Below are 56,306 nucleotides of genomic sequence, written 5' to 3'. Positions count from 1 at the left end.
GGCACCACCAGGGTGTGGCCTGGAGCGAGAGGGGTGAGCGGCGTGAACGCGCAGGCGGACGGTTCACGGGCTACCCATTGCGCACGGTCTTCGTGGATGAGCCGGCAGAAGGGGCACGACATGCGGACGACACTGCCATACGCCGCCGGCTCGCAACCGAGTCGGTACCCTTATGCTCGCGGCACCACGGAAGTTGAGCAAGAACCCGGTCTCGTGAACAGAACCACCGGGCGACGATCTGCCGCAAGGGCGGCCACACCGCAGGCGTGCGTCCTTCCGCCCGCATCACGGGCAGGGAGAAGCGGTTGAACGCTGCCCCCTACGGCTACAACGGGCCGCATGGTGATGGCGAGTACGACCACCCGATCAGCCACCAGCTCGGGGGCGGCCCCAACGACGCCCGTGATCTGTGGGTGCCGGCCGTTCGATCCCGGACCAGCAGCAGGCCGTTCGTGTCGACGATCACGTGTCTCCTCCACCCTGTCGTTCGCTTCCCTGCATCGAACCCACGCGCCTCGCCGCCCTCGCCGGGCTTGATCGGCTGGGCGCCGATCACGGCGCCGATGGCTGAGGGTCGCGACCGGCCCCGATCCGGAGCCGGCGGCGCAGCTCATCGTGGATGCGGCCCCAGCTGCCGTCCCGGCGCCACTTGGTGAACCAGCGGTGCAGCCGGCGGAAAAGACGTCCCGAGACGGCGGTGCGCTACCCGATGACCGCGCGGGCTGCGTCCAGAAACGCCAGTCGGTTGTCCTCCAGGTAGTCCCGCACGCTCTCGCCGTCCGGCAAGCCTTCCCACACCGTTCGGTTGAGGTCGAGGAAGTATGCGCGCGCCGCGTCGTGCACCGGCAGGGGGAACTGGATACGGATCAGCCGTGCTGACATGGCGGGTGTTGTGCGATCAGAGCCGCGTGGCGGGGGTGATGCTGTACGCGGCTGGAGCGCCGGCAGTTGCGCCAGGTCATCACCGGGCGCCGTGTGCCGGACCCGGTGCGTGCCTGCTCGGCGCGGTCGTCGCCGCCCGGCTCCGTGCCGCCCAGGCCTACCCGCCGCCCGCCACTGCTGTCGTCCGCCACGGCTGCCGTCCGCTCTGACGCGTACCCGCCGGGCGATCCGTCCACGACGGCGGCGGCGACGGCGGTGTCGTCGTCGACTGCGGCCTCACGCCGGGCGAGCACTACCTCGACGCCGGCTACCCGTCCGCCGACCTGATCCATGACGCAACCCGCCAGGGCATCACCATGGTCACCCCGGCTCTCCTCGACCACTCACCGCAGGCCAGGGCTGACGCCGGGTTCCAAAAGAGCGCCTTCCGTATCGACTGGAAGGCCCGCCAGGCCCGCTGCCCGCAGGGCCGCACCAGCACCGGCTGGTTCCCTGCCCGACAGCACGGCCGCGACGCCATCGTTGTCCCGTTCGCCCGCACCGGCTGCCACGCCTGCCCCGCCCAGGACAGGTGCACCACCTAAGCGCGCGGCATCCGCATCCTCGGCCTCCGCCCCCTGGGCGACCTAATGTGCTGGGACCACGATCAGATGCGGCGCCTGGAGCTGGCCTTCGGCACAGGACCGTGAGTTCGACGATGTCCCGTTCATGCCGGTACTGCACCCCTGGGGAGCCCGCACCTCGTACCGGCACGGCTATGTGTGGCACGGCCCGACCGGGCCCGCGTGTTCACACCGCAGGACCGAGTGACCGTGAACGCCTCCATCACCACGCTGGTGGTGGGCGGCTCCGGGGCCACCCTCCTGTCCTTCAACGGACATGCTCACTACGCCGGCGACCGACGCCGGTTGGTCACCTACCGATGAGCCCGCTGCCGCATCACGCCGGTGCGGAGCGTCCCGGTCCTTGCCGGTCAGCCCGACGCGGCCGCCTTCTGGATTGCGGGGGAGGCGGTGAACAGGGCGATCACGGAGGAGCGGACCTGGTCGGCGACAGCCTCGGGAGTGGAGGCGTCGAGCTTGCCGTCGAGGTGCAGGAACGCCAGGCCGTGGACGAGGGCCCAGATGCTGGTCGACAGCGCAGCGGTGTCGTCGGCGTCGGGGAAGGCGTCGCGGACGATGCCCTGGACGTACGCGGAGATGGCGGTGGTCGCGGCGACGCGTTCCTCGCTGGTCGGGTCGCAGGGCTCGGCGAACATGGCCCGGAACATCGCGGGGTGCTCGAGCGCGAACCGGACGTAGGCGGTGGCTACGGCCGCCAGATCGTCCGGGGCCGACGGGGCGGGGTGAGCCGCTGTCAGGTGCTCGGCGAGCTCGCGGTAGCCCTCGGCGGCGACCGCGGAGACGAGCGCCTCGCGGTCCGCGTAGTGACGGTAGGGGGCCGTGGGCGAGACTCCGGCCCGGCGGGCGACCGCGCGCATCGAGAGGGCCGCGCTGCCGTCCTCCTCCAGTAGCTCCCGGGCCGCCCGCAGGCAGGCGGCCCGCAGGTCACCGTGATGATAGGAACCGGTTTGTGGCACGGGTCTCACTCGCCTTCCTTATGTTTGTGATGCTTACATTGCACCCTGATGTGAACGGTGCATACATGCTAAATGATCGAAAGGGAAGAGGGTAACCGGGATGGTCTACGAACGGTTTTCCCCGCTGCTCCTGTGCTCCGGGCAGGTGCTGAAGAACCGGATCGCGAAGGCGGCCATGGAAGAGAACAGGGCCGACGCCGGCCAACTCCCCGGAGAACGGCTACTCACCCTCTACCGACGCTGGGCCGTCGGCGGCGCCGGCCTGCTCTTTACCGGCAATGTGATGGTCCATGCCGAAGCGCTGACCGGCCCCGCCGGCATCGTGCTCGACCTGTACGCGGCGCTGAAGCCCTTCACCGAGTGGGCGTGGCCAAGTCCGGCGGGGGCGTGGCCTGGATGCAGATCAACCACTCCGGCCGGCAGGTGCCCGCCAACATGCCCGGCGTGGCCCGGGGACCGTCCGGCATCGGCGTCAGTCTGGGCAAGCGCAGCAGCCGCTTCGGCCGCCCCACCCCCATGGCCCCCAGCAGATCGGCGACACCGTGACCCGGTTCGCCATCACAGCCCACCTCGCCGAAAAGGCCGGCTTCGACGGCGTCGAGATCCACGCCGCCCACGGCTACCTCCTCTCGCAGTTCCTCTCCCCGCTGGTCAAGAAGCGCACCAACCAGTGGGGCGAATCGCTGCGCAACCGCGCCCGGCTGCTGCTGGACATCGTCCGCGCCATCCGCATCGCCGTCTCCCCGGCCTTCGCCGTCGCCGTCAAACTCAACTCAGCCGACTTCCAGCGCGGAGGCTTCGACGCCGACGACGCCCGCCAGGTCATCGAAATGCTCGAACGCCTCGGCGTCGACCTGGTCGAACTCTCCGGCGGCAGCTACGAGAGCCCCGCGACGACCGGCCGCCCCACCGACAACCGCGCCCAGGCCCGCGAAGCCTATTTCCTCGGCCTCGCCAAGGACCTCGTCAATACCAGCCCCGGCCCCTCGTGCTCACCGGCGGCATCAACCGCCGCGTCACCGCAGAGCGCGTCCTCTACAACGGTGTGGCGTTCGTCGGCAGGGGAACCGCCCTCACCCTCACCCCCGACCTCCCCCGGCGCTGGTGGGACTACCGCGAGGCCGACCGCGCGATGGAACCGCTGACATGGTCCGACAAGGCCCTTGCCGCAACCGCCAGCATGGCCGGAGTGTGGCACCTGATGCGCCGTCCCGCCCGCGGACGCAACACCAAGCCCGACACCAGCCCCCTGCTCGCACTGATCTCCGAACGCCGCAAGCAGCGCAGTGCCCTGCGCGGCTATCGCGCCTGGCTCGGCACGACAGGAAGACCAAGGCGAATGAGTCGCACCACGACCGGCCGACGCCACAGAGCCATGGGGGTGATGAGGACTCTCGAAAGCTGATCTGAGGGGGGCTTCGTGAACTCGTGATCCTCTACAAGGCCGCCGGACCGGCAGCCGACGTTGAGGCCGCTGAGCAGGGGGCCACGGCTGCTCGTCCGGTCCCGCTGTGAGACGGCCAGCCAGTACACGGTCGCGGTACTCGTCGCCTGCCATGCACTGTTTCACCGGCGCTCGTTCTCGGTCGATGACGTGAGCCGAATGTGACGGGCGGCTTCGGGGTGCCCGGAGTTCAGCGGACGCCCACTGCCTTCATGACCTTCAGAGCGCTGGTCAGGAGCGTGGTCCACGTCTCGGGGCTGATGCGGGACGGCGGGTAGAAGCCCTGGAGACGCTGGTGGGCGACGGTCTGGGCCTCGGTGTACTTGAGGATGCCGTCGGCGCCGTGGCGGCGGCCGAGCCCGGAGTCGCCCATGCCGCCCATGGGGGCGTCGATGCTTCCCCAGGCGGCGGCGAAGGCCTCGTTGACGTTGACGGTGCCGGCGTGGACGCGGGCCGCGACGGCCCGGCCGCGTGCGCCGTTGCCCGACCAGACGCTGGCGTTGAGGCCGTAGGCCGTGGCGTTGGCCTTGGCGACCGCCTCGTCGACGTCGCGGTAGGAGTAGATGGAGACGACGGGGCCGAAGGTCTCGTGGTCGTACACCGTCATGTCGGGTGTGACGTCGGTGAGGATGGTCGGCTCGTGGAACAGAGGCCCGAGCTCGGGGCGCGCCTTGCCGCCGGCGAGGACGGTGGCGCCCTTGGCCACGGCATCGGCGACGTGTTCGGTGACGGTCTTCAGCTGGGACGGGGTGGTGAGACTGCCGACGTCCATGCTGTAGTCGTACGCGGCGCCGATCTTGAGCTTCCTGGTCCGTGCGACGAACGCGGCGACGAACTTGTCGCGGATGGACTCGGCCACATAGAGGCGTTCGATGGAGACGCACAGCTGGCCGGCGGAAGGGAAGCAGGCGTTGACGGCGCCTTCGGCGGCCTTGTCGATGTCGGCGTCGTCCAGGACGATCATGGCGTTCTTGCCGCCGAGTTCCAGGGAGGCGCCGATGAGGCGCTTGCCGGCGTCGCTCGCGATCTGGCGTCCGGTGGCGGTGGAGCCGGTGAACATCATGTAGTCGGCGTTGTCCATCAGGGCGCCGCCGATGGAGCTGCCGCGGCCGATCACCATCTGCCAGACATCGGCGGGAAGGCCTGCCTCGTACATCAGGTCCATGGACCACAGGGCGGTGAGAGCGGTCTGGGTGTCGGGCTTCTGTACGACGGCGTTGCCGGCCATGAGCGCTGCGATGGTGTCGCTGGCGGCCATGCTGAGCGGGTAGTTCCACGGCGAGATGACGGTGACGACGCCCTTGGGGTGACGCAGCTCGGTGGTGTGGGTGAGCAGCGGGATCGCGCCGCGGCGGCGCTTGGGGTTGAGGTACTTGGCGGCGTTGCGTGCGTAGTAGCGCGAGACGATGCCGATGTCGACGACCTCGAGGAACGCGTCGCGGCGGGTCTTGCCGTTCTCGGCCTGCATCAGGTCCAGCGCCTGGTCCTGCCGCGCCAGCACGAGGTCGTGGTACCGCAGCAGGATCCGCTTGCGCTCCTCGATCGGGGTGGCCGCCCAGGACTTCTGTGCGATCCGTGCCCGCCCGAACGCGGCCTCGACGTCCTCAGGGGTGGAGACGGGGAAGTCGGCCAAGGGCTGGCCGGTGTAGGGGGCGTTGGTGGTGACCCGTGCGGCATTCGGCGCGGCCGAGACCCGCGCGGTCAGCCGCGTGAGCAGGGCCGGGGTGATGGATGCGGGCAGGCCTGGGCCGCGGGCGGTCTTCGTGCGGATGGCGTGGTCGGTGACCATGGCAGGGACTCCTCGCTGTTTGCTGCTACTTGTTCCGGTTCGGGACCGAGGTGGGCACCGGCATGTGGAGGGCGGCCTGGCCTTCGGTCATGACGTCGAACTGGATGGTCCGCTTCGGCATGAGCGACCGCAGGTCGTCGGACATGCGGCCCTCACCGAGCTGGAGGGTGACGCCGTTGGTGCGGCGCGTCGTGCCGGCGTTCAGCACGTTTGTCTGGTTCAGCGTGGAGTGCCACGCGCCGTTGATTTTCGTGTAGGAGGTGAGGGAGCCGACGCGCTCGCCGCTCGGGTAGGCCCGCTGGGCCGGGGTGTTCGCCAGGAGGGACAGGTCCACTTCGCCGGCGTCGTTGGCCACGCGGGCGGTCGTGCGGTGGTCGTTGATGTCGACGTCGAGCCCGGTGACCCACTTGGGGAAGCCGTAGCCGTCGTGGCCGCGGACCTGGGCGATGTCCGAGTTCACGGGAAGGGACAGCACATAGGAGTCGACGTGCTCGTTCTTCAGGCCGGAGACGAGGTCGAAGAAGCCAAGCTTCCCGTGCCGGGCGGGCTTGACGGCGATGCCGACAGCCGCTTCGGTGTAGAAGTCGATGTCGCACACGTCGTAGCGGAAGAACATGACCGAGACCAGGCCGAGGCCTGGCACGATCTCCAGCGGGGAGAGCTCCTCGGGCAGGCGGGCGCGGATCGCCCGGGACGGCGCGACCATCGTGAGCCGGGCGCTCGACATCGTGTAGTAGAAGTTCGGCGTGAGCGTGGGACCGATGGGCGAATCCACCTTGATCTTGGGCAGCTGGCGGAAGAAGTCCACGCCGCTGACGCGGGGGTCGCGGGCGATGGTGTCGAGGTCGGGGTTCATCCGGTACTGGTCGTACAGGCCGCCCTTCGGGACCGTGACCTCACGGCTGCCCAGGTTGACCTTGAGGGTGTCCTTCTGCGTTGAAGACATGGGGGTTCCTTCACTAGTCATGTAAGCGGTGTACACATGACTGTAGGTGTGCGATGTATGCACTGTCAACAAGGGGGGTGTGGATTCTCCAGATGGCTCTCGACGGGCGATGGCAGAGGCGTTCCGGTGCCTGCAGCACCGGGGTGGGCCGAGTGGGGAGTGCCAGGGCTGCCGCACTCCTGTGGCGCACGTGACTCCAGCGGAAGGGGCGGGTGCTGTGGGCGGAACGGGCCAGATGGCGATGGGGCCGGGGTCTCGCCGGCCGATGCGTCGTCGGTTGGGTCTTGGTGGTGAAAGCCCTGAGCGTACGGATTCACGGACGCGGATGCGCAGGAACTGACCGCTGGTCGGCAGTGGTGAACGAGGGTGCACCTCCGATCGAATGCGGCAAAGGCTGCGCCCAGGCCAGGTGCCTCGTAGCGACCGGTGAGCGTGTCATGTCGCGTGGCGGCAGTGCAGTGCCTCTTGAGGCGGTTGATCCGCACTCGACCTCGTGATGCTCGCGGGAGTCGATCGAGCCGAAGCGCGGCGGACGGCCACTACGGGAGGCGAGCCTCTGACGGTTGCCTGCTCGGCGCACGAGGATCGCAGGATCCGCAACAAGACCAGAGCTTCCACTGCCTCTCGTGCTGCCGCACCGCGCACGCGGACACGGCGGGCGCCCTGAACGTCTTACGGGCCTGGTTGGTCCGTCGCGACGCCGAGCGAGCACAGTGAGAAGCCCCCAACTTCAGGCGGGGGAGGAGTCAGTGGACGATCTCGCTCGGCACGCCTCACGGTCCGGGAGCCCAGGCAAGTGGCCATTCCGCCCGAGGCGTTGATGCGAGCACGAGATGAGATGGCCTGACGGATCCTGATCGGGAACCTTCACGCGTCTCGTTGGCTGGTTCCGCCCGAGAATAACTCCGTTGCCGGAAAGCGGCGATGGCAACGCCGTGTACGGACGCTCTTGCCCGCACGCGGCTTCCTATCGGCTTTCCTGAAGCCGGCGGAACGCTGTGGAGAGGATGTTTGACCACACGGTGGTCACAGCTCCGGGCAGGAATGTCGACTCGAGCGGGCCTTCTTCATCGGGTTCGTCGGAGATCGGATCCACCGTGGTGGCGGAACCCAACTCCTCGCCGGCGTCCGGCCACTGCCCCTCCACGTCCGGATCGAGAGCGTAATCATGATCCGGGAGCGCCGGCGCCGGCGCAGAGGCTTTCGGCGATGTGGCGCGGATCCCCTCGAGGCTCTGGACGTTGCGCCGGTACGGCACGGTACGGCCGTCGGGTGCAAGCGCAAGATCCTCTGCTGCGGGATCTTCCGGATCCTCCTGGTCGCCGAGGTTGATCGGTTCCGCCATCTTCGCGCTCCCTCTGTCCGGGTGGGGACGGTCTCCGTATCCCGTCTGTGCTTACTGGGTGCACCTCGCAGCCCGGACGAAGCGCCGCGCGCCGCAGACGCTCCCTTGTCGCTTCCAGGGTGAGCTGGTGTCGTCCAGTCGGTCTTGGCGGTGCGCCGCCTGAAGCAGTTGGCAATTCGTACATGGTGGAGCGGGAGTACCTCACTCGACCGGGGATCTCGGCGTAGAGGACAGCCTGGTACAGAAGGCGCTGATCCTCGGGGATCGACTGGAAGGTGAAGTCGATGGCGCCACGCGCGTAACGGGGGCGGGCTGCGCGCTGAGGCGCCATCGGCCGTTCTCAGGCCGCTGCCTGGGACTTCGACAGCCAGGCGCGGTAGTTACGCAGGGCCACTCGCTGCTTGCGGCGTTCGCAGATCAGGGCGATCGCAGGGTGAGTGCCAGGCTTGGGGTTGCTGCCTCGTGCGAGGCGGCGCATCTGGTGGCGGACCTGAGCCATGCCGGCAGCCGAGGCAAGGGCCTTGTCGGACCAGGTCACCGGACGCATGGGACGGTTGGCCTCACGACCCTGGCGCCAACGTGAGGGAAGGTCGGGGGTGACGGCGAGGGCGGTGCCCATGCCGATGACCGCCACGCCGCTGTCGAGGACCTTGTCCGCGGTCGCGCGCTTGGTGATGCCGCCGGTGAGCATCAGCGGGATGGGGCTGGTTTTGACGAGGTCCTTGGCGAGGTCGAGGAAGTAGGCCTCGCGGGCCTGGGTGCGGTCGTCGGCGGGGCGGCCGGTCATGGCCGGGCTCTCGTAGCTGCCGCCGGACAGTTCGACCAGGTCGACGCCGAGGGGTTCGAGCATCTCGATGACCTGGCGGGCGTCGTCGGCGTCGAAGCCTCCGCGCTGGAAGTCGGCGGAGTTGAGCTTCACCGCGACCGCGAAGGACGGGGAGACGGCCGCGCGGACGGCGCGGACGATGTCCAGCAGCATCCGGGCCCGGTTCTCCAGCGACCCGCCCCACTGGTCGGTGCGCTTGTTGACGAGGGGGGAGAGGAACTGCGACAGCAGGTAGCCGTGCGCGGCGTGGATCTCGACGCCGTCGAAACCGGCTTCCTCGGCGCGTCGCGCGGTCACCGCGTACCGCGCCACCGTGTCCTCGATCTGCTGGGAGTTCATGGCGGTCGGGCGGCCGAAGCGGCTGCTGTGCTTGCCCAGGGACACGCCGATGTCGGTGGGGCCCCACACGACGCCGGGCATGTCGGAGGCCACCTGGCGACCGGGGTGGTTGATCTGCATCCAGATCGCAGCCCCGCCGGCCTTGGCGGCCTTCGCCCATTCGACGAACGGCTCCAGGGGCGCATTCTCATCGAGTACGACTCCGGCGGGGCCGGTCAGCGCCTCGGCGTGGACCATCACGTTGCCGGTGATGAGCAGTCCGGTGCCGCCGGAGGCCCAGTGCTTGTACAGCGACAGCAGCTGCCAGTCGGGGAGCTGGCCGTCGCCGGCCATGTTCTCCTCCATGGCCGCCTTCGCGATCCGGTTCTTCAGTACCTGCCCGGAGCGCAGGGTCAACGGCGAGAACAGCTCGCTGGTCATTCCGTTCTCTCTTCCATCTCGATCACTTACGATGTGTGCACCACTCACATTAGGGCAATGATGTATGCATCGTAAACATCGAGGTGTGTGGGGTACCTCGCAAAACGGGTGGTTGGCACCGGCAGCCCTGCCGAAACGCAGCCCGGGCCTGCCGACGCCATCACGGCGTCGGCAGGCCCGGCTTCGTGGTTCATGCGCAGAGAAGCACGGGGTGTGTCAGGTGTTGTGGAGTGCGGTGTGGAGGAAGTCGATGGCGAGTTTGCGGGCGACGTTGGCGGCGCGGGTGTCGCGGAGGCTGTCGAGGAGGAGGAAGTCGTGGACCATGCCGGCGACGCGGACGGAGGTGACGTCGACGCCGGCTTCGCGGAGCTTGTTGGCGTACTGCTCGCCCTCGTCGCGCAGGACGTCGGCCTCGTCGGTGATGACCAGGGTGGTGGGCAGGCCCCTGAGCTGGTCGAGGGTGGCCTGCAGGGGGGAGGCGTGGTGTTCGGCGCGCTGGGCGGGGTCGGTGGTGTAGGCGTCCCAGAACCACTTCATGCCGTCGCGGGTGAGGTAGTAGCCCTCGGCGAACTGCAGGTAGGAGGGGGTGTCGAAGTCGGCGTTGGTCACCGGGTAGAGCAGGCACTGGGCCTTGAGGTCGATGCCGCCGCGTTCCTTGTTCATCAGCGCGAAGACCGCGGACATGCAGCCTCCGACCGATTCGCCGGTGACGGCGATGCGGGAGGTGTCCAGGCCGTGGTCAGCGCCGTGTTGCATGACCCACTGGCCCACGGCGTAGTTCTGCTCGACCTGCGTGGGGTACTTCGCCTCCGGTGCGCGGTCGTAGACGGGGAAGACGCCGGCGGCGCCGGCCCCGACGGCCAGTTCGCGGAAGAGGCGGTCGTGGGTCTTGTCGTCGCCGAAGACCCAGCCGGCGCCGTGGATGTAGAAGGCGACGGGCAGCGCTCCGGTGGCTCCCTTGGGGCGGATGATGCGGGTGCGGACGGTGCCCCACTGTCCGGCGTCCACCTCCACCCACTCCTCGTCGACCTCCGGACGCGGCACACTCGCGTCGCTCTGCAGGCCCAGGAGGATGTCACGGCCCTTCTCGGGCGGCACCTCGTAGATCCGGGGATGCGGATCGGTCGCCTCACACAGCTCCTTCGCGGCCGGCTCGAGGTAGGGCGTGATCGGAGGAGGAAGCTCAGTCATGTCGACTCCATGGTCACGAGCACCCAAGTGCCCTGATTCCCGCGGCGTCGCCGGCCGCGACTGCTGATCCCCCGCCTCAGGCGTCCATGCCCGGGTCCCATCGTTCGCGCCGCATTCATCCTCCGCAACCCGGCCGCAGGCTCCGAGGTGTCAAAACCTCTCGTGGTGCTGTTCGGTCGTCTCTTGCCCGCCAGGGAGGCCTGACGCCAGAACGTCTGTGCCGGTATCCGTTCGGGTGTCTCCAGCCTGCGTGAGCGCGCCTTGTCCGAGGTGAGGGACGCGGTCACCTGACGGGCCACGAGCCTGGTCATCGGCGTGATCGCCCTGCAGCTGCTGTTCATCGCTTCTTTTGTGGGCGCGCTTGCACGAACCCCGCCTCAAGGACGCCGCCTTCGGTGTCGTGGCGCTGCGGGCCCTGGCCGAGCAGCCGGTGAACCGCCTGGACGAGCTGCCCGGCTCACTTCAGGACCCCCGCGCGCTGCCCGATGAGACGACGGCGCGGGCACAGATCATGAACCGGGACATCGAGGCTGCGCTCCTGGTGCACCCTGCCGGGACCACCGACACGCTCCTGGTGGCAACCGGTGGCGGCAGAACCCTGCCAGCCGCACTGGGGGCGCTGACCGCCACCCTGGAAGAGGCGCAGGGGCGAAGCGTCCGTACGGTCGACGTGGCCCCGTCCTCCCGCCACGACTTCAACAGTCTGTCGTCGTTCTACGTCGTCGTCGGCTGGTGCGTCGGCGCTTACCTGTGTGCCTTGACCTTCGCGGTCGGCGCCACCACGCTCGCCTTCCGGGAACTCTTCGGCATCATGGGCGTCGGCCTGGCGAGCCTGCCGATCGTGATCGCGGGAAATCCGAGTGCCGGAGGCGCTCTGCCCCCGCCCATGCTGCCCCCGTTCTGGCATGCGATCGGGCGGGCCCTCCCGCCAGGGGCGGGCACATGGGCGGCCCGCTCGATCCCCTACTTCGACGGCAACGACATGACGTCCTCGCTGCTGGTGCTGTCGGCCTGGGCGGTCGGCGGCGCCCTCATCGCCATGCTCGCGGCCGTGCTGCGGCAGCGCCGCGACTCGGAACCCGGCCCCGCAGAGACAGGCGGAACCGCAACCCGTGCCGGCTCGGGAGCGTAGTGCTTCGGAGGAGGGGTCGCTCACGCGTGGGGGAACTGGACGAACCCGAACACCTCGTCCACAAGAGCCGCGAGGGAGAGGTCCGCGCTGCCCTCGGACCAGCGCATGAGGGCGACGTCGAAGCAGCCCAGTGCGGTGTTGATCATCGTCTGGGCCCTGAGTTCGCTGTCGGGGCCCTCGGGGGCGATCCGGGACGCGATCTCGGGCACGAGGGCGTCGGACCAGGCGAGGTGCTTCTCCAGGTAGCGCGCGCGGAGGCCGGGCGTATGGCAGATGACGCGCGTGGCCCGCTTCCAGCGCCCCCCGTCGGCGTCCATCTGGAGCGCTGCCGTTCGGAACGTGGCACGCAGGGCGCCCCAAACGTGGTTTCCGTCGAGGTGCCGGAGCAACTCGCCCCGGACCTCTTCGGCAGAGGGGATGCGGTCACCGAAGACCACGTCCTCCTTGTTGCTGAAGTAGCGGAAGAAGCTGCGCTGGGAGATACCGGCCGCCGCGACGATATCGGCGACGGTGACCTGGTCGAATCCGGTGGTGTCGAAGAGCTCGAGGGCTGTGTCGGCCAGTGATTCGGTGACGGCCTGGCGGGTCTTGATGCGCAGGCCGGGTGTGGTGGTCTCCCTCATGTCACCAGGTTATCAGTGCCAAACTTGGCAGTCTGTGTCACACATGGCGTACTGTGTCATGGGTAGGCGGCGTGAGTTCTCCGGGCGACCGGTCACCCGGGCCTTGTTCCGGGGAGATGATGATTCCGGGCCACTCACGCCAGATCTCGGTTGATACGCCCACTGTGTCCGCAGTGGAGCCGTTCCGGCAGGAGGAAGGGTCGTCATGACCAAGGTGTTGTTCGTTGTCTCTGCGGCGGATCGTTGGACGTTGCGGGATGGGGAGGTGCATCCGTCGGGGTTCTGGGGTGAGGAGCTGGCGATGCCGCACAAGATCTTCACCGAGGCGGGGTGGGAGATCACGATCGCGACGCCGGGTGGGAAAGTGCCGACGCTGGACCAGCTGAGCATGGGGCGGACGGCGGGGTGGCCTTCTAAGCTGCGTGAGGTGGATGCGTATCTGAAGTCGATCCAGGCCGAGCTGGACAGTCCGCGGGTGCTGGCGGAGATGGATCCGGACGATTTCGATGTCGTGTTCTATCCGGGTGGCCACGGGCCGATGGAGGACCTGTCGGTCGACCCCGACTCGGGTGCGCTGATCACGCGTGTGTTGCGTTCGGGCAAGCCTCTGGCGTTGCTGTGCCATGCGCCGGCGGCGGCGTTTGCGGCGCAGAACGAGGACGGATCGTGGCCGTTCACCGGGTACCGGATGACGGGTCTTTCGAACCTGGAGGAGAAGTTCAACAGCTTCGGCCGCAAGGCGGTGTGGCTGCTGGAGGACCGGTTGCGGGAGAGCGGGGCTGAGTACTCCAAGGCCCGTCTGCCGCTGCGTCCGTATGTGGTCGTCGACCGCAACCTCTATACCGGCCAGAACCCCCCGTCTTCCGAGCGCCTCGCCGAGCGCCTCGTCGCCGACGTGAACGCGGCGGCGGGACGCTAGCCGCAACGGCACCGCCGCACCCGTCAAACAGCAGAACCGGGACATCCCGGAGATCGTCGTGCGACTGCGGGCCACCTTCGACTCGGGCATCACCCGGCCGGCCCTCGGGCGGCGACGCCGGCTCGGCGCCCTGCGACGCCTTCTGCTGGACCACACCTCGGACATCGAGGAAGCGCTCTACGACGACCTGCGCAAGGGGCGTACCGAATCCCACCTCACCGAGATCGGTGGAGTCCTGGCAGAGGTCGAAGACGCCCTGCGTCACCTGGATCGCTGGATGGGACCGCGGCGGGTCGCCGTGCCCATGAACCTGAAGCCGGCAACAGCCCGGATCCACCCCGAACCCCTGGGCGTCTGCCTGATCATCGCGCCCTGGAACTATCCGCTGACGCTCACGCTGAACCCGCTGGTCGGCGCACTGGCCGCCGACAACGGGCCGTCGTCAAACCCAGCGCACTGGCCCCCGCCACGATTCTCTGCTCACCGACCTCCTGCCCCGCTACCTGGAGGCCGTCGCTGTCGTCGAGGGGGCGGCCGAGGAGACCACCACGCTGCTCGCGCAGCGCTTCGACCACATCTTCTACACCGGCAACGGCACGGTCGGGCGCATCGTGGCCGCCGCCGCGGCGAAGAACCTGACCCCCGTCACCCTCGAACTCGGCGGCAAATCACCCGTCTTCATCGACGAGACGGCCGACATGGCCGTCACCGCGCGCCGTCTGGCCTGGGGCAAGTTCACCAACGCCGGCCAGACCTGCGTCGCACCCGACTACGTCCTGGTCACCCGGGCCGCCCGGGACTCCCTGATCGCCGCACTGCCCAGAGCCATCCAGCACATGTTCGGCAACAACCCCCGGACCAGCGCCGACTACGGGCGCATCGTCAACGACCGCCACTTCCGGCGCCTGACCGGACCAGCCCTTCTCGGCGGCGGCCTCACCATCGCGTACTCGCCGCTGATCTGGTAGGCGGCGACGGGCACGTCGACCGAGTCGGCGACCTTGGCGAGCACGTCGAGGTAGGGGCTGGCCGGCTTGACCATGACCATGTCGGCGCCCTCCTCCAGGTCGAGGGCGAGCTCCCGCAACAGCGTCTGGGGCCGACAGAGGAAGAAGACCGGTGCGGGCGACATCTGCGGCCGGCCAAGCAGCGCTGCGGGTCGCCTCAACGGCCTGCCCGCTCAGGCAGCCGGAGCTCGCTGGGCCGAGTTCCGGCTCAGAGTTCTTACGCGGCCGTCCAGCCGGCGACTGGTCTCGCATCCATGCACAGACTCACCTCGAACTCTGTCGCGTGCACCCGCTCGGACCTTGCGGACCGAATGGTGCTCCTCGGCGAGGCCCTCCAGGGGCCTCCTGTTGCGCCAAGTGGCACGTACGAGACACCGGCAGGGGCAGCGAATAACGTCATGGAAACGGGCTCGCACCTGCAGTGGTCGCAGCATGTCGGCCCCGGTTCTCCAATTGCACTCCTGCTCCTGGGGAGTTGGACGGCTGCCCAACCCGGAGCGCAGGAGCGTGTCGCATCTGAAGGGGGAAAGCGGGGTACCTCGCCTGCCATCTGCAAAGTCGTCGTACAGACGTGGCCGGTCTGGTTGGCGCAGGGTCCTGCGCGGGGTGTCGTGGAGGGCGGCGGACCCCAAATGTTGACACTGCACACTCCGACGGCGTAATGTATGCGCTGTAAACATCAGGCTCTCGGGTGTATGCGGACAGAAACGGGCCTTCCTGCCCTTTCTCGGTATCGTGTTCGCGGTGCGCTCGGCATTGGCCGACCAGCAGCAATACTGCGCGCGCCCGGCACCCAAGACCCCCGCAAGAGCCCATGCGCCGTAGTTAGTTGTGGGAACGGAGTTGTCGTGAAGGCTGTATCGATCACGGAGCACGGTGGTCCTGAGGTTCTGCAGTGGGTCGAGGTCGAAGACCCGACGCCCGGCGCCGGTGAGGTGGTCATCGATGTGGTGGCCAGCGCTCTGAACCGGGCGGACGTCATGCAGCGCTGGGGGCTCTACCCGCTGCAGCCCGGCTGGTCGCCGTATCCGGGGCTGGAGGTCTCCGGTCGCATCAGCGCCATCGGCGAGGGAGTCACCGGCTGGCAGGTGGGAGACGAGGTCTGTGCCCTGCTGACCGGAGGCGGCTACGCGCAGAAGGTCGCCGTTCCCGCCGGACAGCTCCTCACGATCCCCAAGGGAATCGGACTGACGGAAGCGGCGGGCCTCCCCGAGGTCACTGCCACGGTCTGGTCGAACATCGTCATGACCGCGGGCCTGAAGGCGGGCGAGACGCTCCTGGTGCACGGCGGCGCCGGCGGTGTCGGCACGATGGCGATCCAGATCGCCAAGGCCCTGGGCGCCCGCGTCGTCACGACGGTCGGCGGAGCGGAGAAGGCCGCCCAGGCCCGAGAACTGGGCGCCGATGTGGCGATCGACTACCGCACCGAGGACTTCACCGAGCACGGTCCCTACGACGTGATCCTCGACGTCGTAGGCGGCGACTACCTGGAGCGCAACGTCCGCTCCCTGGCAGCCGACGGCCGGCTGGTCGTCATCGGCCTGCAGAAGGGCCTCGAGGGGCAGCTCAACCTCGCCGAGATCGTGTTCAAGCGGGCCTCCGTGCACGGCACCACCCTGCGAACCCGCTCCAAGGAGCACAAGGCCGAGATCGTGGCGGAGGTCCAGAAGAACGTCTGGCCCATGATCGAGAACGGCACCGTGAAACTGGTCATCGACCAGACCGTCCCCATGGCCGACGCAGCCGAAGGGCACCGCCTCATGGAAGCCGGCGGCCACCTCGGCAAGATCCTGCTCGTGAACGACGAGAGCGTGTGACGGCGGGCGGCTGAACGCCCGCACCACACTCATCGCGCGCGGCACTTCACCTCGCGATGACGTCAGCGCCCGAAGGCGCAGGCTCATGGGGAGGCAGGCCGTTCGCCGGCCTCCCCGGCAGCCCGGCGAGCGGCGGGCGGGGAACGGTGCGCATCCGGCAAGTCGAGGGCAGTCTCGCCGACCGTCCGCGCCATGCAGCATGTCCGCCAGCGGAACAGCCTGTTGCGCGCGGTCCGGCCGCTCTCATTTGCAGAACTCGTATCCGGCGTGTCTCCATCGTGGAGGCTGGTCAGGATGAGGTATGCACGATGGCGCAGTGAGTCGAGGGATCAGCGACTCGTGCTTGCATGCCCGGACATCCGCGCGGATCCGCAGTGCCATCCGTTCACACGGCCTCGGCCTGGCCGTGTGGCACAGTCCTGCTTCGGCCTACCCGCCAAGCAGTCCTGAGCCCTCCGAGACCGACCGAGGACTCGCAGCCGTAGGCCTGCCCGCCGACGAGTCTCGTTCGTCAGCGCACCCCGTGGTATTCGAGCGGGGTGGCCGTCGGCTGCTCGCCGTCGACGCCGCCCAGGAACTCCACCAGACCCTGGCCAGTGCCCGGGCCGAGCGGACCACCAAGACCTGGAAGACCAGGTACGCACTTCGCGCCGGTATCGAGGGCACCATCAACCAAGCCCTCGACGTCACCGGCCTGCGCAGGGACTGCATACCGCGGCCTGCCCAAGGTCCGTCTCCAACACGCCTTCTCCGCCACCGCCGTCAACGTCATCCGCCTCGACGCCCACTGGAACCCGGCCAACCCTCGTTCGCGCCCCGGACCAGCAGACTCACCCGCCTCAGCCACCGAAGGGTGCAGCTCCGGCTCCGGGGCCGCGGAATACTCGGCTGCAACTGAGGCTGCCCCGCTCATAGGATCCTCGTTCAAGGCGCTGACACGGCGCCCTGCCGACCGTTGGCACTCAACGGACCGAGGTGCGTGGCGCAATGAGCAGCCGACTCTTCGCAATCTCCTTCGACGCGCACCAGCCCGAGCGCCTGGCGCATTTTTGGTCCGGCGTCATGGGCTTGAAGAGAGTCGACGATTCTTACGACGGCGTCGCCCTGCTGTCCGGGAATGACGCCGGCTACCGCCTCGGCTTCCGTCCCTCCCGAACGCAGAAGGCCGCCCAGAACCGGCTGCACTTCGACCTGACGAGCTCCTCCCTGGAGGACCAGCAGGAGACCGTGGCCAGGGCGCTCGCCTTCGGTGCGCGGCACGCTGACGTCGGTCAGGGACCGGACGCGTCCCATGTGGTACTCGCCGACCCCGAGGGCAACGAGTTCTGTGTCATCGAGCCGGACAACAATTTCCTCGCGGGCTGCGGCTTTATCGGAGCGCTTGCCTGCGATGGTTCGCAGACCGTGGGCTACTTCTGGAGCGAGGCGCTGGGCTGGCCGCTGGTCTGGGACCAGGACGAGGAGACCGCCATCCAGTCACCGAACGGCGGTACGAAGATCACGTGGGGTGGTCCGCCGCTCATGCCGGATCCGGGCAAGGACCTGCACTTCGACCTCGCACCGGACGACGATCAGCAAGCGGAGGTCGAGCGCCTGCTCTCCCTCGGAGCGAAGCGTCTCGACTCCGACCACGGCGGGGACGGCGCAGTGCTGCTGGCCGACCCCGACGGCAACGAGTTCCGCGTGCTCACGCGCCGGTGAAGCGGGAGCCGCGGTAGGCGGTCGCTGCTGCGAGGAGCACGGCAGAGAGTCGGGTAAGCCCCCGTCACCCCAACGAGCAGCTCAACGCGTCCCGCGAGGAGAGATCCGCACCCAACCCTTAAGCAGCGGAGTCGTACACCACTGCAACGGACCGGTCGAGGCCAGCGCGAGTGCCTGGTCCTGCCGCCTGGACCGCGAAGCTGGAGGCAGAGCTGCTCGACCTGCCGCAGGGCGTGGTGACGGAGCTTCGCCGTGCTTTGCCGACGGGCAGCCCTTCGGTGCGGGCTCACAGGTGTCCGTCGGCCCAGGCGGTGAGTCTGCCTGCGAGGGCACTTCCCAGTGCGGTGGCGGCCGCGCGGATGGGACTGCTGACTACGGTGTACGACGGCCTGCGGGCAGTTGGTGCCGTTGCGGTGCCGCCGGGGTGTGCGCGCTCCTGGTCACAGGCTGGCGTACTGCCGTGCCGTGCCGGTGCCGATTTCACCGCGGTCGCCGGCTTTGCCGCCCGCCGTCAGGGCCGTTCCGGTGAGCCGATCGAGCGCAGTATCCCGAAGGCCCGCAGCAGGGGAGCCGGGCCCGTGTCCGTGAGACCGGACGCCCGGCGCGCCCTGCGCGTGCGCAGTACGGCGCGCACCGCGGACAGGGCGGCGCACGCGATCACCGCGGCCGTGAGGTCGGCGTCCGGCGTGTTGGGCGGCAGTCTGCGCTCGACCAGGACGGCGAGTCGTTCCTCGAAGTCGGAGAAGGCCTGGACGAGCCGGGCCGTGACGACGTTCTCGATGCCTTGGACCGGATGGCTGAGGGCGGTCAGCGTGGAGGCGGCGAACGGCTCGGCCGCTTCCAGTAGGGCGTTGCACACCGCGTCCAGAGGTTCCTCGTCCGCCGGACGCCGGGCCAGGGCGTTCTCGACGTAGGCGAAGATCTCGACGCCGTCCGGCAGCAGCAGCGCCTCCTTGCTCTCGAAGTAGCGGAAGAAGGTGCGCACGGACACGTTCGCGTATGCGGCGATGTCCGCGACCGTGGTGGCCTCGAAGCCGCGTTCCTTGAACAGGCGCGCGGCCCCCTCCAGCAGGCGGTGCCGCGTCTCCTCCTTCTTGCGTTCGCGCAGTCCGGCGGGGGCGATCTCACTGGGCATGGTCGAAGCCTCCCGCCAGGGTGTCACCACTGTCAATTGACACATATGCCACCACTACGGCTGACGCGCCAGCCCATCCCGCCGTGACGGCCTGAGGCGGCACTCCGCCTCAGAGATCGCCGCACCAAAAAATGGCACAACTGCCAATTGTCATCCGTGCCACTTCTCCCTAGAGTTCGTGTCACTCGTGACACTTTCTTCTTGGAGACCTCGGTGGCCCGACCTCTGCAGCACCCGCCCGCGCCGAGCGGGGCGCACCCCACCGCCCATCCGGCAACGGACTTGACCGCGGACCGCCGCGGACTCGGCCGCCTCGGCGGCTTCTGTGCCCGGCACCCGGCAGCGGTGATCGCCGCCTGGCTGCTGGTCCTCGTCGCCGCCCTGGCCGGACGACATCTCGCCGCGCCCACCTTCAGCGACCAGGTCAGCCTGCCCGGCACCGCCTCCCACACCGGCGCCGATCTCCTCGCCACCTCGATGCCCGAGGCGGGCAGGCCGGGCGGCAAGGTCGTGTTCCACACCGGCTCCGGCGCCGTGGCCGACCAGCACTCCGCGCTCGCGCGAACCCTGGCCGACCTCCGCGATCTGCCGCACGTCACCGCCGTCTCCGCGCCCGTCACCAGCACCGACGGACGCACCGCGTACACCGCCGTCTCCTTCGACGAGCAGCTGAAGAACCTCGGCCACCACTACACCGGGCTACTGGACAAGGCGACCGGCCCCGCCAGGGCGGCGGGGCTCGGCGTGGCCTACGGCGGCGATCTGGATCAGGTGGTGCGTGCACCGGCCGACGACAAGCTGAGCGAGGACATAGGCGTCGTCACCGCCCTCGTCATCCTGCTGCTGGCCTTCGGCAGTGTCCTCGCCGCGCTGCTGCCACTGATCACCGCGCTGATCGGTGTCGGGGCCGGCCTCGGCATCGTGGGCATCGTCGCCGCCACACTCTCCTTCGCCACCTCGGCCACCACCCTTGCCGGCATGATCGGCCTGGGCGTCGGCATCGACTACGCCCTGTTCCTGACGACACGCTTCCGCCAGGACCTCATCGACGGGCGCGACCCGGCCGACGCCGCGGCCCGCACCGCGCACACCAGCGGACGCGCCGTCCTCGTCGCCGCTGTGACCGTGGCCGTCGCCATGCTCAGCCTCTACGCCTGCGGGCTGACCTTCATCGGCAAGATCGGCCTCGCGGCCACCTGCGCCGTCGTCGTCACCGCCGCCGCGGCACTCACCCTCGTGCCGGCGGCCCTGGCTCTGGTGGGCAGGCGCATCGACCGGTTCCGGCTACGCCGCCCGGTCGCCGAGGGCGCGGCGGCCGGCGACGGCCGAAACCGCTACGCGGACCTCGTCGCCCGGCGCCCCTGGGCGTTCCTCGCCGTCGGTGTCGCCGTCCTCGGCGTGTGCTCCCTGCCCCTGCTGTCCATGCGCCTCGGCCACGTCGACGCCGGTGCCGACCGACCCGGCAGCAGCACCCGAACCGCCTACGACTGGATCGCAAACGGCGACGGGCAGGGCTTCGGAGCGGGAGCGAACGGCCCGATCGTCACCGTCGTCGACGTGAGCGGCGCGAAGTCGCCCGTCGACCGGATCACGCGCGACGTGACCACGGCCCTGACAACCACCCACGGCGTGGCCGCCTTCACCCCCCTCAAGGCGAGCGCCGACGGGAAGATCCTCGTCACCACGCTCACCCCGACGACCGGCCCGCAGGACGCCACCACCGGCGACCTGCTCGCCACCCTCTCCGGGCGGACACTGCCGAAGGCCCTGCACGGCACGGGCGCCAAGGCCTACCTCACCGGCACCGTGGCCGGCCAGGCCGACTTCCGGGACATGGTCGGCGAACGGCTGCCCCTCGTCATCGGCATCGTCCTGGTCCTCGCCTTCCTGCTGCTCATGACGGTCTTCCGCAGCCTGCTGATCCCGCTCAAGGCCGTCGTGCTCAACCTGTGCACCACGGCCGCGTCCTACGGCGTGCTCGTCGCCGTCTTCCAGTGGGGATGGGGCGACCGGCTGCTGGGACTCTCGGAGCCGGTGCCCATCGAGTCGTACGTGCCCATGATGATGTTCGCGATCGTCTTCGGGCTGTCCATGGACTACGAGATCTTCCTGCTGTCCCGGATCGCCGAGGCCTGGCACCGCACCGGCGACAACCGGCTCGCCGTGGGGGAGGGGCTGTCGGCGACGGCCCGCGTCATCTCCGCTGCCGCGTTCATCATGACCGCGGTGTTCCTGTCCTTCACCGCCTCACCGACCGTGGTCGTGAAGATGCTCGCCCTGGGGCTGGCGATCAGCGTGATCGTCGACGCCACCGCGGTGCGCCTGATCCTGGTGCCGTCCGCCATGTTCCTCATCGGCCGGGCGAACTGGTGGATACCCCGCCGGCTCGACCGGGTCCTCCCGCGCCTGCACGCCTGACCGCCCGCCGCCCGATCCGGAGCCGTGACCACGTGAGACCGAACCCGCGCGGAAAGACCCGCCTCATCCTGGCCGCCACCGCCGCGACCCTCGCCCTGCTCACCAGCGCGACCGACCTTCTGGTCGAGCACCGCACCGAGGAGCGGGTCGTCACCCAAGCCGCACGCCGACTCAAGCCGGACGGCCCGGTGCACGCCGACCTCACCACCCCCCTGGCGGGCCTGCGCACCCTGGGAGGGGAGGTCGGAGACGTCGAGGTGCGTGCGAAAGGCGTACACCGCCGGCACGCCGTGCTGGACGTGACCGTCCACCTGAAAGACGTCACAACGAACGGCGACAGCGCCGGCGGCACCGCAACCGCCACCGTCGGATACGACCAGGTGACCCGGCGCCTGGGCACGCTGGGCAATGCCCTGACCGCCGGCGGCCAGGACGGCGACCTGATCCTCGCAGGCAGCGTCGGCCCCCTGGGCCTGCCCGTCACCGTGCGGGCGACCCTGTCCACGACCGCGCACGCCTTCACCATCACGCCCACCACGGTGAGTGTCCTGGGCCGAAGCGTGCCCGTCCAGGACCTCGCCGACCTGCCGGGCACCTCCGGACTCCGCGACGAACTGGGCCCCAGGACCGTGGCCGTCACCGCACTGCCCCACGGCGTCGCGCTCACCTCGGCGCACGCCGCCGCCAACGGCCTCGTCCTCGGCTTCTCCATCGCCGCCGGGCCGACACCGGGCGTGGCGGGGAAAGCCTCCTGACCGCGGCATGGCGTTGGTCCGCAGCGCTGCAGATCACAAGCAGAGGGCCGGCATGCTGGGGGAACTTCATCTCGCCCTCGGCGGAGACTGACGGGACTGCCACCCCTGGCGTCAGCTGACCTGGCGGATCGAGGCGCCGACGAGGATGCCATCGGCCACGGTGTAGTCGCCGGCATACGTCTTGAGCGTGCCGTCGGTCTGGGTGGCATACAGGACGGCGTGGACGCGGGAGGCTCCGAATTCGCTGATCGTGCCCAGGGTGATGCTCTGGGTGGTGCCGAACCCGGCCACCCACCGGCCATAGGTCGTCCCGGCGATGTTCGAGCCGCCGAGCGCCCAAGCGGCCTCATAGTCGTGATCGGTGATGTCCTGGTAGTACTGCGAGACCACCGCCGAGGCGTTGCTCAGATGCGGCCGAGGAGCCGCCGGGGGCGCCGTCTTGGGCACCACGGCCGTCGTCGCCGGCGCCACGGACGTCGGCGCAGGGCTGACGGATGGGGACGTGGAGGTGGGCGACACCGAGGCCGGCATGGTGCGCGTCACCGTAACAGCGGGAGCTGCCCCGGCGGCCGTTCTTGCGGAGCAAGCGGCGAGAGGCAGGACAGCGAGCAGAACGACAGCCGAGACGATACGGCGCACGGGCCCCCCTTTGGCGGTGCGGAAGTTGCTGCGGACACCGTGGCACGGAGCGGTTGCCAGTGGTGGGCTGAATCTGGAATCCCCCAGGGAGCGGGGAGTAGACGATCGAACCAAAGTCGCCTGGCCGCACGCCGCCCGGGCGTACGGACGGGGGCCGCGGCCCGATGCCCCGGCGGGCGGCGCCGATCCGCGTTTCGAGAACGGTCCGCTGGCGGTCGTTGCCGTCGATGCAGAGGGACCAGGGGCTGGCGTACTGCGCTGGTGGCCTGGTTCCGGGGGTAGCGACGAAGTGGCTTCCCGTGCTGATGGAGTGGACGCAGAAGGAGGCGAAGCTCGGACAGACGGGATTGTCGGGGCCGGCCAAGGACGCCGATCCGTTGCTCGTCCTGACGGGGGCAGCGCGTGAGCATTACGGTCTGCCGGTCACGCTCACGAAGGAGGAGTGTCTGGCCGAGCGGATCCCCGAGGGCCACAAGGTTGTCAGGCAGCCGGCGCATGCCGGATGGAAGCTGACGGAGCGGGAGTTGGGGCCGCGGGTGCGGATCGACCGTCCAGCGCAGGGCTTTGAGTGCACCTGCGTCCTGCTCGCGCCTCCGATTCCGACGCCGAAGGCCGGCGGCACTCCGGGGCGCCGACGGATGCCAGGACGCCGGTGTTCGACTCGAAGCTGCCGGGCTCGTGGCTGGTGGACCTGTCCCCTGGCAGGGCGGCCCCCGGACCGTGTGGCTGAGCCTTGCGTTTGGCGAGTGAGCGCGCCAGTGGGCGACCTGCCTGGTCGCATGGTTGACGCGTGGCCACCAGCCACAACCAGTTGTGAGGGCCGCATCGGTTTCGGGCAATCCGGGAACAACGTGTACGGCTCCCGGGTACCGTCCTTGAGGACAACGCCCGTGCCGGAAAGTCGGGTTCGCCCACGGCGCTGCGCGGCTTCGCACGGGGGAGGGATGCTACTCCATGACGTGGTGGCAGGCGTGCCTTTGGGGGGCGCTGGGCGCCGGGCTGGTCGAAGCCGGGGAGATGTGGCACCTCTACCGTTCGCAAGAGCGATTCCCCTGGATCAAGGATGAAAAACCGCAGGTCAAGCCCTACCTTTTCGCGGTCTCCCTGCGTTTCTTCATGGCAATCGGCATCACGGCTGTCTATGGCGCCGGTGGCCAAGTAGCTGGCCCTCTCGTTGCTGTCACTCTCGGTATCGCTGCTCCCCTCATCATTCAGCAGCTCGCCGGCTCGTCATCGTCCGAACAACCCTCCATCGGCTTGGACGGGACGGTCGCGAGTCTCCCCGGCCCCGTCCCAGCTCCTCCCCCCGAGCCCGCTCCGGGAGAGCAGGAACCGCCCCCGTCCGCAGACCCCGGGAGGAGCCCCGATGGCCAGTAACTCCACCAGCCCCAGGGGAGACTTCTGGTCCTGGGTGCGTGCTGCCCTCGCCTTCCGTCCCATCGGCAATCGCATGTTGGATGACGGTGATCTTCCCCTGATCTATCGCGTGATTGATTATCAAGCAGTGGCGCGGCAGGGAGATTTCTGGCGAGCCAAACGCCTTCACCTGACGGTTCTTCTGCTGGCCGCTGTGACGGCCGTGCTCGCCGAACGACTGGACAGCCGCGTTCAAGCAGTACTTGCCGCGGTTCTCTATGGTCTGACGTTCGTCATTGGCGTACGCGCCCTGCGTGGGCGGCCTGGTGCCGACGGGCACGTCGAACGAGTTGCCGCCGAATCCGTCAAGTCGACGGCCTGGCTGTACATGGTGCATGGCGGGTCATTCCACTCCCGAGTCGCCGACCCTGATGCGCTGTTCATCCATCGGGTGGAAGAAGCCTTGAGGCAGCTGAGCGTATGGGGGTTGCAAGACCCGCGCTCTACCTCCACCGCCTTTGGCAGTGAGCTGATCACCCCGGCTATGCGTGCGGTACGTGCCAAACCCTTCGAGGCCCGCCGGGAAATCTACCTGCGGGATCGGCTACTGGAGCAAACCGAGTGGTACCGGAGGGCATCAGCTCGTGCATACACGGCTTCCGTACGTTGGTCAGCAGTGAGCGCCGGGCTGACCCTTGTCGCACTGCTCACGGCGGTGCTGCAGGCCGCGGGGCTGATGAGCGGTGGGTACCTGGCCGGTCTGCTGTCTGCCGCAGTAGCTGCAGCGGTGGCCTGGCAGGAAGCGCACCGGTACAGGCCGCGCGCCGCCGCCTATGCGCTCGTGACGCAGGAACTGATGACCTTGCGCATCGCCATGGCCGCCACAGTGACGGAGGAGGGCTGGGCCGATGCCGTTGCCGGTGCGGAGCAGCTGGTCTTCCCTCAGCGCATCGACCTGATGATGGGCATCAGCACCTGACAGGCGGCGGGTCTCGACCCATGTGGTCCCGACGCGCGACCGAGATGCTGGTGGAGGAGCCGTACGACTGGTGCGGGCCGCTGACCGATGAGGAGTGCGGGCGCCGGTATCTGGTCGCCATCTACATCAACATGGCGTTTGCCGCGGGCGCCCATGGGCTCACGGTCGAGCTGAACGAGCCGGCCCCCTGACCGGCAGCCGGCCCCAGCTGCACACGAGGCACCCGTCAGGGGACGTCTGAATGCCCAGGTCGACCCTTTGTGGGTGGGGGTGGTCGTCCCTTGAACGGGTGACGTAGAGCGTGCACGGGCCTGGTGGGTGGGAAGTCTCTTGCCTGTCCACACGTCCCGCGCCTCTGCCCACCGAGAGGGAATCACCGTGTTGTCCGTCCGTCGCATTGTGACCGTTGCAGCAGTGAGTGCACTGCTTTCCCTCGGAGCGATCGTTCCCGCTCTGGCCGCCCAGGCACCGGACCCCGACGACATCACAGACGGTCTTCTCGAACGACCCGTCAGCACTCTCGTGGGCTACCCTCTCGGCCTCCGTCTCGGCATCTGAAACCGCCGGTCGGTATGGGCCTGTAGCGCCGTCGGTTCCCGATAGCTGCTGATCGGCCCCGTCGCCAACTGTTACGGATTTCCCGTGCCTGGCCAACGGCCAGCCCCACTGGCCCCCTCCCCGCGCTGGTCAAATCCCCTCTTAGGCAGGAAGATCATCACAACTTGGCAACGACCTGCTGCGTGATCGTCGGTGCCTGGAAGGATGCGCCCCAAACGGAATGTCAGAAGGGCGCAAAACATGGGCTTCTCCTACCGCAAGAGCTTCAAGGCGGGCCCGTTTCGCGTCACGGCCTCCAAGTCGGGGATCAGCTACTCCGCCGGCGTGAAGGGCGTCCGGGTAACCAAGCGGGCCAACGGGCGCGTGCAGACCACCATCTCCGCTCCAGGGACCGGCCTGCGCTACACCGCGAGCAGCACCAGCAGCGGCAAGCAGCAGAGCCTGGCCACCCCGGCCGCGGCAGTCAACGCCCCTGTGACCGGTACCTCGGCGGCTCGCCGCGACCGCGGAAGTCGCCGTCCCGGCGCGTGGTACATCGCGATAGTGCTGCTATCGGCCGGGCTCTTCAGCGCTATACCGTTCGCTCACGCGGCGGCCCGACTGCGTCGCAAGGACCTGCGCCTCCGGGCGGGAATCTACGCGGCCGTCGCAATGGTTGTGGCTGTGCTCTCCTCGATCACTCCCCACGACGCGCACGGGAACGCGGTTGGTACAGCCGGCCGTGCGTTGAGCACGATCCTTGCCCTCCTGGCATTGGCCCTGATGGCGACGGCCTGCTTCCAACTGGTCCCGCTCCGGCGCGAGGTCTACGGCCTGGAAGCGGGGCCGACACCGCCTACTCATCCCGCGGCAGCGGATCCGGTCGTCGCAGCGCACCTTGCCGCCCGTGCGCGCCGGGATGAAGCTCGCGCCCTCGCGCAGAGCGACCCTGTTCTCGCCCAGGACCTTCGCATCGGTCGTCCAGACCTGCCGCGCGAGTACGACGACGGTGGTCTGATCGATCTCAACAGCGTGCCGGCCGATGCCATCGCCACGGCCTGCTCCATCGAGCCGTCTTTGGCCGAACGGATCGTGGCAGCTCGGCAGGAACTTGGCTCATTCAGCTCGCTGGACGAGGTCTTCGTCTTCGCCGAGGTCGAGGAGGGCACCGCCGCACGGATCCGCGAATACGGGCTGCTCCTGCCGAGGTAGCTACGGCCCGCAGCTCTGGGATGAGACGCTCTGGGTCAACCGAGCAGCGGAAGTGCCGTGTCTGCGGCCCCCTGCCTGACAGCCCTGGACCGGGACAAGCCAAGGTTGTACGCCGCGAGACCCTGGCAGCCATCCGTCTCATCGCCTGGCTCCACGAACACGATGCCTCGCCTGCCACGTTTTCCCAGCTCCGCCTCGACACCTGGCCAACCAGCGGCATGCGGCATGCGGTATGCCCCGTGGTGACCTTCTTGCGCTGGTCCCTGGAACGCCGGCACATACGCCTACTGCAGACGCCGGAGTTCCAGGCCCTGCCCGCCGCGGCCCATGCCGGCCCGTGGTACGGATCGCGTTTGCTGACCGCGGTCGACTGCGGATGCTCATCGCGCCCGCTTCGTACCCGACGCCGTCTTCCCGGGCTCGCTGGCCACCTCTCCCCGAACCGCTGACCCCTTCCGGGCCACGCCGCCAGGCACATGCCGTTGCGGGCCCTGAACCCGCGGAAGCGGCGCCACCCGCTACCGTCACACCAGGTGGCACAGCGAAAGGTCTTGGGGGCGGGATGTTCGAGAGAGTCAGCAACTGGTGGAGAAGGAAGCCGGGTTCGATCCGTTGGGCCGTATTCACGTGTCTCCCCGCGGGGATCGTCCTCTTGGCTCTCGGGTGGTACGGCGACGGGCACGGGTGGTGGAACAACCGAGCGTTCGTCACGAACGTGGTGTCCAGCTTCACCGGCCTCATGTTCGGCATCCCATTCGCCGTCCTGGTTCTCTCCCGTCTGTCGAAGGACCAGGCGGAAGCTGCCGCGCGCGAGGAGAGCATCGCTCAGGCCAGGACGGCAGTCGACGAGTTTTTCGGCGCTTGGTGGACAGGTATCAAACGGGCCGACGCACGGACCATGAACGACCGGGTGGGGGAATGGCGCGCCGCAAACAGGCAGCTTTTGCAGATCCTGCGACTGAGCGAGACCGGCCCGCGCGACATCGACGAAAGGCGGCAGACGGCGGCCCAGATCGATCAGTTCGTCCAGGAGCGGGACGCCGCCCGGGCAGCCGTCTTTGACACAGGCCGGCGAAGCGAGTGGATCACACTGATCGTCCGGAGCTGGAGACGCCTCGACGAGGATGTCCGGCCTCAGATGCAAAGGGCCGGCCTGCCGTGGATCTCCTCGGCAGCGAACGTCGCGCTACACGACGCCTTCCGGCAGTTTGAGGCGATTGAGCTCGACAACGGGGTAGGCAACCGCCTTCGTCGGGCCCGAATGTTCGCGCCACCGCACGTACCCGATGATCAAGGGTGGCTCCAGGCCAAGAAGCTGCTCGAAGCCGAGGCCGAGGCAGAAGCCGCAGTGGCACTCGCTCTCCGGGACGTCGTGAAGAACCTCGATCGTATTGAGCGCATCGGAAGTTGATTCAAGCCCGAGGGTGCTACCGGGAGCACACTTGCCTTGCCCAGGCTCAACAGAGGCTTGGCCAGCGCGGACTCCGACATCCACCGACGTGGAATCGCCCTGGAAAGGGATGCCCGACGAGAGTCGGGCAAAGATCTGGCGCTGCGTAGGCCCCTTCGTCGAATGCGTCGGTTACGACCGGCCCGTACCGATCAGCGCCAGCGCTCCGATCATCTGTGCGCCGGCCTGCGACTGGCTCGGACCATGGTGAGTTCGTGGGACGCGGCCCGCCGGAGTTTCGCCGTCAGTCACACGCGGAGCGGCGTGCGCCGGTGCAACGCGCGGCGGTTTCGTGAACGGGGAGGGGCACCGCCGTCGCCGGCGAAGGTGCATACGGCACCCCTGACGGCCAGTGGCGCTTCTTCGGGGCCGGAAGAGCGTGTAGCGCTGCTGCTGCCGTCGTTGTGGGTGGCGTGGAGGGTTGTTACGCACTTTCGGGTGCCGGCTGGGTGGTGGGACGGGGCCGCGGAGCAGCGTTCGTGGCGGTGGCGCGACGTGGCGGGATGTCTAAGAGTGGATTTTGCCCATTAATGCAGGATGCAGGTGAGAGTCACGGATTTATGGGTGATCTGTAACATCGCCCGTGTATGTCGCGTACTTGCCGTGTCGGCAGGGAGGGTGTGGTGCGCGGCCAGCCGGCCGTCACCGCCTTCGCGTAAGCCCTGCTCACGGCCTGCGGCCGCGGGAGGGCTGCGCCCACACCTGCAGGGAGAGCCTGTGTGCGTTTACGCTTTCGCACCCGGTACTGGTGAAGCACCGGCTGCGTGTCCTGGCCCGCCCCAGGCAACGTGCCGGCGCGGTGAACCCCCGGTCACGGCGCTCGACCGACGAACGCCGGCCACAGGGACGCGGCATCGCTGACTGGCGAGGCGAAGGCCCCGGACTGGGAGCCCTTCTGAAGCGTCGGCGCCGCTTCCGCCGTTCCCTTCTGGCGAGGCCTGGTTTCTTCGCCGCCGGTCCACTTCTCGGTCGCCGCCGGCCGACGGGCGCCCACCGCCTCGACGGCGACCGTCGCGAGGCCCGGGGTGGAAGCGAACAGTTTTTTGTATGGATCACTGCAACGGGCTGAAGAGAGGGCCACCACGCAAGAAGGACAGGACCGGTAGCGAACCCAGTACACAGCACACTCGGCCCCCGGGGGCGCGAGGCGCGCGAACGAAGCATACGCAGAACGGAGCGAGACCATGCAGACCATCAATGCAACAACCGATCGAGGATGGGATCATGCCCCGGCGGAGGACTTCCTGCTGGCGCCGCCCAACCCTGCAGACCGCATTGCCTGCCGCATCGATCCTCGCGACCTGCGGCGCCTGAACCTGTACGCAGTTCTGACCGCGGCTGGGATCGCCCCCTGGCCAGGGGATCGGGAAGCGATCGAGAAGCTCAGCGCACTGCCCGACAGCGTGCACGAAGCCCTGCACCACTGGCTCAGTTCCGGCAGGTGACGCGCCTGGCGTCGGCACAGCACGTCCCAGGGACCGGAGGTCGGCGCAGAAGGCCTGGTTCGATGCGCTGCTGGCGCTGCGTGTGGGTGGCGGTGCCGGCGCCGTAGGTGAGCAGGATGAAGAACAACAGGGCTGGATTGCTCAGGGCGGTGGCGGTGATGACGCCGGCTGAGCCAATGGAGCCGATGGCCCCGGTGAGGCAGCCGGTGGCGAGACCGGGTTGGCGGCCTCGGACCGGGGAGATGCGGCCGATGGCGACGGTGGCCGGGGCGATGTCCGGAGCGGTTGAAGGCGGTCATCGCACCGCCCCTGAGCCTCGGTGCGCGCTGGGGGCATGGTGGGTGCGCCGTTGTGCGCTGCGGCCGGTTGGTGGAGTTGGTGGATCGTTTCGCCGGTGAACGGTGGCCTCCACCTGGGTGAGGAGAGCGGTCTCTGGGATAGGCACGAGGGCGGCGCGGATATCGACTTGCCGACCGGCGGGTCAGGGACGGCCTGGGGTAGTGGCGCGGCGGCAGCCCGGTGTTCGGGTCTCGCCGGTTCTGCCTCGCGGTGTCCGTCCAGCCCCCCGCGCCGCCCGGCTGCCTGAGGGACCCGCCAACGAAGAGACCAGGAGTGGAAACACCATGTCGAACCAGGCGAACGCGCCGGGCTCAAAGTCCGGCCACCTGCCCGCCAAAGTCATGCTCATCCACATGATCACCAACAACTACCTCATCCCCGACAGCGGGAATGACAGCGTTGAGGGCGACGCGATCCAGCTCTACTACCCCGACCCCATCGACGGCACCTACGCTCCCAAGTGGCACCTCGAACGGGACACCTCGACAGGCGCCTACTACATCAAGACGCAGAACAGCGGCCGCTACCTCAACGCTGAGACCGTCGCCCCCTGGACCCACCCCAGGCTGCGCAGTACCGGTCTGACCAGCAGCATGCTCTGGGACTTCGTCTCGGTCCCCGGCGTGCCCGACACCGTCGGCGAACCCCCGGTGCGGGCCATCGTCTCGCGCGGCAACTCCTACGCCCTGGCCCCGCACCAGCACGTTCTGCCGGCCAACGACACGTACGTCACGCACAGCCGCATGTGGGGCGACACCCCGAGCTTCATGCACGCCTTCAAGGTCGTCCCCACTGCCTGACGTTCTGCTCCGCCTGCCCTCCGCCTCAGCGCTCGACGCTGATGGGGCGGGGGGCAGCCTTCCCAGCTCTCAGCATCATCTCCTGAAGCTGGAGACATGGACCGGCGGGCGAGTAACTTCTACAGCCCGACGAAGGCCCAGACACTCGGCCCGGGCCATATTGGGGCTAAGAAGCCGTTGCCCTATCGATGATGAGGACGGTTCTGATCGAACGGCATCCCTGGTCGGGCGATCTTGGCCGGGTGGGCGCATGGAAGCAGGACCTCCCATGCGGCACGAGGTTTGCGAAGTTGACTCGAGGGCGTCGGGGTGGGGTACGCCCGGCTCGCCAGGGGTCCTGCTCGTCCTGCTTCAAGGACGTGCGGGCCCGGCCTGTCCGCTTTCGTAGGCAGCGATGACAAGTTGGGCCCGGTCCCTGGCGCCCAGCTTCGTCAGCAGATGGCTGACGTGGGTCTTTACTGTGCCAACGGTCAGATACAGCTCGGCTGCGATCTCGTTGTTGGACAGGCCACGTGCGATCAGGCCCAGCACTTCACGCTCGCGGCCGGTCACGCCGTCCAGGGTGCGGGTGACCGGGCCGGGGTAGCCGGGGCGGCGGACGTAGGTCTCGATGAGCCTGCGAGTGACGCCGGGTGACAGCAGGGACTCCCCGGTGGCGATCACCCGCACGGCGTCGATCAGGCGTGCGGGTGGAGTGTCCTTGAGGAGGAAGCCCGCGGCGCCTGCGCGGAGCGCCTCGAAGACGTACTCGTCCAGGTCGAAGGTGGTGAGCACCAGAACGTGGACAGGCACCGGAGCCGGGCCGCCGAGCAGCGTGCGGATGGCTTCGATGCCATTGAGCCCGGGCATCCGGATGTCCATCAGGGCTACATCGGGGCGCAGTTCGCGGATCACCCTGACCGCCTCGGTCCCGTCGGCTGCCTCGCCGACGACCTGGAGATCGTTTTCGGACTCGATCAGCACACGGAACCCGGCACGCACCAGCGTCTCCACCGGCATGCTGCTGGCATGGGGTATGCGGTCGTCCGACGCCCGCCACCGCTACCTGCACCGACTGACATTCCGCGCAGCGCCGCTTCAGGCCGAGGGGCGTACCAATCGTCGCGTACCTTCTGCGGCCCGGCCACCAGCACGGCGTCGGCACCGCACGACAGACTGGACGGGACGGGGGTCAAGGTAAGTACCCCGATCGAGACGCACTGCGGCGCTTCCTCCCTGACCAGCACCGCGCCTGTTCCCAGCCAGGATGAGGGCTGCTCAGGCGAATAGTCCCACCCCCACACAGTCCTTGGCCGGGTGATCTCGGCCGGGTGGATGCATGAGTACAGGGTACCTTGGTAGCTCGGGTCTGCGACCACTCGAGTGCCAGGAGGCCCTGCTGTTCCAGTCATGCGTGACGGTCCCGTTCTCATCCAACTCCCGCGTGTCGTCGTGCGATTCTCTCGCGCACAGGTTCGGGAATGCGTCCGACCGCCCGGAGAGGGTGCCGGTGTATCCGTCGGACATGACGGACGCGGAGTGGGCAGTGGTGCGGGACGCGCTGCCGGTGCCGGCCTGGCTGGAGGGCCAAGGCGGGCAGCCGGAGGGCTATTGCCACCGCGTGATGCTGGATGCGATCCGGTACGTCACCGACAACGGCATCAAGTGGCGTTCCATGCCCGCCGACTTGCCTGCCTGGGACCGGGTGTATGTGACCAGGTCCGTGAATGCCCTGGTGCGGTGCATGTCCCCGGCGTCACAGCCCAGGAGATGTCGTTCACTCAATGAGGAGCCGTTCGAACCGGCGATTCGTTGGCAGACTCTAGATGATCGATTCCAAGGGGTTCAGTGGTCGTGGGCGGTCAGTGCGCGCAGGGCTGGCTGGCCGCATTTGAACCCGGGCCCACTCATCAGGCCCTCTTGGAATCGATCATCCAGGGAACGGGAGGCGTTCTACCGGCGGATCGCCGAGATCAGTCCGCCGGGCCCCTCCTCGCGCTGAGGCGGGGTACTGATCGGGCGGCCGTAGGCGGCAGCGCGTTCGCGCAAGGTGTGGCTGTCGGCTTCCCAGCCGTGCCCGGCCAGCCAGCCGACCGGGTCGTCGGGCATCTCCGAGACCCACATGGACGCCGCCGATCCCGGCACGGCGTCCGCACGGAAGCGTTCGATCACGCCGCGCGAGCCCAACGTCAGCCCCATCCGACTGCCTGCCGCCGACTGCGCGCTGATCCGGGCCAGCAGCAGCTCCACCGCGTCCTCGGGCAGATAGATCAGCAGTCCTTCGGCGATCCACACGGTCGGCACGCCCGGGTCGTGCCCGGCGGCGGTCAGCGCGCCCGGCCAGTCCTCGCGCAGATCCACCGCGACGGTGATCCGCTCGCAGCGTGCGACGGCCCGCTCCTGGCGCAGCACCGAAGCCTTGAAGTCCAGTGGCGCTGCGGTGTCGACCTCGAACAGCCGGGTGCCCTCGGGCCAGTCCATCCGGAAGGCCCGGCTGTCCATGCCGGCGCCGAGCAGCACGACCTGCCGGATCCCGGAGGCAGTGGCCTGCTGCAATAGGTCGTCGAGGAACTTCGTCCTGATGACGATGGAGAACGCCACCCCCAGCCAGCGCCGTCGCGCGGCCTCGTCACCGGGCAGTGGCGGCGAGGAGGACCCCAGGCCGCCGGCGGTGGCGAAGGCCTGTGCCAGTGGGTCGCGGAACAGTGCGTTCTCCCGCTCGGTCTCCAGCGCCCGCACCCTGGCCACCCCTACCGCCGTGGCCCACACTCCCGACGGCTGCACCCGCTCCTGCTCATCAGTCACCGCACCAGCCTAGATGATCGGTTCCAAGGGGGCCTGATGAGGGGAGCCAGGTTCATGCGCGGCCCGGTCATGCACGCACTGACCGCCTACGACATGGGGCCCTGCCGCGCAATTCCCGGGTGTCTGCTGGGTTCTGAGTGATGTGAACAGGTTGTCGGGGAGTTCGCCTGAGCCGCCCCGCCTCCTGGCCAGCAGGTGGCCGCGCACTGGTTGGAGTCCCCGGCCAAGAAGCAAAGTCCGCCTCCGACATGAGGCGGCCCGCCGCGTCGTAGCTGTACCGCCACTCCAGGCCCTGGGCGTTGACGACTGTCGTCAGACGCTGTTCGGTGTCGTGGGTGACGCGGTAGTGGCCCCGTCGGGGCCGTGGGTGGAGGCAGGCCGGCCGAGGTGAGTGACGGCGTGCGTGCTGGTCCGCCCCAAGTGGCCCCCGCCCCCTCTTCGGGAACACCGTCGGTCGGCGGGCGCTGGCCTCCTGCGGGGGAGACGTCACGATGGCTGTCCCTTACGGGGATTGGGCCAGGGGTCTGCGTCGCCTTCACCCGTCTCGGGGCGGGCTCACCGAGAGCGCTGGTCGCCTGGCAGGTCGTGCAAGGACGGGGCGTAGGAGACCCCGACGATCAGGCCGTCGGCCGTGAGAAGTCTGGCCACTGTCTGGCCCCACGGCTCGGTGCGGGCCTCATGTACCAGCTCGAAGCCCGCGCGCTGAAGCTCGGCACCGGCCGCGGTGACGGCTTCTTCGTTCGCAACCTCGAACTCGATCGATGCCTGCGGGAGCACCCGGTCGGCGGGCCACTGGGTTGTGCCGAAGCATGCCTCGGCTGCCTGTGAGAGCGGCCACAGGCCGAAGTGCTTGCTGCCGGGGACGTTTCCGCTGGAGTAGTAGCCGTTGCCTTCCCCCTCCAGCGGAAGGCCAAGAGTCTCGATGAACAGTTTGCGGCTCAGCGGCGGGTCTGCGACGACCACAGCCACGCTCGTGATGAAGAGAACGTCCATGCCGGCACTCCCTGCTGCGACTGGACTGCGAGGGCCGGAGATTCGGCCTCATCGGCACCGCTTTCAGCGGCCGGTTCCCGCTCAACCTATCCACCACGTGCTCTCAAAGACGGCGACACCCGCACCGACACCAGCCTTGGGTCACCCGATCAGGCTGGCTCGCCTTCGCACTATGTGTCGATCCCGTGCTCGGGACCAGGACTTCGCGCTGCCACAGAAGGCGGTGTCCCTACGGCCAGGCCGCCGTGGTGGACTTCGGAGGCTGCCGGACCGGTGGGCCCAACCGCGGTGTACCGGTCCGGCAGCCCGGGAGCCGGGCGTCGAGGGCGCGTGCGGCTCCCCAGTGGTAGCGGTGGGCGAGGGGTGCCCACTCCTCGTCCGCCGGCCGGGGGAGGTTGACCAGGGCCCGTACGGCTGCCGCCCATTCGTCTGTGGCGGCCACTGCGGCGTGGTACCAGACCGGTGCCAGGGCGATCAGGCAGACACCGGTGAAGACCAGCACGGGTCGGTTGGCGTGGGCGGCCGGCAGCGAGGCGAATGCGGTGACGGCCAACGCGGCGTGCCCGTACAGCAGAGCCACGAAGAAGTCGACGCTGGTGCGAGCGGTGACGACTTGCTTGGTCGGCTCCGGGGCGGCGCTCGTCAGTTCGTTCCACAGCACCTGCGTGTCGAGGCGGTATCGATCGTATCCGTACTCCTCAAAGCGGCGGATGGCGTTACCGAGCCGGGTCGGGGCGATCTGCTCGTCGCTCACCGGATACCGACTGAGCTTCTCCTGGAGGAGGGCACGTCGGATGGACGACGTCGAAGTGGGGTCGGCAAGGCGGTCCGCTGTCCTTCGACGTCGGCGTCGCTGGACCCGGCAGCCTCGCTCGTATGCGGCTGTCGGCCACAGGGCGTAACCCTCCAGGAGGCGGTAGAGGGGTGTCTGCACGGCATTCAGGACGAGTCCGAGCAGGACGGCGGCTACAAGCAACAGCAGAGGGGTGGGGCCGTGCGATGTCGGCCACAGAGGATCGAGCACCGGAGAGCGGCGCAGGCTCGGGGCAACGGCGACGGCAAAGACAGCAAGGTTGAGCGCGGCTGGCAGGACCCACCCGACCAGCAGTGCCCAACCGAACACAGTCCGGTCAGGGACACGGCGGCGGTGACAGCCAAGCGGGTGGCCCGCGGAGAATTCCTCCCGAGCGGGCAGGAGCGCCAGGAACTGGTTCCAGAGGGGTTCGAGCAGGCAAGATGGCAGTGCGGGCACGGCTGTCCTTCGCGATCATCAAGCGCAGAGAACTCCATGATCGCGTGGACCCGTGGCCACTCGGAGCCCCCACCACGTCCGGGGCACCTGCTGCCCGGTCGGCCTGAGAAGGAAGCTCAGTCGCCCGTCGCCCCGTCGGTCCGCTCCCGAAGGAAGTCAGCGTGGCCGTTGTGGCGGGCGTACTCCTGGATCATCAACACGTAGACCCAGCGCAGGCTGAGACAAACTCCGCGAGAGGACATGAAGGTCTCGTCGAGGTCGTGTCCGGCCGCCGCCGCGTCACACGCGTTGACCTCGGTCTGGAACAGTCCGAAGTCTCTCTCCGCATCGGCTGTGCGCACTCCGTCGAGTCCCTCATTGCCATCTGACGGGCCGGTGAAGACATCGCCGATATCCTCACCCGCAAAGCTTCGTCGGAACCACCATCGCTCCACCTCCGCCATGTGCCGGACCAAGCCCAGGAGGGTGAGGTTCGACGGCTCTACGGTCGTCCGCGCCAATTGGGCCGGCTCAAGCCCGGCGCATTTGGCCAGCAACGTCTCGCGGTGCCAGTTCAGCCAACCCTCCAACATCTGACGCTCAGTTACGGTACCCAGGTCGCCTAGCTGCTTGGTGCGCTCCACCGGTGGTGCTGTCCATGCCATGGATACACCCTGCACTGCCCTACGGGAGAGATCAAATACGCACTATGGCAGTGCGGTCAGGCTGTCCTTTGCGATTACTGAGCGTAGACAACTCCGTGATCACGTAGCCCCTGGCCGCTCGGATGCCCGGGCCACCCTATTGCCGGTCGGTCTAAGGCCACGTCCGTTGGCACAAGCGCCGTACAGGCCCCGACTACAAGGCGGGTCGGGCCAGTTTGGGTCCCGCAGCAGCCGGGGCGCGTGGATGCATGAGATGCCGGGCTCGACGACGCCCTCGATGTACCCGGCGGGCGCATTGCCGTCTCCAGCGCGGCGTACGCGGCGGCGACCGCGCCGCGCGAGCCTGGCCCAGGACCACCACCAGCGGGCGGTCCAGCTGGTCCACCGCGTAGTTGAAGGCCCCGCTACGTCAGTCTGCTCGCCGCCCGCACCGCCGGACACCTCGATGCGGACGAGGTCCTCGCTGAGCCTGCAACGCACTCTGTCGACCCGCTCTGGATCGCTCCCGGGGGCTGGCAGGGCACGTCAGGTCGTGCTCCGGCCCTCGCGTTCGGGGGATCCGTGCGGGTAGTCGGTGGGGAGCCATTCGCCGACGCTGAACAGGCGGCTGCGGAGCAGGTCGCTGTCGGGCTTCAGGAGGCGGCTCGGGGTGTGCTCGTCCAGATCGAGCCAGGACCGCACCATGCGGTCGTCTTCGGGCTGGTTGAGGTTGGCGATGACGCATGTCAGCGCGCCCTGCAGGACGTGAGTGCCGGCGGCGGGGGTCCACACCCTGAGCGTGACGGGGGCGAACAGGGCGACCCGGGTGATGATGTACCGGGTCTCCGGTACCGGGTTATCCCAGTCGAGGTGGGTGTCCGCGAGGGGATACGGCGGGCCGGTGATCACCAGTCGTTCCAGCACGGTCGCGGGATCGTGCGCTTCGAGGGCGCACTGGGCCTGCCCGCACAGGAGCTCGAACGGGTTGCTGAGGAATCGGGCGAACAGATCGAGGGATTGGTATCTGCGGACGAATGCCGCGAAGTGGCCCTCGCTGGCTATCCCGGGGACGCCGCTGGGGGTTTCGGCCATGGTTAGCGGGCTTGTCCTTTCGCCGTGCGAGGGCGGAGGTCACCTGCGGGTGCGGTGGGGCGGGGTTGGCCCTCGGCGACTCCGACTGCGGCACCTTCTCACGCCTGATCATCATGGGCCACGCGGCCGGGAAGGTGCGGCTCGCCCCCTCCCCGGCACGGACTTCCGCGTGTGGCACACCAGGTGGCCAGCATCGCTGCAGATCTCAATCACGGTCTCAGATTCCGGATGCCATCGCTTGCGTACACGCTGGCGGGGCTGCGCCCGCCCGTTAGGTTCGGTGGGACTACCGGTGTGATCGCGACGCGGACAGACCGACTGTCGTCTTCGCCGGGACAGGCACAGCGCATCCTCCTGCGGCGATCAGATCTGGTTGAGTCCGCCATCCACGAAAAGCTCGGATCCGGTGACGAAGCTGCTCTCACCGCTGGCGAGGAACAGTGCGGCAGCAGCGACCTCGTCCGGGTGCCCCATGCGACCCAGCGGAATCTGGCTGGCGAAGGCGTCTCTCATCTGTGCGGCCTGTTCGGCGTCGGCAGCCAGGCCGGTGACGCCCGGGGTGACGATCGGGCCGGGGACCAGGGTGTTCACCCGGATCGCGCGGCCGCTCAGTTCGTTGGCCCAGGTGCGCGAGAAGGAACGGACCGCGGCCTTGGACGCGGCGTAGACGCCAAAGGCGGCGCCGCCTGAGGTTGCTGCAGTCGATCCGGTCAGGATCACCGAGGCGCCGTCGTTGAGCAGCGGAATGGCCTTCTGAACAGTGAAGAGCATTCCCCGCACGTTGATGTTGAAGGTGGCGTCGAAGTGCTCCTCGGTGACCTGCTCAAGAGCAGCGAACTCACCGCCGCCCGCGTTGGCGAACAGTACGTCGATGGGCCGGCCTCGCTCGGCGACAACCGCGTAGAGGCGGTCGATGTCCGCGAGATCCGCGACGTCGCCCCTGACGGCGGTGGCTTCGCCGCCGATCTCGGCCAGCGCGGCGTCGAGGGCCTCCTGCCGGCGGCCGGTGATGAACACGTGGGCGCCTTCACGTGCGAATCGTTTGGCGGTGCCCAGTCCGATTCCGCTGTTGCCTCCGGTGATGACTGCCGTCTTCCCGTCAAGCTGTCCCATGATCGTTTACCCCTGTCCGGTGCGAACGCGTGCACCAAGTGTCACTGCGGTTTTACAGCTCGAACCGGATGGTCCCGAGCCCAGTTATGGACTGTACGGTAAAGAACCTCGTTCTGGACCGTACGGACAAAAATGTGACTGCGGGCACGCTGTCGAGGCGCGACAGGGCGGCCGGCGCGGGCCTGTCCGCGCCGGCCGCCGGGAAAACCCCTGGGGAGAGCCGTGCATTGCACGCCCCCTATCGCCCGGCCTCACTCTGCACGCCGGCCCTGCACGGCGGCGACGAGGGGAACACCCAGGTCCTCCCGCGTCACCGCGAGTGGCCGGGCCTGTGCTGTGTGCCCGACGATCTGGACCGATAGGTCAAGAAGGACGTACGCTGTTTGTCATGGGACGACCGCGGAATTTCGATGACAACCAGGTACTGGAGTCTGCGCGCGAGCAGTTCTGGAATCAGGGATACGCGGCTACATCACTGCAGAACCTGACGGACGCCACCGGACTGGGCAAGGGAAGTCTGTACGGCGCCTTCGGCGACAAGCGGCAGCTGTTCTTGCACGTACTGGACGGCTACCGCGAGGAACAGCTGAACGGCGTCCGGGCGGTCCTCACCGGGCCCGGGACGCCCTTCGAGCGCCTGACCCTGCTCGTTGAGGGGGTGGCCAAGGGATTCACGCAGGACCCGCAGCGCCGCGGCTGTCTTCTGGTCAACAGCACGTCCGAGCTGCACAGCAACGATCCGGATGTGGTCTCCCGAGCCCGGACCACCTATCAGGCGGTCGAAGATCTTCTGATCGCCTGCGTAAAGGAAGCCCAGGACGACGGGACGGTCGAACCGAGCGCGGACGCCCAGGAGCTCGGGAGACTGCTCCTCGCCGTCATGCAGGGCATCGAGTTTCTCGCCAAGACCGACATGGACGGCTCAGCTCTGCTGCAGATAGGCCAGGCCGCCCTCAAGCAGCTGTCCCGGCACTGAACATCCTGCGGCTCGGCATCGCCACAGGTGCCGACAAGCAGCGATCAGGATGGGCCCGCCTGGGATCGGCGCGCGAGCGTCCAGCACACCTGCCCTTCGCACGTTCCCACGAGTCGGCCGCCCGCCCCAGCACAGTTGCCCACCCGCCCCTTTCGTCATGCCCTTGAGCGGGCCCTCTTCCGCCGTGCGGCTGCGCCGTCGACTGCGCCACACCGTGGGCCGGACGACGCTCTGGCGGCCGATGGCGCCGGACTGTTTCACACGAGCGCTGCGGGCGAGCTCTGCACATTCCCGCACAGGACCTTCTTCGCGGCTCTCTTTCGAATGCCGACGGCGCGGTGAGCGCTCAAATAGTGCATTGATCGACTGACTTCGCAACGCATTTGAAGGAGCATGCGTTCTTGACTGTACGGTCCATAACTTCTACCTTTGAACTGCGACCCGCGGATTCGCTACTGCAAGGGGACGTCGGGTCGGCGGTAGACAGGTACAGACTGCTCCGCTGCACGGTAGGGAAACGCCGGGGCAGGACTGCGCGACGGTCTCGCGTGCCCCTCCGCAAACGACTGCACACGCCCAACGAAAAGTGATCACCATGACCACCCCTCCCCAGCCGCTCTTCACCTACAGCCTTCACAATGTGACGATTTCCGTCAGTGACCTCGACGCGTCGATCCAGTGGTGGAATCGGGTGTTCGGCCTCACCCTGCTGGCAAAGTCCCGCTTCGACGCCATCGGAGCGGACGTTGCCTTCTTGGAGGGGCCCGGTTTTCGGCTGGAGCTCCTTCAGCCCGCAAACGGTGTGCGGATCCCTGAACTGACGGCAGAGCCCCCCGCCCACATCCGCCCGATCGGCAACAAGGCCCTGGTCTTCCGTGTCGAGGACCTCGACAGTGTGACCCGCACCTTCCGTGATCTGGGGGTGACGACCGTCTGGGAGCAGATGGACCTCGGCGACGGCAGTATCTCGACCGCGATCCGTGACAACGACGGAAATCTCATCAACGTCTTCCAGCAAGGCGCAAGCCCCGTCGGCTGACACGGCGAACCGATCAACCTGGCCGCCGAGCCAGATTCAGCCGCCCCGGACGTAGTTGTCCGGGACATGGTTCGGGAGCGCCGCGGACCGCCGCCGCTGCCCTAACGCAGGTTTGCGGCGGCCGGCCGGCGAATGCCCTTTGCGCATGCGGCCAACGCGCGGTCTGTCAGGCGATGAGCCGCCCCTCCCGGGCGGCCAATTCGCGGCGCCGATTCCCAGCAGTTCCAGCGGCAGTGCTGCCGCTCACCGGGGCGCGAGCCGTCGCTAACTCCGCGCGAACTCAAGCAGGTCTTTGTTGAAGATCTCGGCGTACTTGGGCACCATCGCAAGGCCATGAGGCGCGCCCTCGTAGACCTTGTACTGCGCGCCCTTGACGATCTTGGATGATTTGGCGCCCGCGGAGACGATGGGCACGATCTGGTCGTCGTCGCCATGCACGATCAGTGTCGGTACGTCGACCTTCTTCAGGTCCTCGGTCGTGTCCGTCTCAGAGAACGCTTTGATGCAGTCGTAGGCGCCCTTGATGCCGACTGTCATGCTCCAGAGCCAGAACTCGTCACGCGTTCCCTGGGAGACGGTCGAGCCCTCACGGTTGGCACCGTAGAACGGGGCACTGAGATCCTTGTAGTACTGCGAGCGGTCCGTGAGCACACCCTGGCGGATCTCGTCGAACACCTCGATCGGCAGGCCCTCAGGGTTGGCTTCCGTCTTCAGCATCAGCGGCGGGATCGCGCCGAGCAGGACCAGCTTGGCGACCCGTGCCGTGCCGTGCCGGCCGATGTAGCGGGTGACTTCGCCGCCGCCGGTGGAGTGCCCGACCAGAATGACGTCGTGCAGGTCTTCGGTTTCGATGACCGCGGCCAGGTCGTCGGCGTACGTGTCGAGGTTGTTGCCGTCCCAGGGCTGACCGGAGCGGCCGCCACCGCGCCGGTCGTGAGCGATGGCGCGGAATCCGTTGTCCACCATGAGCTTCATCTGGGGGTCCCAGGCGTCGGCGGTGAGCGGCCAGCCGTGGGAGAAGAGCACGGGCTGGCCCGAGCCCCAGTCCTTGTAGAAGATCTGCGTGCCGTCCTCGGCGGTGGCGAAGGGCATGGTCGCGCTCCTCTCGATGTCCGCTCGCGGGCCCCTTACGTCACGCCCTCCGGGGATGTGACGTAAGGGGCCCGCATGAGGTCAACGTTAATTGCGGGGCAGCGATTCAGCGCGTCTGGAACCACCGCTTCGGTACGAGTGGGACGGTCGTTGCCTGACAGGCGAGGAAGTGGTCTGTCTCGTACGGTGGCCCTTGGGTCAGGAGAATTCACCGATTACGCCACCCGAGTGAACTCCGGGCGCAGTCACCCACCCGCCCTGAACATCACCACCGGTGGCGGGCAGCAGCCGGGCGACCCCGGGTCGTCACTACTCGTTCTGTGACACGCGGAGGTCAGGACATGGGATCCGACGTTGACGTGCTGGTCGTCGGTGCTGGTCCAGCGGGGTTGCTGCTCGCAGGTGACCTGGCCGAGGCCGGAGTGCGCTGCACCGTCGTGGAACGGCGAGAAGGGGAATCCCAGCTGACACGCGCATTCGCCGTTCACGCCCGGACGATGGAGCAACTGGACGCCCGCGGCCTGGCCGACGACCTGCTTCTGACCGGCCTCCGCAACCCGATCTTGCAATTTCTGCGGATCGATCTGTCGCACCTGCCGACCCGTTACCCCCACGTGCTCGTGACGCCCCAGTACAACACCGAGCGACTGCTCCTGTCCCGCGCCCTGACACACGGCGTGAACATCATGCGGGCCCACGAAGTGACCGGCGTCCAGCAGGACCCGAGCGGTGTCGACGTCACCGTGAAGACACCAGCCGGCACTGAACACAGCCTGCGCGCAGACTTCGTCGTCGGCGCAGACGGACGAAACAGCTGCGTGCGCCAGTCCCTCGGCCTCCCGTTCCCCGGCCGCTCCGCCGTTCGCTCCATGATGCTCGCAGACGTCCGGATGGCTGATCCGCCGAAGAAGCCGCCCACCGTGGCAGCGACCGGAGACGCCTTCGCCATTGTCGTCCCGTTCGGCGACGGCTGGTTCAGGGTCATGGCCTGGAATCGCCACCACCCCATGCCCGACAACGCCTCGGTCGATCTGGAAGAAATCAAGGACGTCGCCCGCCAGGCGCTCGGCAGCGACTTCGGCATGCACGACCCTCGCTGGCTCTCCAGATTCCACAGCGACGAACGCCAGTCACCCCGCTACCGAGTAGGCCGAGTATTCCTCGTCGGCGACGCCGCCCACGTCCATTCCCCGGCCGGCGGCATGGGCCTCAACACCAGCATCCAGGACTCCGCAAACCTGAGCTGGAAACTCGCAGCCGTTCAGTGTGGCCGCGCACCGGACACCCTGCTCGACAGCTATCACAACGAACGGCACCCGGTGGGACGCCGGGTTTTGCGGATGAGCGGGGCACTGCTCCGCGGCGTCCTCACCACACCACGGGCATTGTGCGGCCTTCGTGACTTGTCAGCGCGTACGGTGCTGCAAACCCCACCAGTGGCCCGACGACTGGCCATGGCAATCTCGGGAATCGACATTTACTACGCCGCCGCGGTCGGCGCGCATCCCCTTGTCGGGAAGCGGGCACCTGACGTCCCCCTCAGCGACGGACGCAGACTCTACGAAGCCCTCCGTAAGCGACGGTTCGTCCTTGTCACACCGTCCGACACGGAGCGCTTCCCCTCACTGATCACAGAGTGGGCCGGCGAGGTGGAGATCGTATCCCCGAAAGGCGCTACCAAAAAGAGTGTTCTGGTCAGACCAGACGCCTATATCGCATGGGCCATCTCGGACGAGTCACCTGAACATCGCATCGACGCGGCCCGTAAAGCATTGACCGAATGGTGCGGCACACAGGGCTCCAGCTCTGTAGCCCCTTCGCCCGACTAGTACTCCAGCCGTAGAGCGTGATCCTTACGGTTTCAGGCTGCCCGGAACGTAGGCTGTCCGCTCCGCTTTCAGGGGCAGGAATGTCCGTGCGGCAAGGGCCCTTCAACGCTCCCGGTGCACGCCTTCAGCCCGTCGCGGACGACCGCGCGGGCGCGCTTCGCGGACTCCGGGTGGCCGTCCAGGTGCTCCAGCATGCGGCAGGTGCCCACCAGGATCGCCGTCAGCTCCGGTACCTCCAGGTCCCGTCGCACCACGCCAGCCCGCTGGGCGCCATCGAGAAGCGCGGTGAGCACCTGGCCCAGGGCACGTCCAGCCTCGGAGGTAGCGGCCCGGACATCGACTCCCGCGTCCGCGAGCGCCGCAGCGAAGGCATTCTTGACCGGAGACTGATCCAGCACCAGGTCGAAGAACGCGAAGAGAGCGTCCGTCGGGCCGATCTCGGCCGCCAGGCGTCGTCCCTCCTCGGCCAGCCGTTCCAATCTCCGGACGAGCACCGCTTCCAACAGGGCTTCCTTGGTGGGGAAATGCCGGAACACGGTGGCGATTCCGACGTTCGCATGGCGGGCGATCTCCTCCGTGGACGCGCCGGTGCCCTGCGCGGTGAAGACCGCCTCAGCGACCTCCAGCAGTCGCGCGCGGTTTCGCCGTGCGTCGGCGCGCAAGGGCTTCGCGCCCGTGACGGGGGGAGTCTGATCAGTCGTCAAGTGGCCCTCACCATGCCTGGACAAACGGAGTCGCGTATCCGTATCGTTCGGAAACGGAGTCGCCTATCCGATTATAGGTGGCAGGATCACGGAGGTCAGTCATGTCTGCACCAACTACGCCGCAGGAGATCTTCGAGCGGTTGATCGGTCTCATCTCGGCGGGCAAGTGGGGCGAACTCACTGAGCTCTACGCGGAGGACGCCGAGGTGGAGATCGTCTTCTCGCCGGTTCCCCCACGCCGTATCCACGGCCGGGCGGAACTCCGTAAGCGCTTCGCCGCCCTGGAGGCCGCCGACGCGATCCGCCTGCGCGCCGAGAACATCCACGTCCACAAGACCGACGACCCCGAGGTCGTGATCGCGGAGTTCGACTACGAGGGCCTGTACCCCGACACCGGCCGCACCTTCCGTACCGCCAACATCCAGGTCCTGCGCATCAGGGACGGCTTGATCGTCGAGACCCGCGACTTCCACGACCACCTCACCTTCGCCGCAGCGGACGGACGCGCGAGCCAGTTGCTCGCCGCGCTGGACCAGCAAGGGTGACTGATGCATGACGAGAGGTCGGGCTGCCGCGAGAGCAGAAAGCAGGTAGCCCGTGATCACGCTGGGGCGGCAGCCTGGCGGCGGTAGTGGCTGGCTCGGGATCGGGCCTGGTGGCGGCGTCTCCAGTGGGACCAGCGGAGCTGGTGGGCCGTGTCGTGGACGCGCTGGGCGATGAGCGTGATGAACAGACGTGCGATCTCGCTGCAGGTAAGCGGGATCAGGTCGTCCGGCACGGGATGGCGGGCGCCTTCGTCGGCGCGGACGACCGCCAGGAAAGCGTAGGCGAGCATGGCGAGGGTGACCCAGCGAGACCAGGACGTATAGCGGCGGAGCTGGTGCTCGTCCAGTCCGGGCCAGGCCCTTTCCGGACTGGAACGTCTCCTCGACTCGCCACCTCGATCCAGCGACCTTCACCAGGGCCGATGGGACCTCTGCGTTCCGGTGCCACAGGCTCGGCGTCGAACGGGTGGGCGGTCACGTCCGCGCGGACGGCCAGCACGTAGCCGATTCCGCGGTCGGACAGCGCGGCTCGCAGGTGTGCATTGGTGCCGTAGGCGGCGTCGGCCACCACGACCGGCGGCCTCATGCCCCAGCCGGCCAGCGTGTCGAGCATGTCCAAGGCCAGGCGCCACTTCTCGCGATGCGTGACCTCGGGCGGAACGCGGGTCACGGTCCGGCGCTCGGTGTCCGAGGCCCATTCTTCAGGCAGGAACAGGCGTCACTGCAGTGGACAGGAGGCGGTATCACTCGCGGCGTGGACACTGACCGTGACCTGGCAGTTCGCCCGCTTGCCCAACGCTCCGCAGTACTGCGGAGCCACGCCGACCGACATCCGGCCGTCCTTGGGCACCGACACATCATCGATCACCCGGGCCGTCGGGTCGATCAGCGGCAGCATCCGCTCGCAGATGCGCCGCTGCACCGGAACCGGATTGCACGTGGACTGGTTCACGAACTGCTGCAGGTTCTGCTCGTTGCCGTCCGGCAGCCGCGAAGCCATTGCCTGGATCGACTTACGACGACCGTCCAGCATCAGCCCCCGCAGGTAGCAGTCGCCCTTGGCCCGTTGATCCTTCCGTGGCACCGAGGCAAATACATCGGCTACGAATAACGCCAACGTCGCCCGGAGTTGTTCGTGTCCTGCTTGTCCAGCATCAGCCAAAGGGCTGACCGACGCATGCCCGTTTGAAGCACCGTACGCCCGCGACGCTGGAGGAGACCTGACCGATTGACGACGTCGGCTCCGGCCCACGTCGAAGAACGCGAGCCGAAGCCAAACGGGAAACGGGAAGATGATGGTGGTCAGTCCGCGGAGCGCACGGTGGGCATGGCCAGGGCGACCGGACCGGTGTCGGAGCCGCTCTTGCAGGAGTCGTGGCAGTCCTTCTCCAGGCTGCAGCACAGGGAGCAGATCGCCCCGGCGTGGAAGGGGCAGTTCGCCACGTCCGGCCGTTCGAAGCCGGTGGCGCACACGGTGCAGGTCAGCATCGCCGCCGAGGGCAGCCCGTCCGCCCCGAGCAGCGGTTCTGTCAGGTCGTCGACGCGGGCGATGTAGTACTTGCCCTTGGTGAGCACCGCGAACAGCGGTGAGAGGACCATGGCCAGGAACAGGGCGATGAAGGGGGAGTACGCCTTGCCGTAGTCGCCGAAGGCCTGGAAGTAGGCGGCGATGGAGACGACGGAGGCGATGAGCATCGAGCCGAAGCCGACCGGGTTGAAGTTGTACAGGTGGGCGCGCTTGAACTCGATGTACGAGGGGCTGAGCTTCAGCGGCTTGTTGATGACGAGGTCGGCGACGACCGCGCCGATCCAGGCGATGGCCACGTTGGAGTAGAAGCCGAGGACGGTGTTGAGGAAGCCGAAGACGCCGCCCTCCATCAGGGCGAGCGCGATGCCGACGTTGAGGAAGATGTAGACGACCCGGCCGGGGTGGCGGTGGGTGAGGCGGGAGAAGAAGTTGGACCAGGACAGCGAGCCGGAGTACGCGTTCGTCGAGTTGATCTTTATCTGGGAGAGGATCACGAAGAACGTGGCCAGACCCAGGGCGACGGGTGCGGCGAAGGTCTTGAAACCGTGGACGTACTGCTGGATCGGCTCGTTGGCTTTGGACAGGCCCACGCTGCCGGCGATGTAGAAGGCGAGGAAGGCCCCGCCGATTTGCTTGGCCGCTCCGAGCACCACCCAGCCCGGGCCGGCGGAGAGCACGGCGCCCCACCACTTCTTGCTGTTCTCGGGCGTCTTGTCGGGCATGAAGCGCAGGTAGTCGACCTGCTCGCCGATCTGCGCGATCAGGGACAGGGCCACGCCGGCGCCCGCGCCGACGCCGAGCATGCTGATACCGGAGCCGGTGGGGGAGTTGCCGGCGAAGTGCGTGAACTGCGAGAACTTGTCCGGCTCCTGGATGGCGATGGACACGAACGGAGCGACCATCAGCACCAGCCAGATCGGCTGCGTCCACACCTGCATCTTCGACAGCGCCGTCATGCCGTAGATGACCAGCGGGAGGATGATGAGCGAGCAGATCAGATAGCCGACGGCGAGCGGGATGTGCAGCCCCAGTTCCAGGGCCTGTGCCATGATCGAGCCTTCGAGGGCGAAGAAGATGAAGGTGAAGCTGGCGTAGATGACCGAGGTGAGCGTGGATCCGAGGTAGCCGAAGCCCGCACCCCGGGTCAGCAGGTCCATGTCGATGGAGTACTTCGCTGAGTAGTACGAGATCGGGATGCCGGTCAGGAAGATGACCACTGCCGCGGCCAGAATCGCCACCATGGCGCTGGAGAAGCCGTTGGAGATGGCGATGGAGCCGCCGATGGCGAAGTCGGCGAGGTAGGCGATGCCGCCGAGTGCCGTGGTGGCCACCACGTAGGGGGTCCAGCGGCGGAAGGACTTCGGCGCGTAGCGCAGCGAGTAGTCCTCCAACGTGTCGTTCTGCGCCCAGTTGTTGTATGTCCGTCCGCCCGTATTCGCCGGCGGTGCTTCCTTGTCGACGATTTCCGTCACGACTTCCCTCTTCCCAGCACTGGGGACGACCCGGGCGGCCCCGGGTGATTGCACGGAAGAGTCACGCCGTACTGTTTCTCGAACGTTTCGCTTCCTTTAAGGGAAAGGTCTTTAACGGGCCTTTATTCGACGCGCGTAGAGGGCGCGTCGACAGGAGCGGAACCGTGTGGTCGAGGTGCCCGTCTATGGGCGACTGAGGCGAGCGAAAGGCCCGATTGAATACGATGCCTCGACTCCGCCAGATGCTTCCCGTAGAAAGTATTTCTGTGGCAGGGTAATGTCAACGGCAGGGAGCTGGGTCAGGGTTGGGTGACGATGTGCAAGTCGAAGGCATCCGCCCGTGCCAGGTACAGCCGTTGGGTGAGATGGTTGCCGCGCAGCCGCAGTACGCCGCGCGGGCCCTCGTAGGAGACCGTTTCGCCCACCGCGCCCATCGTCCTCACGTCCAGCGACCGCTCCCGCTCGGCCAGCGCCGCCAGCAGGCGCACCCCTTCGAAGCACGACTCGCCCAGACTGCCCATGACTGGGTGCCTCCACACCGAAGCGAGCCGCGTAACGGGCGCTGAAGTCAAGGCTCCCGGCGGTGGCGAGCGTCTCGAAGAAGCCGGCCGTCGCCCACAGCCCGACGGTGGCCTCCGCGCCGGTGGCCAGCAGGATGTTGTCGTCCATATGGGTGCTCAGCCGCAGACACCGCCGGTGAAGGCCGTACGCGGTGAACGCCCGGTTGAAGCGTGCCGCGTCGTCGCCGACCAGAAGCATCAGCACCGCGTCCGCCTCGCACCGCTCGATCCGGCGCAGCACCGGCCCGAACTCGTGCGTACCCAGCGGCACGAAGACCTCGTCGCGCACCAGGCCGCCGCACGCCCGGACGTATCGCCGTGCGGCGCGGGCGGTCACGCGCGGCCACACATATTCGTTGCCCACCGTGCATCAGCGTCGCGCGCCGGTCGCCTCGGCCGGCAGCCGCAATGCCGACAGCAGTTGCGCCCCTTCGGTCTCGCCGTCAGGAAGACCCCGGGCGTGCGCTCGCCGCCTGCGTACTGGGCGGTGTAGACGTAGGGCACGCGGCCTGCGATCCGCGGCAGCAGTGCCTGGCGCACGGCCGAGGTGTGCCAGCCCACCGCCCGTTGGCGGCGCGCAGTCCCCGGCGTAGTGGCGCTGCCGGTCCAGCGGCCAGTCCGGGTTGCAGTTCGGGTTGATCGCCGCCAGTGCCTGCATCCGCTCCGGATGGCCGGCCAACGCTCCGGGACGCCGCTGGTTGGACCGGCCGCTGCCCCACCCGGTCCAACGCCGTAGCCGAGAGCGCGGCGCGGCGAGTGTGCCGTGGTCGGCGAAGTACGCCCGCGCGGCCGCCAGGTTCGCAGTGTCAGCGGTAGCGTGCCCGGCCCAGAGCCGCTGCCACAGTCAGGGGTACGGTCAGGAGCGCTGCCAGCCAGAACAGGGGCCGGTAGTCGTGCGCCTGAGCGGTGGAGGCGGCCAGCCCGCTGGCCACGGCGCTGCCCACGTACAGGGCGACGCCGAACATGGCCACGCCCGTTGCGCGGGCCGTCGAAGACAGCGCCGTCGCCCACGACTGGATCATGGAGATGGCCAGGCCGCGCCCGTGCTCGGCCACCTCCCTGGGGATGACGAGGCGGTGGGCCGCCACTGGAGCTCCGGAGCCCGTCACGCACAGGTACAGCCAGCCCGTCTGCTGCAGGAGGCGGATGGTCATCTCCGCGTGGCCGTAGCGAACGGCGTTGGCAGCCAGTTCGCTGATGACCAGTTGGGCCGTATCGAGGTCGTCCGCACTCACTTTCCACCGGGTGAGCAGGTCGGTGGCCCACCGGCGGGCGACGCTCACGCTGGCGGGTTCGGAAGGCAGCGCCACCACAGCCGTCCGAACAGGACCTGCCACAGGCGGCGTCGTCGGGCGTGCGGCGTCAACGGTCCACACGGTGGGGTGAGCTGCAGGGCGGGGATGACGCGGACGCGGACGGGACAGCATGGCGACCTCCGAGGGGGCCCGCGGCGGAGGATCCGCCGCACACACGCATGTGCCCACGGGGTCATGGCCGTGCCCTCGGACCTGCTTCCCACGTTTTGGGCCCTGGGCGCAGGTCATCGGGTCCGGGTGCGCAGAGCGTCGTCGCTCCCGCACAGTCGGTAGGTGCACGGTGCGGGGGTGCCCAGGCGGCGCTGGAACAGGCAGTGGACCGCTGCTCCGAGCGACGCGCCGATCAGCGGGGCGGCCAGGTACACCCACAGCAGCTGGGTGCCACCGGACAGCAGCGCGGGACCCAGCTGGCGGGCCGGGTTCGCCGAGCCTCCGCTCAGTTGCCCCAGCACGGTGATGATCAGGGCCGTCACCGTGCCGACGGCGTAGGGCAGCCAGCGGCTGATGGCGGGGCGGGCCAGGAAGAACCCCACCATCACGACCACGAGGATGAGACAGCCGGCCTCCGCGACCACCAGCGCGGTGGTGCTCCACGCCGGGCTTGGGTGCACGGCGGCATAGCGCAACGAGGGCCGGGAGACCACCGGGCCCCAGCACAGCCGACCCAGCGCGGTGCCCGCCACCGAGCCCGCCAGCTGCGCGGCGGCGTAGGCGGGCACGTAGCGCCCGGGGAAGGCACCCATCAGCCACAGTGCGACGCTGATCGCGGGGTTCATGTGGGCGCCGGAGCAGCGTCCCGGCGGGGAGGTGATCAGCACCACGAGGACGATGCCGACCACCGCCCCCACGATGGCTGTGCCCGCGCGCGGGCTGTTCACGGCGAGCGGCGAGTCCGGTGATGTCAGCCAGCGGGCGGCGGTGACCACGCAGTACAGCAGGACGGACGTCAGCACGAACTCCCAGGCCGCGTTGGCGAGCCCGTACAGCAGGCGGCGGTCCGAGGGCGCGGTGGCAAAGCCGATGGCTTCTTCCCGGAGCACCTTATCGACGGTACGTCGCAGGGCGGCCGCACGGGCAGGGAGAGGATCGGCCGACCGGCCGTCGGTGGTCGGCCGGCCGTGGCGTGCGGCTATCGGGCGGTGGCAGCGGGCCAGATCGTGCGCACGGTGCTGGTCAGCGCCTGTCCCTGGCGCCGGCCTTGGCGGGCGGAGGCGGGCCGCCGGGCGGGGTCCAGCGGATTGGGGCCGATCGCGTCGAGTGCGGCGTCGTCGGGTGGCTGTGCGTGCGCAGCAGCGGTACCTCGCCGGCCAGTCCCTTGGATGTGGGGTTGAGGCCGGGGCCGGTGTCGGGCGCGAGGACGACCACCACGTCGTGGCCCGAGGTCGGCGTTGGTCGCGGAGCGGACGCTGCCGTCGACGTAGCGGCGTCGGGCGACGGTGGCGGGCGGCTATATGCCGGGCACGGCGCAGTTGGCCGACACGGCGGATGCCAGCGGGACGCCCGAGGTACGGTCCCACACGGCAAGATCGCCCGTGTGTGCGTCGACCGCCGTGATGAGCAGCCGGCGTGCGGGCCAGGTGTCAACGGGCAGCCGGGCTTGGACGGTCCGCATCCGCTCGGCCTCCGAGACGGTGGGCGCCGCAAGGGCCATGGCACCGATCCGGGCCCTGATCTTCCGCTCGTCGCGGGCCCCTTGTATCAGCTGGGTGAGGGCGGCCGCCGTGCCCTGCGGGTCGAAGTCGGCCTTGACCTCTTGTGAGGTGGCGGCGGGCGCCAGCTGGTCGGCGAGGAGGTGGTGAAGGCCGATGCCGCTGGTGGCCTTCACCGCCACGACCGATCCGGCCGACGTGCCAACCACCAGGTCGGAGCCCGTAAGGTCCGCCCTCGCCCCCTGCAGCGCCTGGAGCACTCCCAGCTCCCAGGCGATTCCCGTCACGCCGCCTTCGTCGTGCACCTGGGCCGTCGACATCAGCGGCCCTGCGCCTCGGGGCGGGGCGCGGCCAGAGCCTGCCGCCGTGCCTGCCCGGCCTGGCTGATCGCCGCCTGGGTGAGGGGAGAGGCCGCCAGCGGATCCTGCGCGGTGAAGGAATGGATCGCTCCCAGGTAGCGGACCGCGACCACGGGGACACCTGCCTGTGTGAGCTTGCGGGCGTAGGCCTCGCCCTCGTCGCGCAGCACGTCCGCCTCGGCCGTGATCACCAGGGCCGGCGGCAGCCCGGCCAGCTCCTTTGTGGTGGCCCGCGGTGGTGCGGCGGTCGGTTCGGTGCGCACCGAGCGGTCGGGCGCGTAGTGGTCCCAAAACCACCGCATCTGCGTGCGGGTGAGGAAGAAGCCGTCCGCGAACTGCTCGTAGGACCGCGTGTCGAAGCCGGCGTCCAGCGCCGGGCAGAACAGCACCTGCTGCAGCAGGTGGGGGCCGCCCCGGCGCTTGGCAAGCAGGGCGGTGGCGGTGGCCAGGTTGCCGCCCGCGCTGTCCCCGGCGACCGCCAGCTGGGACCCGTCCAGGCCCAGCTGCTGCCCGTGCTCGGCGATCCAGGCAGTGGCCGCGTAGACCTCTTCGAGCGCGACGGGATAGCGGGCCTCCGGTGAGCGGGTGTACTCCACGAACACCACGGCCACGCCGCCGGCGTGGGCCAGGTCGCGGGTGGTGCGGTCGTAGGAGAAGCGGTCGCCCAGCACCCAGCCGCCGCCGTGGACATACATCACCGCCGGCAGCACGCCCGAGGAGCCTTCCGGCCGCACGATCCGCGCCAGCACCGTGCCACGGGGCCCGATGGGCAGGTGCTGCTCGTGGATGTGGAGGGGCTTGAGCACCGCCCGGGCGGCGCGCTGGCCCGCCAGCGCCTCGGCCCGCGCCTGCCGGGGCGACTGGCTTTCCAGCGGCGGCGCATCGGCCGCGGCCATGAGCCTGCGCCGCTGGTGGTCGTCCACGTCGCCGTCCAGATAGATCTCCCGGACGATGGCCGGTTCGCCGTCCTGCTCCAGCCGCAACCGGACCTGCACGTCGCGCAGTGTCCAGGCGTGACGGTCGGCGTACATCCTCATGGTCATCGAGGTGCAGGCGCCCAACGCGGCGATCAGCACCTCGATGGGGTCGGGCCCCGTGTCTTGGCCGGCGGGGGCGGGTTCGTGGGCGATCAGACGGTGGGGCCCGACCGTGAGCAGGCGGGCCAGGCCTGCCTGCTCGGTGACGTGCACCGTGCGGTGGGACATCTCAGTCCTGCCCGGGATCCAGGAGCACGGCGATGCGGCTGTTGTGGGCGATCGCGATGCTGACGCTGGGGGAGAACCAGGCGGCGAGACGACTGCGGTGGTGCGGGCTGACGACGATCAGGTCGGCGTCGAAGCCCTCGGCGGCCTCCCGCACGGCCTGCGCCACATCGGATACCAACCCGTCCAGCAGTTCGCCGTCGGCCTGGACGCCGGCCTGCCGCAGGGTCGCCACGGCCGAGTCCAGGACCTGGTGGGAGGCTGCGTCGTCCTCCAGGCCGACGACGGTGTCATACACCACCTCGGAGGTGTCGATGTGCAGCACACGGACCTGTGCGCCGGTCAGGAAGGCCAGTTCGGCGGTGGTGCGGATCGCGCTGTGCGCGGCCGGGTTGCCGTCGACGGCGACCAGGATGCGGTGAAACATGGGGGTCTTGCTCCTTGAAGGGGGGTGGGGTCAGCGCTGGACGGTGCTCGGGGTGGGGGCGGCCGCGGGCGCCTCCTGGTGGTGGTGCGCAGCGGTCCGCTCGCGCTGGATGAGGGCGACGGCGGCGGAGACGGCGAGCAGCACGACGGATAGCCACAGGCCCTTGGCGATGCCTCCGGAGGAGTCGGACAGCAGCCCGGAGACCAGGGGGCCGACGGCCTGGCCGACGCTGAAGGCGACCGTCAGCAGGGCGATGCCCAGGGTCCAGGCGTGCGGGGGCAGCATCCGGCGGGCCAGGACGGTCACGGCGGTGGGCCCGGCCATGAACGTCCCGCCGAAGATGATCGCCGAGGCGATCGCGGCACCCATCCCGTGCCACAGCAGCACGGGCAGCACACCGATCAGCACGACCGCCGAGACCAGCGCGGGGGCCATGCCGCCGCGCAGCCGGCCGATCACCCGGCCCCACACCAGCAGCGTCGCCGCCGCGGAGGCCACGCCGAGCACGATGAAGAAGGTGCCAGTGCCCCAGACCTTCATGCCCTGGCTGTGCAGCAGGGCGATGACGAAGGTCATGTAGGACACGTAGCCGGCGCCGAACAGCACGTACCAGACGAACAGGGGCGTCAGCGGCTTGAGGCCGGCGCGGCCGCCGTGGGCGGCGCCGGCGGCGGTCTGCTCGGGTACCTGGCGTGCGGCCCAGGCGGCCGGTCCGATGGCGAGGAGGGCGAGCAGGCCCATCAGTAGCCACCCGGCCTGCCAGCCGGACACGCCCCAGGCGGTGAGGGCCGCGGGCACGACCACGCCGGAGAGCACCACGCCGATGCCGACGCCGGCCATGTACATCGCGACCAGGGAGGCCGAGCGGGCCTGTTGGCCGCCGCTGTGGACGCGGGAGGCGAGCGCCGAGCCAACCACGAAGGTCACCGCGGTGCTCAGGCCGCCGACGAACCGCAGGACGGTCAGGCCGGCGAAGTTGTCGCTCGCCCCGGAGGCGAGCAGGGCGAACGCACTGATGACGATGCCCCACACGAACGCTGCCCGGGAGCCGAAGCGGCGCGACCACCAGGCGGCGGTCGCGGCTCCGATGATGTAGCCCAGCGCGTTGGCGGTGTTCATCCCGCCGGCCGCCGCATAACTCCAGTGCAGCTTCTCGCGCATGGCCGGCAGCAGCAGTGCATAGGCGAACCGGGTGAAGCCCAGTGCCACCACCGGGCCCGCCGCCAAGGCCAGCGCAACCAGGAACTCCGGCCGCTGCTTGGCGGCCAGAGACGGTGAGGCGGTCATCGCACACGCTCCCAGGCAGTCGAGTTGATCATCACAGGGCCTTTCTCGAACGGTCCGGATGTCAGGATCACGGCGCTTGATCAGCGCCTTCACGGACCTTCAACCCGTGCTGTGCCGGCTGCCATGTCCGGCCTGCGGGCCGTACTGCCCACGGATCGGGCCATCTCCCAGCCGCGTGCGGCAGGCGGCGGTCATCGGACCGCCGAGCCTGTCACGGCAGGCGCACCACCGCTGGGGGCCGGTGGCGGTGAGGTGGGCAGCAGGGGCGCGTGCGGCAGGCGCCTGCGCACCAGGCCGAAGAGTCCGCCGCCCACCAGCGGGGCGATCAGGTACACCCACAGCCACGCCAGGTCGTGGGAGAACAGCTCCGGCCCGATCTGCCGGGCCGGGTTGAAACTTCCGCCCATCCATCGGCCGACCAGCACGATCAGCGCGGCGATCACCGACCCGGCGACCGCCGGCAGCCAGGAGGCCAGGCGGGGCCGGGCCGCCACGAAGGTCACTGCGGCGAGCATCACGGCGGTCGCCGCCGCCTCGGAGGCGAACACCGCTACCCAGGGGATGTGGCCGGATGCCCGGATGACGGCGTAACCGACGGCGGGATGGGCCGTCTGCGCGCCCCACACCATCCGGGCACCCGCCACCCCCGTGATCGAACCGGCCAGTTGGGCCGCGGCGTAGGCCGCCGCATCCCGCCCCCGCAGGGCACCCATCAGCCAAAACGCCAGCGAGACGGCCGGGTTCATGTGGCCGCCCGAACGCCGCCCGAACGGCGAGACGATCAGCAGGGCGACCGTGGTCCCGCTGACCACGGCGTCCGCGACCAGCCGGCCCTCCTGCGAGCCGATGGCGCGTGCTAGAAGACCCTCGGCACCGAACAGATGCCTGAACAGGGTGACCATCACCAGCAGCAGGATCGCGGTCGCGGCGAACTCGCTCAGCCACGCACGCCAGTTGTGCCGACTGCGGCTGCGCCAGCTCGGTGTTCCCACAGCATCCTCCTGATCATCGCGTGACCACACGCGTACCGACGGGACACCGGCCTGGGCACGTGCCCACCCTCCGGCTGTCCGAGCGTCCCGTTCATGGCCTTGGGCGGCCCGCTTCTACGAGGTCTTCGGGCCGCCCAGGGCGGGTGGTTGTGCGAGGTCAACCCGCGCGCCGGCCGACGGCATGCCCGCGAGCACGGCCACATGGCCCACGGATCAGGCCACGGCCGGCCGGTGCAGGACGCTTTTGCACCCCCAGCGCTGCCCGCCTGTTCCCTCATCCCGGCGGGCGCCACCGGGCCCGCGACGAGCGACGGCGCCCGCACCGGCCCCTCGGCCCGTGCACGCCGTCGCGGGGGCCCCCCCCCGGGGGGGGGGGGGGGGCGCGCCCGCCGCGCGGCGCCCGGCCGGCCCGCCGGGGGTCATCAAACATCACAAAAACAAAAGACA

At 68.7% G+C, this 56,306-nt stretch carries 49 protein-coding genes and 9 pseudogenes (1 of these 58 running past the window's edge); 23 read left to right on the top strand and 35 right to left on the bottom strand.

Annotated elements, in window-relative coordinates; all coding sequences use genetic code 11:
* The 4 genes and pseudogenes from AB0D93_RS36665 to AB0D93_RS36650 form a co-directional block, all read right to left on the bottom strand.
* Positions 1–122 carry the beginning of an HIT domain-containing protein gene (locus AB0D93_RS36665; RefSeq protein WP_362129434.1) on the bottom strand. The gene continues 304 nt to the left of window position 1, outside the view, so 122 of the gene's 426 nt are visible here — the first part of the coding sequence; its start codon is at positions 120–122; the stop codon falls past the left edge of the window.
* Between the two features lie 314 nt (positions 123–436).
* Positions 437–666 (bottom strand): annotated as a pseudogene (locus AB0D93_RS36660) (IS5/IS1182 family transposase); the annotation flags it as partial.
* A gap of 36 nt (positions 667–702) precedes the next feature.
* A complete protein-coding gene (locus AB0D93_RS36655; RefSeq protein ID WP_362129461.1) occupies positions 703–882 on the bottom strand; it encodes a hypothetical protein in 180 nt (59 codons plus the stop codon).
* Complete coding sequence (locus AB0D93_RS36650) at positions 867–1,214, bottom strand: hypothetical protein (RefSeq protein WP_362129431.1); 348 nt, start codon at positions 1,212–1,214, stop codon at positions 867–869. The genes AB0D93_RS36655 and AB0D93_RS36650 overlap by 16 nt, the downstream gene beginning before the upstream one ends.
* Before the next feature lie 24 nt (positions 1,215–1,238).
* Here AB0D93_RS36650 and AB0D93_RS36645 point away from each other — a divergent pair, with 24 nt between their 5' ends.
* On the top strand, positions 1,239–1,466 hold the full coding sequence (locus AB0D93_RS36645) for a transposase (protein ID WP_362129428.1): 228 nt from the start codon (positions 1,239–1,241) through the stop codon (positions 1,464–1,466).
* A gap of 389 nt (positions 1,467–1,855) precedes the next feature.
* Here the strand turns inward: AB0D93_RS36645 and AB0D93_RS36640 are convergent, their stop codons facing one another.
* Positions 1,856–2,461 (bottom strand): TetR/AcrR family transcriptional regulator, encoded by a 606-nt coding sequence (locus AB0D93_RS36640; RefSeq protein WP_362129425.1) that lies wholly within the window; start codon positions 2,459–2,461, stop codon positions 1,856–1,858.
* A gap of 366 nt (positions 2,462–2,827) precedes the next feature.
* On the opposite strand from AB0D93_RS36640, the gene AB0D93_RS36635 reads away from it, so the two are divergent.
* Both AB0D93_RS36635 and AB0D93_RS36630 read left to right on the top strand, forming a co-directional pair.
* Positions 2,828–3,007, top strand: a complete 180-nt coding sequence (locus AB0D93_RS36635) for a hypothetical protein (protein WP_362129422.1) — start codon at positions 2,828–2,830, stop codon at positions 3,005–3,007.
* Positions 3,004–3,606, top strand: coding sequence for a hypothetical protein (locus AB0D93_RS36630; RefSeq protein WP_362129419.1), 603 nt, complete (start codon positions 3,004–3,006; stop codon positions 3,604–3,606). The genes AB0D93_RS36635 and AB0D93_RS36630 overlap by 4 nt, the downstream gene beginning before the upstream one ends.
* Positions 3,607–4,095: 489 nt before the next feature.
* Here AB0D93_RS36630 and AB0D93_RS36625 read toward each other — a convergent pair whose 3' ends face one another.
* From AB0D93_RS36625 to AB0D93_RS36605, 5 genes are all read right to left on the bottom strand, one after another.
* The gene (locus AB0D93_RS36625) at positions 4,096–5,694 is read right to left on the bottom strand and encodes a succinic semialdehyde dehydrogenase (RefSeq protein WP_362129416.1); all 1,599 of its coding nucleotides are present in this window, start codon (positions 5,692–5,694) and stop codon (positions 4,096–4,098) included.
* Between the two features lie 25 nt (positions 5,695–5,719).
* A complete protein-coding gene (locus AB0D93_RS36620; protein ID WP_362129413.1) occupies positions 5,720–6,640 on the bottom strand; it encodes an acetoacetate decarboxylase family protein in 921 nt (306 codons plus the stop codon).
* Positions 6,641–7,607: 967 nt separating this feature from the next.
* A complete protein-coding gene (locus AB0D93_RS36615; RefSeq protein WP_362129410.1) occupies positions 7,608–7,985 on the bottom strand; it encodes a hypothetical protein in 378 nt (125 codons plus the stop codon).
* 340 nt (positions 7,986–8,325) lie between these two features.
* Positions 8,326–9,570 carry an NADH:flavin oxidoreductase/NADH oxidase family protein gene (locus AB0D93_RS36610; RefSeq protein ID WP_362129407.1) on the bottom strand — a complete coding sequence of 415 codons (1,245 nt, stop codon included), beginning with the start codon at positions 9,568–9,570 and terminating at the stop codon, positions 8,326–8,328.
* Between the two features lie 216 nt (positions 9,571–9,786).
* Positions 9,787–10,761, bottom strand: a complete 975-nt coding sequence (locus AB0D93_RS36605; RefSeq protein ID WP_362129404.1) for an alpha/beta hydrolase — start codon at positions 10,759–10,761, stop codon at positions 9,787–9,789.
* A 303-nt stretch (positions 10,762–11,064) separates the two neighbouring features.
* On the opposite strand from AB0D93_RS36605, the pseudogene AB0D93_RS36600 reads away from it, so the two are divergent.
* Positions 11,065–11,893: pseudogene (locus AB0D93_RS36600) on the top strand (DUF3533 domain-containing protein).
* 20 nt (positions 11,894–11,913) lie between these two features.
* On the opposite strand, the gene AB0D93_RS36595 reads toward AB0D93_RS36600, so the two are convergent.
* Positions 11,914–12,516, bottom strand: coding sequence for a TetR family transcriptional regulator (locus tag AB0D93_RS36595; RefSeq protein WP_362129401.1), 603 nt, complete (start codon positions 12,514–12,516; stop codon positions 11,914–11,916).
* A 205-nt stretch (positions 12,517–12,721) separates the two neighbouring features.
* Here AB0D93_RS36595 and AB0D93_RS36590 point away from each other — a divergent pair, with 205 nt between their 5' ends.
* From AB0D93_RS36590 to AB0D93_RS36580, 3 genes and pseudogenes are all read left to right on the top strand, one after another.
* Positions 12,722–13,435 carry a type 1 glutamine amidotransferase domain-containing protein gene (locus AB0D93_RS36590; RefSeq protein ID WP_359592555.1) on the top strand — a complete coding sequence of 238 codons (714 nt, stop codon included), beginning with the start codon at positions 12,722–12,724 and terminating at the stop codon, positions 13,433–13,435.
* 58 nt (positions 13,436–13,493) lie between these two features.
* A pseudogene (locus AB0D93_RS36585) lies at positions 13,494–13,811 on the top strand (aldehyde dehydrogenase family protein); the annotation flags it as partial.
* 100 nt (positions 13,812–13,911) lie between these two features.
* A pseudogene (locus AB0D93_RS36580) lies at positions 13,912–14,283 on the top strand (aldehyde dehydrogenase family protein); the annotation flags it as partial.
* Between the two features lie 33 nt (positions 14,284–14,316).
* Here the strand turns inward: AB0D93_RS36580 and AB0D93_RS36575 are convergent.
* A pseudogene (locus tag AB0D93_RS36575) lies at positions 14,317–14,522 on the bottom strand (porphobilinogen synthase); the annotation flags it as partial.
* Positions 14,523–15,290: 768 nt separating this feature from the next.
* Here AB0D93_RS36575 and AB0D93_RS36570 point away from each other — a divergent pair.
* Entirely contained in the window at positions 15,291–16,259 is a 969-nt protein-coding gene (locus AB0D93_RS36570; RefSeq protein WP_362129398.1) for an NAD(P)H-quinone oxidoreductase, read from the top strand.
* A 987-nt stretch (positions 16,260–17,246) separates the two neighbouring features.
* The gene (locus tag AB0D93_RS36565) at positions 17,247–17,960 is read left to right on the top strand and encodes a VOC family protein (protein ID WP_362129395.1); all 714 of its coding nucleotides are present in this window, start codon (positions 17,247–17,249) and stop codon (positions 17,958–17,960) included.
* A 511-nt stretch (positions 17,961–18,471) separates the two neighbouring features.
* On the opposite strand, the gene AB0D93_RS36560 is transcribed toward AB0D93_RS36565, so the two are convergent.
* Positions 18,472–19,095, bottom strand: a complete 624-nt coding sequence (locus tag AB0D93_RS36560; protein WP_362129392.1) for a TetR family transcriptional regulator — start codon at positions 19,093–19,095, stop codon at positions 18,472–18,474.
* Between the two features lie 213 nt (positions 19,096–19,308).
* Here AB0D93_RS36560 and AB0D93_RS36555 point away from each other — a divergent pair, with 213 nt between their 5' ends.
* Positions 19,309–21,513: an MMPL family transporter gene (locus AB0D93_RS36555; RefSeq protein ID WP_362129389.1), complete on the top strand. Its 2,205-nt coding sequence runs from the start codon at positions 19,309–19,311 to the stop codon at positions 21,511–21,513.
* A 32-nt stretch (positions 21,514–21,545) separates the two neighbouring features.
* Positions 21,546–22,268, top strand: a complete 723-nt coding sequence (locus AB0D93_RS36550) for a hypothetical protein (RefSeq protein ID WP_362129386.1) — start codon at positions 21,546–21,548, stop codon at positions 22,266–22,268.
* A 111-nt stretch (positions 22,269–22,379) separates the two neighbouring features.
* On the opposite strand, the gene AB0D93_RS36545 is transcribed toward AB0D93_RS36550, so the two are convergent.
* The gene (locus tag AB0D93_RS36545) at positions 22,380–22,811 is read right to left on the bottom strand and encodes a hypothetical protein (RefSeq protein WP_362129384.1); all 432 of its coding nucleotides are present in this window, start codon (positions 22,809–22,811) and stop codon (positions 22,380–22,382) included.
* A gap of 262 nt (positions 22,812–23,073) precedes the next feature.
* On the opposite strand from AB0D93_RS36545, the pseudogene AB0D93_RS36540 reads away from it, so the two are divergent.
* The 7 genes and pseudogenes from AB0D93_RS36540 to AB0D93_RS36510 form a co-directional block, all read left to right on the top strand.
* Positions 23,074–23,494: pseudogene (locus tag AB0D93_RS36540) on the top strand (transcriptional regulator); the annotation flags it as partial.
* A gap of 779 nt (positions 23,495–24,273) precedes the next feature.
* Positions 24,274–25,242 (top strand): DUF4231 domain-containing protein, encoded by a 969-nt coding sequence (locus tag AB0D93_RS36535; protein WP_362129381.1) that lies wholly within the window; start codon positions 24,274–24,276, stop codon positions 25,240–25,242.
* A 41-nt stretch (positions 25,243–25,283) separates the two neighbouring features.
* Positions 25,284–25,415: pseudogene (locus AB0D93_RS36530) on the top strand (telomere-binding protein TapR2); the annotation flags it as partial.
* Between the two features lie 625 nt (positions 25,416–26,040).
* Complete coding sequence (locus tag AB0D93_RS36525; RefSeq protein ID WP_362129378.1) at positions 26,041–26,991, top strand: DUF4236 domain-containing protein; 951 nt, start codon at positions 26,041–26,043, stop codon at positions 26,989–26,991.
* A gap of 562 nt (positions 26,992–27,553) precedes the next feature.
* Positions 27,554–28,402: a hypothetical protein gene (locus AB0D93_RS36520; protein WP_362129375.1), complete on the top strand. Its 849-nt coding sequence runs from the start codon at positions 27,554–27,556 to the stop codon at positions 28,400–28,402.
* A 1,223-nt stretch (positions 28,403–29,625) separates the two neighbouring features.
* Positions 29,626–29,886, top strand: a complete 261-nt coding sequence (locus AB0D93_RS36515) for a hypothetical protein (RefSeq protein ID WP_362129372.1) — start codon at positions 29,626–29,628, stop codon at positions 29,884–29,886.
* 623 nt (positions 29,887–30,509) lie between these two features.
* Positions 30,510–31,025, top strand: a complete 516-nt coding sequence (locus AB0D93_RS36510) for a hypothetical protein (RefSeq protein WP_362129369.1) — start codon at positions 30,510–30,512, stop codon at positions 31,023–31,025.
* Between the two features lie 351 nt (positions 31,026–31,376).
* On the opposite strand, the gene AB0D93_RS36505 is transcribed toward AB0D93_RS36510, so the two are convergent.
* Positions 31,377–32,018: a response regulator transcription factor gene (locus AB0D93_RS36505; protein ID WP_362129367.1), complete on the bottom strand. Its 642-nt coding sequence runs from the start codon at positions 32,016–32,018 to the stop codon at positions 31,377–31,379.
* A gap of 325 nt (positions 32,019–32,343) precedes the next feature.
* Here AB0D93_RS36505 and AB0D93_RS36500 point away from each other — a divergent pair, with 325 nt between their 5' ends.
* On the top strand, positions 32,344–33,006 hold the full coding sequence (locus tag AB0D93_RS36500) for a transposase (RefSeq protein ID WP_362129364.1): 663 nt from the start codon (positions 32,344–32,346) through the stop codon (positions 33,004–33,006).
* Here the strand turns inward: AB0D93_RS36500 and AB0D93_RS36495 are convergent.
* From AB0D93_RS36495 to AB0D93_RS36465, 7 genes are all read right to left on the bottom strand, one after another.
* Positions 32,958–33,809, bottom strand: coding sequence for a class I SAM-dependent methyltransferase (locus AB0D93_RS36495; protein WP_362129361.1), 852 nt, complete (start codon positions 33,807–33,809; stop codon positions 32,958–32,960). The two genes, AB0D93_RS36500 and AB0D93_RS36495, sit on opposite strands and share 49 nt — an antisense overlap.
* A gap of 67 nt (positions 33,810–33,876) precedes the next feature.
* Positions 33,877–34,257, bottom strand: coding sequence for an RHS repeat domain-containing protein (locus tag AB0D93_RS36490; RefSeq protein WP_362129455.1), 381 nt, complete (start codon positions 34,255–34,257; stop codon positions 33,877–33,879).
* A 107-nt stretch (positions 34,258–34,364) separates the two neighbouring features.
* A complete protein-coding gene (locus AB0D93_RS36485; protein WP_362129358.1) occupies positions 34,365–34,802 on the bottom strand; it encodes a VOC family protein in 438 nt (145 codons plus the stop codon).
* 229 nt (positions 34,803–35,031) lie between these two features.
* The gene (locus AB0D93_RS36480; RefSeq protein ID WP_362129355.1) at positions 35,032–36,054 is read right to left on the bottom strand and encodes a hypothetical protein; all 1,023 of its coding nucleotides are present in this window, start codon (positions 36,052–36,054) and stop codon (positions 35,032–35,034) included.
* Between the two features lie 116 nt (positions 36,055–36,170).
* Complete coding sequence (locus tag AB0D93_RS36475) at positions 36,171–36,698, bottom strand: DinB family protein (protein ID WP_362129352.1); 528 nt, start codon at positions 36,696–36,698, stop codon at positions 36,171–36,173.
* A 525-nt stretch (positions 36,699–37,223) separates the two neighbouring features.
* A complete protein-coding gene (locus AB0D93_RS36470; RefSeq protein ID WP_362129349.1) occupies positions 37,224–37,769 on the bottom strand; it encodes a hypothetical protein in 546 nt (181 codons plus the stop codon).
* Between the two features lie 363 nt (positions 37,770–38,132).
* The gene (locus AB0D93_RS36465; protein ID WP_362129346.1) at positions 38,133–38,882 is read right to left on the bottom strand and encodes a glucose 1-dehydrogenase; all 750 of its coding nucleotides are present in this window, start codon (positions 38,880–38,882) and stop codon (positions 38,133–38,135) included.
* A gap of 388 nt (positions 38,883–39,270) precedes the next feature.
* Between AB0D93_RS36465 and AB0D93_RS36460 the strand changes: the two genes are divergently transcribed.
* Positions 39,271–39,858, top strand: a complete 588-nt coding sequence (locus AB0D93_RS36460; protein WP_362129343.1) for a TetR/AcrR family transcriptional regulator — start codon at positions 39,271–39,273, stop codon at positions 39,856–39,858.
* A 595-nt stretch (positions 39,859–40,453) separates the two neighbouring features.
* Positions 40,454–40,897 carry a VOC family protein gene (locus AB0D93_RS36455; protein ID WP_147474078.1) on the top strand — a complete coding sequence of 148 codons (444 nt, stop codon included), beginning with the start codon at positions 40,454–40,456 and terminating at the stop codon, positions 40,895–40,897.
* A 264-nt stretch (positions 40,898–41,161) separates the two neighbouring features.
* Here AB0D93_RS36455 and AB0D93_RS36450 read toward each other — a convergent pair whose 3' ends face one another.
* Complete coding sequence (locus tag AB0D93_RS36450; protein WP_030172753.1) at positions 41,162–41,989, bottom strand: alpha/beta hydrolase; 828 nt, start codon at positions 41,987–41,989, stop codon at positions 41,162–41,164.
* Between the two features lie 341 nt (positions 41,990–42,330).
* Here AB0D93_RS36450 and AB0D93_RS36445 point away from each other — a divergent pair, with 341 nt between their 5' ends.
* A complete protein-coding gene (locus AB0D93_RS36445; protein WP_362129338.1) occupies positions 42,331–43,818 on the top strand; it encodes an FAD-dependent monooxygenase in 1,488 nt (495 codons plus the stop codon).
* Positions 43,819–43,886: 68 nt separating this feature from the next.
* Here AB0D93_RS36445 and AB0D93_RS36440 read toward each other — a convergent pair whose 3' ends face one another.
* Positions 43,887–44,522, bottom strand: a complete 636-nt coding sequence (locus AB0D93_RS36440; RefSeq protein ID WP_362129334.1) for a TetR/AcrR family transcriptional regulator — start codon at positions 44,520–44,522, stop codon at positions 43,887–43,889.
* A gap of 101 nt (positions 44,523–44,623) precedes the next feature.
* On the opposite strand from AB0D93_RS36440, the gene AB0D93_RS36435 reads away from it, so the two are divergent.
* A complete protein-coding gene (locus AB0D93_RS36435) occupies positions 44,624–45,067 on the top strand; it encodes a nuclear transport factor 2 family protein (RefSeq protein ID WP_362129331.1) in 444 nt (147 codons plus the stop codon).
* A gap of 56 nt (positions 45,068–45,123) precedes the next feature.
* On the opposite strand, the gene AB0D93_RS36430 is transcribed toward AB0D93_RS36435, so the two are convergent.
* From AB0D93_RS36430 to AB0D93_RS36380, 11 genes and pseudogenes are all read right to left on the bottom strand, one after another.
* Positions 45,124–45,357 (bottom strand): hypothetical protein, encoded by a 234-nt coding sequence (locus AB0D93_RS36430; RefSeq protein WP_362129458.1) that lies wholly within the window; start codon positions 45,355–45,357, stop codon positions 45,124–45,126.
* 131 nt (positions 45,358–45,488) lie between these two features.
* Positions 45,489–46,229, bottom strand: a pseudogene (locus AB0D93_RS36425) (IS701 family transposase); the annotation flags it as partial.
* Positions 46,230–46,369: 140 nt separating this feature from the next.
* Positions 46,370–48,067: a hypothetical protein gene (locus AB0D93_RS36420; RefSeq protein WP_362129328.1), complete on the bottom strand. Its 1,698-nt coding sequence runs from the start codon at positions 48,065–48,067 to the stop codon at positions 46,370–46,372.
* A gap of 299 nt (positions 48,068–48,366) precedes the next feature.
* Positions 48,367–49,185 (bottom strand): annotated as a pseudogene (locus AB0D93_RS36415) (ABC transporter substrate-binding protein); the annotation flags it as partial.
* A 248-nt stretch (positions 49,186–49,433) separates the two neighbouring features.
* Complete coding sequence (locus AB0D93_RS36410; protein WP_362129325.1) at positions 49,434–50,054, bottom strand: ATP-binding protein; 621 nt, start codon at positions 50,052–50,054, stop codon at positions 49,434–49,436.
* Positions 50,055–50,167: 113 nt separating this feature from the next.
* Positions 50,168–50,983 carry an aquaporin gene (locus tag AB0D93_RS36405; protein WP_362129322.1) on the bottom strand — a complete coding sequence of 272 codons (816 nt, stop codon included), beginning with the start codon at positions 50,981–50,983 and terminating at the stop codon, positions 50,168–50,170.
* A 407-nt stretch (positions 50,984–51,390) separates the two neighbouring features.
* On the bottom strand, positions 51,391–51,912 hold the full coding sequence (locus AB0D93_RS36400; protein ID WP_362129319.1) for a patatin-like phospholipase family protein: 522 nt from the start codon (positions 51,910–51,912) through the stop codon (positions 51,391–51,393).
* The gene (locus AB0D93_RS36395) at positions 51,912–53,156 is read right to left on the bottom strand and encodes an alpha/beta hydrolase fold domain-containing protein (RefSeq protein WP_362129316.1); all 1,245 of its coding nucleotides are present in this window, start codon (positions 53,154–53,156) and stop codon (positions 51,912–51,914) included. Before AB0D93_RS36395 ends, AB0D93_RS36400 begins: the two co-directional genes overlap by 1 nt.
* Before the next feature lies 1 nt (position 53,157).
* The gene (locus AB0D93_RS36390; RefSeq protein ID WP_362129313.1) at positions 53,158–53,580 is read right to left on the bottom strand and encodes a universal stress protein; all 423 of its coding nucleotides are present in this window, start codon (positions 53,578–53,580) and stop codon (positions 53,158–53,160) included.
* A gap of 30 nt (positions 53,581–53,610) precedes the next feature.
* Positions 53,611–54,867, bottom strand: a complete 1,257-nt coding sequence (locus AB0D93_RS36385) for a YbfB/YjiJ family MFS transporter (RefSeq protein ID WP_362129310.1) — start codon at positions 54,865–54,867, stop codon at positions 53,611–53,613.
* A 191-nt stretch (positions 54,868–55,058) separates the two neighbouring features.
* Positions 55,059–55,859: an aquaporin gene (locus AB0D93_RS36380; RefSeq protein WP_362129307.1), complete on the bottom strand. Its 801-nt coding sequence runs from the start codon at positions 55,857–55,859 to the stop codon at positions 55,059–55,061.
* Positions 55,860–56,306 lie beyond the last annotated feature (447 nt).

The sequence above is a fragment of the Streptomyces sp. NPDC048191 genome (genome assembly GCF_040652655.1).
Taxonomy (GTDB): Bacteria; Actinomycetota; Actinomycetes; order Streptomycetales; family Streptomycetaceae; genus Streptomyces.
The sequence above is the reverse complement of the archived record's forward strand: the minus strand, read 5'-3'. Positions and strand labels throughout refer to the sequence as shown.

Bases quoted from the DNA above. Each gene is read 5' to 3' on its own strand.
- AB0D93_RS36655 (WP_362129461.1), bottom strand. From the start codon at position 882: ATGTCAGCACGGCTGATCCGTATCCAGTTCCCCCTGCCGGTGCACGAC.
- AB0D93_RS36650 (WP_362129431.1), bottom strand. From the start codon at position 1,214: ATGGATCAGGTCGGCGGACGGGTAGCCGGCGTCGAGGTAGTGCTCGCC.
- AB0D93_RS36645 (WP_362129428.1), top strand. From the start codon at position 1,239: ATGGTCACCCCGGCTCTCCTCGACCACTCACCGCAGGCCAGGGCTGAC.
- AB0D93_RS36625 (WP_362129416.1), bottom strand. From the start codon at position 5,694: ATGGTCACCGACCACGCCATCCGCACGAAGACCGCCCGCGGCCCAGGC.
- AB0D93_RS36620 (WP_362129413.1), bottom strand. From the start codon at position 6,640: ATGTCTTCAACGCAGAAGGACACCCTCAAGGTCAACCTGGGCAGCCGT.
- AB0D93_RS36615 (WP_362129410.1), bottom strand. From the start codon at position 7,985: ATGGCGGAACCGATCAACCTCGGCGACCAGGAGGATCCGGAAGATCCC.
- AB0D93_RS36610 (WP_362129407.1), bottom strand. From the start codon at position 9,570: ATGACCAGCGAGCTGTTCTCGCCGTTGACCCTGCGCTCCGGGCAGGTA.
- AB0D93_RS36605 (WP_362129404.1), bottom strand. From the start codon at position 10,761: ATGACTGAGCTTCCTCCTCCGATCACGCCCTACCTCGAGCCGGCCGCG.
- AB0D93_RS36595 (WP_362129401.1), bottom strand. From the start codon at position 12,516: ATGAGGGAGACCACCACACCCGGCCTGCGCATCAAGACCCGCCAGGCC.
- AB0D93_RS36590 (WP_359592555.1), top strand. From the start codon at position 12,722: ATGACCAAGGTGTTGTTCGTTGTCTCTGCGGCGGATCGTTGGACGTTG.
- AB0D93_RS36565 (WP_362129395.1), top strand. From the start codon at position 17,247: ATGAGCAGCCGACTCTTCGCAATCTCCTTCGACGCGCACCAGCCCGAG.
- AB0D93_RS36560 (WP_362129392.1), bottom strand. From the start codon at position 19,095: ATGCCCAGTGAGATCGCCCCCGCCGGACTGCGCGAACGCAAGAAGGAG.
- AB0D93_RS36535 (WP_362129381.1), top strand. From the start codon at position 24,274: ATGGCCAGTAACTCCACCAGCCCCAGGGGAGACTTCTGGTCCTGGGTG.
- AB0D93_RS36525 (WP_362129378.1), top strand. From the start codon at position 26,041: ATGGGCTTCTCCTACCGCAAGAGCTTCAAGGCGGGCCCGTTTCGCGTC.
- AB0D93_RS36520 (WP_362129375.1), top strand. From the start codon at position 27,554: ATGTTCGAGAGAGTCAGCAACTGGTGGAGAAGGAAGCCGGGTTCGATC.
- AB0D93_RS36515 (WP_362129372.1), top strand. From the start codon at position 29,626: ATGCAGACCATCAATGCAACAACCGATCGAGGATGGGATCATGCCCCG.
- AB0D93_RS36510 (WP_362129369.1), top strand. From the start codon at position 30,510: ATGTCGAACCAGGCGAACGCGCCGGGCTCAAAGTCCGGCCACCTGCCC.
- AB0D93_RS36500 (WP_362129364.1), top strand. From the start codon at position 32,344: ATGAGTACAGGGTACCTTGGTAGCTCGGGTCTGCGACCACTCGAGTGC.
- AB0D93_RS36485 (WP_362129358.1), bottom strand. From the start codon at position 34,802: ATGGACGTTCTCTTCATCACGAGCGTGGCTGTGGTCGTCGCAGACCCG.
- AB0D93_RS36475 (WP_362129352.1), bottom strand. From the start codon at position 36,698: ATGGCATGGACAGCACCACCGGTGGAGCGCACCAAGCAGCTAGGCGAC.
- AB0D93_RS36470 (WP_362129349.1), bottom strand. From the start codon at position 37,769: ATGGCCGAAACCCCCAGCGGCGTCCCCGGGATAGCCAGCGAGGGCCAC.
- AB0D93_RS36465 (WP_362129346.1), bottom strand. From the start codon at position 38,882: ATGGGACAGCTTGACGGGAAGACGGCAGTCATCACCGGAGGCAACAGC.
- AB0D93_RS36460 (WP_362129343.1), top strand. From the start codon at position 39,271: ATGGGACGACCGCGGAATTTCGATGACAACCAGGTACTGGAGTCTGCG.
- AB0D93_RS36455 (WP_147474078.1), top strand. From the start codon at position 40,454: ATGACCACCCCTCCCCAGCCGCTCTTCACCTACAGCCTTCACAATGTG.
- AB0D93_RS36450 (WP_030172753.1), bottom strand. From the start codon at position 41,989: ATGCCCTTCGCCACCGCCGAGGACGGCACGCAGATCTTCTACAAGGAC.
- AB0D93_RS36445 (WP_362129338.1), top strand. From the start codon at position 42,331: ATGGGATCCGACGTTGACGTGCTGGTCGTCGGTGCTGGTCCAGCGGGG.
- AB0D93_RS36435 (WP_362129331.1), top strand. From the start codon at position 44,624: ATGTCTGCACCAACTACGCCGCAGGAGATCTTCGAGCGGTTGATCGGT.
- AB0D93_RS36430 (WP_362129458.1), bottom strand. From the start codon at position 45,357: ATGCTCGCCTACGCTTTCCTGGCGGTCGTCCGCGCCGACGAAGGCGCC.
- AB0D93_RS36410 (WP_362129325.1), bottom strand. From the start codon at position 50,054: ATGCTGTCCCGTCCGCGTCCGCGTCATCCCCGCCCTGCAGCTCACCCC.
- AB0D93_RS36400 (WP_362129319.1), bottom strand. From the start codon at position 51,912: ATGTCGACGGCCCAGGTGCACGACGAAGGCGGCGTGACGGGAATCGCC.
- AB0D93_RS36395 (WP_362129316.1), bottom strand. From the start codon at position 53,156: ATGTCCCACCGCACGGTGCACGTCACCGAGCAGGCAGGCCTGGCCCGC.
- AB0D93_RS36390 (WP_362129313.1), bottom strand. From the start codon at position 53,580: ATGTTTCACCGCATCCTGGTCGCCGTCGACGGCAACCCGGCCGCGCAC.
- AB0D93_RS36385 (WP_362129310.1), bottom strand. From the start codon at position 54,867: ATGACCGCCTCACCGTCTCTGGCCGCCAAGCAGCGGCCGGAGTTCCTG.